This is a genomic window from Gardnerella phocaeensis, assembly GCF_048545075.1.
In the GTDB taxonomy this organism is placed as follows: Bacteria; Actinomycetota; Actinomycetes; order Actinomycetales; family Bifidobacteriaceae; genus Bifidobacterium; species Bifidobacterium vaginale_J.
On sequence record NZ_JBKQXS010000001.1, the window covers coordinates 575,404 to 625,509 of the forward strand.

Annotated in this window: 38 protein-coding genes (1 of these 38 only partly in view); 22 read left to right on the forward strand and 16 right to left on the reverse strand. The window is 40.2% G+C overall.

What is annotated here, in order from left to right:
• On the reverse strand, nt 1-86 hold the start of the coding sequence (locus ACJV2T_RS02515; RefSeq protein ID WP_415683480.1) for a toxin-antitoxin system HicB family antitoxin. Its footprint begins 313 nt before the window's first position; 86 of the gene's 399 nt are visible here — the first part of the coding sequence; its start codon is at nt 84-86; the stop codon falls past the left edge of the window.
• A 17-nt stretch (nt 87-103) separates the two neighbouring features.
• Entirely contained in the window at nt 104-352 is a 249-nt protein-coding gene (locus tag ACJV2T_RS02520; RefSeq protein WP_415683481.1) for a type II toxin-antitoxin system HicA family toxin, read from the reverse strand.
• A 126-nt stretch (nt 353-478) separates the two neighbouring features.
• On the opposite strand from ACJV2T_RS02520, the gene ACJV2T_RS02525 reads away from it, so the two are divergent.
• The 5 genes from ACJV2T_RS02525 to ACJV2T_RS02545 all read left to right on the forward strand — a co-directional run bounded on the left by ACJV2T_RS02525 (nt 479) and on the right by ACJV2T_RS02545 (nt 6,759).
• Nucleotides 479-1,243, forward strand: a complete 765-nt coding sequence (locus tag ACJV2T_RS02525; RefSeq protein WP_419399034.1) for a hypothetical protein — start codon at nt 479-481, stop codon at nt 1,241-1,243.
• Nucleotides 1,233-3,914 (forward strand): HAD-IC family P-type ATPase, encoded by a 2,682-nt coding sequence (locus tag ACJV2T_RS02530; protein WP_419399035.1) that lies wholly within the window; start codon nt 1,233-1,235, stop codon nt 3,912-3,914. The genes ACJV2T_RS02525 and ACJV2T_RS02530 overlap by 11 nt, the downstream gene beginning before the upstream one ends.
• 85 nt (nt 3,915-3,999) lie before the next feature.
• Nucleotides 4,000-5,520 (forward strand): L-serine ammonia-lyase, encoded by a 1,521-nt coding sequence (locus ACJV2T_RS02535; protein ID WP_419399036.1) that lies wholly within the window; start codon nt 4,000-4,002, stop codon nt 5,518-5,520.
• Between the two features lie 280 nt (nt 5,521-5,800).
• A complete protein-coding gene (locus ACJV2T_RS02540) occupies nt 5,801-6,208 on the forward strand; it encodes an FKBP-type peptidyl-prolyl cis-trans isomerase (RefSeq protein WP_004107148.1) in 408 nt (135 codons plus the stop codon).
• A gap of 71 nt (nt 6,209-6,279) precedes the next feature.
• Nucleotides 6,280-6,759 carry a GreA/GreB family elongation factor gene (locus ACJV2T_RS02545; protein WP_004110818.1) on the forward strand — a complete coding sequence of 160 codons (480 nt, stop codon included), beginning with the start codon at nt 6,280-6,282 and terminating at the stop codon, nt 6,757-6,759.
• A 150-nt stretch (nt 6,760-6,909) separates the two neighbouring features.
• Here the strand turns inward: ACJV2T_RS02545 and lexA are convergent, their stop codons facing one another.
• Complete coding sequence (gene lexA, locus ACJV2T_RS02550) at nt 6,910-7,584, reverse strand: transcriptional repressor LexA (RefSeq protein ID WP_415683582.1); 675 nt, start codon at nt 7,582-7,584, stop codon at nt 6,910-6,912.
• A 217-nt stretch (nt 7,585-7,801) separates the two neighbouring features.
• On the opposite strand from lexA, the gene ACJV2T_RS02555 reads away from it, so the two are divergent.
• Both ACJV2T_RS02555 and nrdR read left to right on the forward strand, forming a co-directional pair.
• Nucleotides 7,802-8,179: a LysM peptidoglycan-binding domain-containing protein gene (locus tag ACJV2T_RS02555; protein ID WP_415686942.1), complete on the forward strand. Its 378-nt coding sequence runs from the start codon at nt 7,802-7,804 to the stop codon at nt 8,177-8,179.
• A 232-nt stretch (nt 8,180-8,411) separates the two neighbouring features.
• On the forward strand, nt 8,412-8,867 hold the full coding sequence (gene nrdR, locus ACJV2T_RS02560) for a transcriptional regulator NrdR (RefSeq protein ID WP_419399037.1): 456 nt from the start codon (nt 8,412-8,414) through the stop codon (nt 8,865-8,867).
• Between the two features lie 61 nt (nt 8,868-8,928).
• Here nrdR and ACJV2T_RS02565 read toward each other — a convergent pair whose 3' ends face one another.
• Together ACJV2T_RS02565 and ACJV2T_RS02570 are read right to left on the reverse strand one after the other, a co-directional pair.
• Complete coding sequence (locus ACJV2T_RS02565) at nt 8,929-11,205, reverse strand: HelD family protein (protein ID WP_119527506.1); 2,277 nt, start codon at nt 11,203-11,205, stop codon at nt 8,929-8,931.
• 112 nt (nt 11,206-11,317) lie between these two features.
• Entirely contained in the window at nt 11,318-12,244 is a 927-nt protein-coding gene (locus tag ACJV2T_RS02570) for a hemagglutinin (RefSeq protein ID WP_415687788.1), read from the reverse strand.
• Between the two features lie 252 nt (nt 12,245-12,496).
• On the opposite strand from ACJV2T_RS02570, the gene ACJV2T_RS02575 reads away from it, so the two are divergent.
• Complete coding sequence (locus ACJV2T_RS02575; protein ID WP_415686939.1) at nt 12,497-13,939, forward strand: MFS transporter; 1,443 nt, start codon at nt 12,497-12,499, stop codon at nt 13,937-13,939.
• A 160-nt stretch (nt 13,940-14,099) separates the two neighbouring features.
• Here ACJV2T_RS02575 and hrpA read toward each other — a convergent pair whose 3' ends face one another.
• Both hrpA and ACJV2T_RS02585 read right to left on the reverse strand, forming a co-directional pair.
• Nucleotides 14,100-18,185: an ATP-dependent RNA helicase HrpA gene (gene hrpA, locus ACJV2T_RS02580; RefSeq protein WP_419399038.1), complete on the reverse strand. Its 4,086-nt coding sequence runs from the start codon at nt 18,183-18,185 to the stop codon at nt 14,100-14,102.
• A 75-nt stretch (nt 18,186-18,260) separates the two neighbouring features.
• A complete protein-coding gene (locus tag ACJV2T_RS02585; RefSeq protein ID WP_415687790.1) occupies nt 18,261-18,962 on the reverse strand; it encodes a class I SAM-dependent methyltransferase in 702 nt (233 codons plus the stop codon).
• Nucleotides 18,963-19,225: 263 nt separating this feature from the next.
• Between ACJV2T_RS02585 and hflX the strand changes: the two genes are divergently transcribed.
• The 4 genes from hflX (at nt 19,226) to ACJV2T_RS02605 (ending at nt 23,853) form a co-directional block, all read left to right on the forward strand.
• Nucleotides 19,226-20,680, forward strand: a complete 1,455-nt coding sequence (gene hflX / locus ACJV2T_RS02590) for a GTPase HflX (RefSeq protein ID WP_050543387.1) — start codon at nt 19,226-19,228, stop codon at nt 20,678-20,680.
• A gap of 140 nt (nt 20,681-20,820) precedes the next feature.
• A complete protein-coding gene (locus ACJV2T_RS02595) occupies nt 20,821-21,783 on the forward strand; it encodes an L-lactate dehydrogenase (RefSeq protein WP_004107125.1) in 963 nt (320 codons plus the stop codon).
• A gap of 124 nt (nt 21,784-21,907) precedes the next feature.
• A complete protein-coding gene (locus ACJV2T_RS02600) occupies nt 21,908-23,392 on the forward strand; it encodes a sensor histidine kinase (RefSeq protein ID WP_415686937.1) in 1,485 nt (494 codons plus the stop codon).
• Nucleotides 23,393-23,580: 188 nt separating this feature from the next.
• On the forward strand, nt 23,581-23,853 hold the full coding sequence (locus ACJV2T_RS02605; RefSeq protein WP_415686936.1) for a WhiB family transcriptional regulator: 273 nt from the start codon (nt 23,581-23,583) through the stop codon (nt 23,851-23,853).
• A 7-nt stretch (nt 23,854-23,860) separates the two neighbouring features.
• On the opposite strand, the gene ACJV2T_RS02610 is transcribed toward ACJV2T_RS02605, so the two are convergent.
• The 3 genes from ACJV2T_RS02610 to ACJV2T_RS02620 all read right to left on the reverse strand — a co-directional run bounded on the left by ACJV2T_RS02610 (nt 23,861) and on the right by ACJV2T_RS02620 (nt 28,765).
• On the reverse strand, nt 23,861-25,732 hold the full coding sequence (locus ACJV2T_RS02610; protein ID WP_419399039.1) for an FtsK/SpoIIIE domain-containing protein: 1,872 nt from the start codon (nt 25,730-25,732) through the stop codon (nt 23,861-23,863).
• A 187-nt stretch (nt 25,733-25,919) separates the two neighbouring features.
• Nucleotides 25,920-27,218 carry an LCP family protein gene (locus tag ACJV2T_RS02615; protein WP_419399040.1) on the reverse strand — a complete coding sequence of 433 codons (1,299 nt, stop codon included), beginning with the start codon at nt 27,216-27,218 and terminating at the stop codon, nt 25,920-25,922.
• Between the two features lie 113 nt (nt 27,219-27,331).
• Complete coding sequence (locus ACJV2T_RS02620) at nt 27,332-28,765, reverse strand: LCP family protein (protein WP_419399041.1); 1,434 nt, start codon at nt 28,763-28,765, stop codon at nt 27,332-27,334.
• 322 nt (nt 28,766-29,087) lie between these two features.
• Here ACJV2T_RS02620 and ACJV2T_RS02625 point away from each other — a divergent pair, with 322 nt between their 5' ends.
• Both ACJV2T_RS02625 and ACJV2T_RS02630 read left to right on the forward strand, forming a co-directional pair.
• Entirely contained in the window at nt 29,088-32,489 is a 3,402-nt protein-coding gene (locus ACJV2T_RS02625) for a glycosyltransferase family 2 protein (RefSeq protein WP_419399042.1), read from the forward strand.
• The gene (locus tag ACJV2T_RS02630; RefSeq protein ID WP_419399043.1) at nt 32,476-34,062 is read left to right on the forward strand and encodes a DUF5719 family protein; all 1,587 of its coding nucleotides are present in this window, start codon (nt 32,476-32,478) and stop codon (nt 34,060-34,062) included. The genes ACJV2T_RS02625 and ACJV2T_RS02630 overlap by 14 nt, the downstream gene beginning before the upstream one ends.
• A 76-nt stretch (nt 34,063-34,138) precedes the next feature.
• Here ACJV2T_RS02630 and ACJV2T_RS02635 read toward each other — a convergent pair whose 3' ends face one another.
• Complete coding sequence (locus ACJV2T_RS02635; protein ID WP_004119868.1) at nt 34,139-34,567, reverse strand: metallopeptidase family protein; 429 nt, start codon at nt 34,565-34,567, stop codon at nt 34,139-34,141.
• A 119-nt stretch (nt 34,568-34,686) separates the two neighbouring features.
• On the opposite strand from ACJV2T_RS02635, the gene ACJV2T_RS02640 reads away from it, so the two are divergent.
• Both ACJV2T_RS02640 and ACJV2T_RS02645 read left to right on the forward strand, forming a co-directional pair.
• Nucleotides 34,687-35,508 carry an HAD-IIB family hydrolase gene (locus tag ACJV2T_RS02640; RefSeq protein WP_415683503.1) on the forward strand — a complete coding sequence of 274 codons (822 nt, stop codon included), beginning with the start codon at nt 34,687-34,689 and terminating at the stop codon, nt 35,506-35,508.
• 91 nt (nt 35,509-35,599) lie between these two features.
• Complete coding sequence (locus ACJV2T_RS02645; RefSeq protein WP_419399044.1) at nt 35,600-36,493, forward strand: ComF family protein; 894 nt, start codon at nt 35,600-35,602, stop codon at nt 36,491-36,493.
• Between the two features lie 4 nt (nt 36,494-36,497).
• Here the strand turns inward: ACJV2T_RS02645 and ACJV2T_RS02650 are convergent, their stop codons facing one another.
• The 3 genes from ACJV2T_RS02650 to glgB all read right to left on the reverse strand — a co-directional run bounded on the left by ACJV2T_RS02650 (nt 36,498) and on the right by glgB (nt 40,780).
• Entirely contained in the window at nt 36,498-37,676 is a 1,179-nt protein-coding gene (locus ACJV2T_RS02650; protein WP_419399045.1) for a sensor histidine kinase, read from the reverse strand.
• A 61-nt stretch (nt 37,677-37,737) separates the two neighbouring features.
• Nucleotides 37,738-38,490 (reverse strand): response regulator transcription factor, encoded by a 753-nt coding sequence (locus ACJV2T_RS02655; protein WP_419399046.1) that lies wholly within the window; start codon nt 38,488-38,490, stop codon nt 37,738-37,740.
• 16 nt (nt 38,491-38,506) lie between these two features.
• On the reverse strand, nt 38,507-40,780 hold the full coding sequence (gene glgB / locus ACJV2T_RS02660) for a 1,4-alpha-glucan branching protein GlgB (protein WP_415686928.1): 2,274 nt from the start codon (nt 40,778-40,780) through the stop codon (nt 38,507-38,509).
• Between the two features lie 134 nt (nt 40,781-40,914).
• Here glgB and ACJV2T_RS02665 point away from each other — a divergent pair, with 134 nt between their 5' ends.
• On the forward strand, nt 40,915-41,511 hold the full coding sequence (locus ACJV2T_RS02665) for a CarD family transcriptional regulator (protein ID WP_415683589.1): 597 nt from the start codon (nt 40,915-40,917) through the stop codon (nt 41,509-41,511).
• Nucleotides 41,512-41,630: 119 nt separating this feature from the next.
• On the opposite strand, the gene ACJV2T_RS02670 is transcribed toward ACJV2T_RS02665, so the two are convergent.
• The gene (locus ACJV2T_RS02670; protein ID WP_415683590.1) at nt 41,631-42,683 is read right to left on the reverse strand and encodes a metal ABC transporter solute-binding protein, Zn/Mn family; all 1,053 of its coding nucleotides are present in this window, start codon (nt 42,681-42,683) and stop codon (nt 41,631-41,633) included.
• Between the two features lie 123 nt (nt 42,684-42,806).
• On the opposite strand from ACJV2T_RS02670, the gene ACJV2T_RS02675 reads away from it, so the two are divergent.
• The 5 genes from ACJV2T_RS02675 to uvrB all read left to right on the forward strand — a co-directional run bounded on the left by ACJV2T_RS02675 (nt 42,807) and on the right by uvrB (nt 48,859).
• Nucleotides 42,807-43,691, forward strand: coding sequence for a bifunctional methylenetetrahydrofolate dehydrogenase/methenyltetrahydrofolate cyclohydrolase (locus ACJV2T_RS02675; protein ID WP_419399047.1), 885 nt, complete (start codon nt 42,807-42,809; stop codon nt 43,689-43,691).
• Between the two features lie 146 nt (nt 43,692-43,837).
• On the forward strand, nt 43,838-45,340 hold the full coding sequence (gene rpsA, locus ACJV2T_RS02680; RefSeq protein ID WP_119527416.1) for a 30S ribosomal protein S1: 1,503 nt from the start codon (nt 43,838-43,840) through the stop codon (nt 45,338-45,340).
• A 227-nt stretch (nt 45,341-45,567) separates the two neighbouring features.
• Complete coding sequence (locus ACJV2T_RS02685; protein ID WP_419399048.1) at nt 45,568-45,897, forward strand: TM2 domain-containing protein; 330 nt, start codon at nt 45,568-45,570, stop codon at nt 45,895-45,897.
• A gap of 102 nt (nt 45,898-45,999) precedes the next feature.
• Nucleotides 46,000-46,722, forward strand: coding sequence for a dephospho-CoA kinase (gene coaE, locus ACJV2T_RS02690; RefSeq protein ID WP_419399049.1), 723 nt, complete (start codon nt 46,000-46,002; stop codon nt 46,720-46,722).
• A 22-nt stretch (nt 46,723-46,744) separates the two neighbouring features.
• On the forward strand, nt 46,745-48,859 hold the full coding sequence (uvrB, locus tag ACJV2T_RS02695) for an excinuclease ABC subunit UvrB (protein ID WP_419399050.1): 2,115 nt from the start codon (nt 46,745-46,747) through the stop codon (nt 48,857-48,859).
• 350 nt (nt 48,860-49,209) lie between these two features.
• Here uvrB and ACJV2T_RS02700 read toward each other — a convergent pair.
• Nucleotides 49,210-50,106: hypothetical protein (locus tag ACJV2T_RS02700; RefSeq protein ID WP_419399051.1), on the reverse strand; the 897-nt coding region annotated here is incomplete at its 5' end.

Sequence of the window (50,106 nt, forward strand, 5' to 3'; positions counted from 1 at the left end):
CCTTCGTCTGGATCCTTTACAATTTCCAACTTATACGGTAGTGACATGTAGTAGCTGAGTGTTTTATTTGTTAATGTTTTTACCATATCCAATTTCCTACTTTTTACTGTTTTTCTTCTTCTGCTGCTTCTACTACAGCTTTCACCATTTCTACGTATATCTTTTTTATTGGTTCATGTTTTGGAATTGTTATTGGGTTTGCGTGTTCTTTGCGAAAAGTATAATGGCTACTTCCGCTTCGTGGATTGCACATCTCATATCCGTAGGATTCCAATACTTTTCTCAATTCATCAAATCGCATATCTTTGGATAGGCTAAGTATTTTCCTAAGTAATTTGTCCCATTGTGACATTTAGCTCCCCAGTAAAATAGCGTATTTGATGTGTTTATAAAAGTATAAGTGGTGTTATATATGGTGTCAATGGGTTAATGTACTACAATTTGTAGAATTGTATAAAATACCCCAAAACAGCCACTTATGTTGAAGGTGTGGTATAAAAGTCTTATGTTTTCTAAACGCGCTATTACCATTTTTGCGGCTGCTATCGTAACTGCTTTAGCGCTGGGCACGTTGAGTGCTTGTGAGCCGCAGGGTAAAGCTGTGGGGAATACTGGTCGCGTTGGAGACATAATTCACGATGGTGTGGATATTGACGATATTCATCTACTTGTAATTGGTTCAAAATTAGCTGCGCTTGATGACGAAGTTATGAAGCATTGTAAAACGTCAAAATTGAGTGCCTCTTATGTGCCGATATCAAATGTTGCTAATCCTAACGAAGCTGCTCAGCAAGCTATTCGCGCTGCAAGCGAGCAGCCTGTTTCATTAATACTTATAGACGCGCTCGACGTAACAGGCGTTGACGATCCGCATAATGTTAATAATCAATCAAATATAAAAGAGAATAACAAGCTTAATAACAGCGCTCGCAATAAACAAAACGAAAGCAAAGCATGGATTTCTGCGCTGCAATACGCGCGTTATGCTGGAGTGCCAGTTGCGTTAATAAATCCTGTAAAAGCGCCAAAAGACGCAACTTTATACGCAGCTACTTTGTATTTTGATGGCGATGGAAGTGAAATCGGCAAAAATATTCATGAATCTGATTTATCAAAAAATAGCGAATCTTTAAATAACAAAAAAAAGAAATCAAAATTTGAGTGTTCATCTTTGCTAAGCATTGTTCGCGCAATAATTGACAATACGCCACACGGTAGGGAAGTGATTATAAATGACAAGTAATAAACAAAATGCGATAGCGTCTACAGAAAGCAGCAAAAATAACGCTATTGCGGCGCTTCCTAAAGTAGAAGTTTTTGGTTTGAGTGACGAAGAGGTTACAGCAGCAGTTTCTCGCGGAGACGTGAATATTACTTCTAAGCAGACTTCTCGTTCTTTAATGGATATTGTGCGCGCGAACGTGTTTACATTGTTTAACGCGATTATTTTCACAGCAATGGTTGTCGTGCTTGCAACTGGTTCGTGGAAGGATGCTGTTTTTGGTGTAGTAATTCTGGTAAATACTGGAATTGGCATTGTGACTGAATTAAAAGCAAAGCGCACTTTGGATAGGCTTTCTATATTGGTTGCTGCTCGCGCAATGGTGCGTAGAGGTGGAGAAAATATTGAGATTGCGCACAAAGATATTGTTCTTGGGGATGTTTTGTGGCTTAGAGCTGGCGAGCAAGTTCCAGCGGACGTAAAAGTGCTGGAATCGTGGGGCTTGGAAATGGATGAGTCCATGCTTACGGGCGAGTCTGCTACAGTTCGAAAAGCAAAAGGTGACGACGTTTATTCCGGATCTACTGCAGTTTCTGGAATGGCTTTAACGCGTGTTACTGCCGTAGGAGAGCACAGTTACGCTGCAAAATTGGCAGCGCAAGCGAAAGTTTATACTAAAACAATTTCCGACTTAAGCCGTGGAATTAACACGATTTTGAAGTATATGACGATGGTTGTGGTGCCTTTGTGCGTGCTGCTTGTGTGGTCGCAAATGCACAAGGCTGGCGGATTCGTTGAAGCTTGGCAAACTGGTGCTTGGAGAGGAGCTGTTGTTTCTGCTGTTGCAGGCGTTGTTGGCATGATTCCAGAGGGCTTGGTTCTTCTTACTTCGCTTAATTTTGCTGTGGCTGCTATGCGACTTGCGCGTAAGCAAACGTTAGTTCAGGAGTTGGAATCTGTAGAAACTTTAGCGCGTGTAGACTGCTTGAACTTGGACAAAACTGGCACTATAACCGACGGTGGTATTGCATTCGTTGGTGTAGAAAATCTAGATAATAATAGTGCCGAAATATCTTTGCAGACAAACTTGCAAACTAACTTGCAAACTAACTTACAGACAAACTTACAAACCAACCAAGCTTTATTTGACTTATCTAATGAAGAAAATCCGAACGCAACAGGTGTTGCGATTATGGAAGGGCTTGGTGCTCAAGGAGTTGCAGCTAGCGCGCATGTATCTAACCGTCTTCCATTCTCTTCTGCTAGAAAGTGGAGTGCTGTGCAATATGTACAAAGCAGTGGAGAGCGTGCAACTTGGTATATGGGTGCTCCGGAAGTGTTGCTAAGCGCGATTAATTATGCAAATACTAATGAACTTTTAGAGAAAGTTAATTCTTATGCCGAGCAAGGCGAGCGCGTGCTGCTGCTTGCAAAAGTAAGTAGTGAAAGTAGTGCTGTAAGTAGCGAAAGTAGCGGAGTAAGTAACGTCGAAAGTAGCAGCGTAAGTAGCGTAACAGAAACAGATAAAACTTTTAGCGATTCTCCTACTATTTGCGCAAATGCTCAGCCTGTTGCTTTAGTTCGCTGCTCTGAGCGTATTCGTAACGATGCTCGCAAAACGCTTAAATGGTTCCGTGAGCAGGGTGTGCGCTGCCGCGTAATTTCGGGAGATAATCCTACAACTGTTGCTGCTGTTGCTGCAAAAGTTGGCTTAACGGGAGATCGCAAGCCTGTTGCAATGGACGCTAGAAAATTGCCAGAAGATATTAACGAATTGGCTAAAGTGCTTGAAAATGTGGATGTGCTTGGGCGCGTGCTTCCTCATCAAAAGAAGGCGATTGTTCAGGCGCTTCACACTCAAGGTCATGTGGTTGCTATGACTGGTGATGGTGTGAACGATACTTTGGCTCTTAAAGAAGCAGATTTGGGTGTTGCTATGGGCAATGCTGCTCCTGCTGCAAAAGCTGTAGCTCAAGTGGTTCTTGTCGATTCGCTCTTCTCGCATTTGCCGGATGTTGTAGCTCGTGGTAGGCAAGTGATGGCAAATATGGAACGTGTGGCCGGATTGTTCCTTGTAAAAACTGTTTATTCTGCGCTTATTTCTGCAGGAGTTGTGCTTCTAGCGTTGCACTTCCCGTATTTGCCTCGTCACATTACTTATATTGGTTCTTTAACTATTGGTATTCCAGCATTTTTGCTCGCTTTAGCGCCTAATACTCGTAGATACATTCCAGGTTTCTTGAAGCGAGTTGTTCGTTTTGCTGTTCCTAGCGGATTTGCTATAGCTGCTTCTGTGCTCGCTACTGCTGTTATAGCTCCGCGAGTTTTGGGATTAAATCTTGACGATGTTGTTGCAAATAATTTGATAGCATCTCGTTTTATTGTTTCAAACGTGCAAGCTTTGGCAACCACTCGCAGTATTTGTTCCGTAATCGTATTTGTTCTTGGCATACTCGTGCTTGCAAGCGTTGCCAAGCCGTTGCGCTCGTGGAGAGGAATTATGGTTGCGCTATTTGCTGCAGTTGGAGTTGCTGGAGCTTTTATACCGTTTACTGCAAAGTTCTTCGAAATTCACGTGCCAGCTGCAGGAAGCGCGTTTACTGTAATGCTTATAGCTGTTGTTTTAGCTGCAATCCTCTGGTTTGTGTGTGTGAGTTTAGCAAACTTGTTATCTAAACAAAGTAAGAAGTGAACAATCTAACATATTTCTAATGTAATTAGTGTGTCGACGTGAGCTTAATGATGCTTACAATAGATATGTGTTTAGTATTTTAGAGATGTTTTCAGTTGGGGTTGGTCCTAGTTCTTCACATACAGTAGGTCCTATGCGAGCTGCGTGTTCGTTTGTTTCATCGCTTAAAAAAAGTGGTACTCTTGCAAACGTTGCGCATGTAAGTGTGACTCTTTACGGATCACTGTCTTTAACAGGTCTTGGTCATGGCACTGATCGCGCTTGCGTTGCAGGTCTTGAAGGAAATCTTCCAGATAATGTAGATACTGATCATATGCTTACTATTCGTCAGGAATGCAAAAAAACTGGCACTTTAACGCTCGCAGGTGAGCATACCATTGCTTTTGATTACGATAAGGATGTAATTTTTGAAAAATGGATGCGAATGGTTGTTCATCCTAATGGAATGCGTTTTGTTGCAACTGATTCTGACGGCAATAAAATCGATGAGCAAGTTTGGTATTCAATTGGCGGCGGATTTATTCGTCAAGGGTGTGCAGATGATGCAATGGTTGGCTTGCATGAGCGTGTTACTGAGCAAGATGAAAATAATGCTAGTAAGAATGGTGTAAGCGAGAATAATAGCGAAAATAATAGCGAAAGTAATAACGAGAATAATAGCGATAATGCTGCAAGCTCCTCAAATCAAACAAAAGATTCCACTGTACCTTATCCTTTTACTTCATGCGACGAGCTTATAAATATTTGCCGAGAAAAGCATATGTCAATAAGCGATGTTGTGTGGCAAAACGAGCTTGCATTGCATGAAGGCGATGCTGACTACGTGCGTAACTATTTGCTGCATGTTTGGAAAGTTATGAGTAAATGTGTGGAAAACGGATGCAACTCAAAGCAACCGATTTTGCCAGGAGGTCTTGATGTGCCTCGCAGAGCTCCTCGCATGTATGAGCGCTTAGCTGCAAATTCAGACATGCTTCGCAATAATCGTCGTCGTTCGGATGCTGCTTTAGAAAGTTCAGACTCTGCGTGGGTTAATCTTTTTGCGCTCGCTGTTAGTGAAGAAAATGCTGGTGGTGGGCGTATTGTTACTGCTCCAACGAATGGTTCTGCAGGAATTATTCCTGCAGTATTGCAATATTATTGGCGATTTGTTGATTCTGCTAATGAAGATGGGGTTGTGCGATTCTTGCTTGCTGCAGGTGCTGTTGGCTACTTATTTAAGCGAAATGCTTCAATTTCTGGAGCTGAAGTTGGTTGCCAAGGAGAGGTTGGTTCTGCTTGTTCGATGGCTGCTGCAGGATTGTGTGAAGTGTTGGGAGGAACTCCGGAACAGGTTGAAAATGCTGCAGAAATCGGTATAGAACACCATTTGGGATTAACTTGCGATCCTGTAGGCGGTTTGGTACAAATTCCTTGTATTGAGCGCAATGCTATGGCTGCAAATACTGCAATTAATGCTGTTCGAATGGCAATGCTTGGAGATGGCTCGCACATGGTAAGTCTTGACAAAGCGATTAAGACTATGAAAGAAACTGGTCATGACATGATGTCTAAATATCGCGAAACCTCAAAAGGAGGACTAGCTGTAAACGTTGTTGAGTGCTAATTTGCTAATATTGCGGCATTAATTTGTTGATGTTTTGAGATTAATTTTTGCTAAGTTATACACAATGCGTATATTTCATGTACATACGTAACGTTTCAGTGCTAATCTAGGACAGGTTAATCTAGGAAGTGTTAGTCTAAACTGCATTTATTCGAATGTGCATTTATTTAAATGTACTATTTAAAATGCGCTGCTTTAGTAATGCAGGATGGTTAAAAGCTGTCTGTGTAGATGTTATACTGTTCAGATTATACTGTTTGGAGTTTGTAAAGGAGGAAATATGGCACAAGATATGCCAGAAGTGATTGCAGAATTTGGCACTACGCCAACGGTGACGTTCCCTGAATCTGAACCGCCAGCAGGTCTTAAAGTTGTTGAATTAGTTGAGGGTAATGGTCCTGTAGTTCGTGCCGGTGACACTGTAACTGTGAATTATCATGGTGTGGTTTGGGGTAGCGACAAGCCATTTGATTCAAGCTTTGCTCGTCATACTCCAGCTAGTTTTGGTATTGGTGTCGGTCAAGTGATTCAGGGCTGGGATCGCACTGTTCCAGGTCATAATGTTGGGTCTCGTTTGTTGATTTCTATTCCTCCAGAGTATGGTTATGGCTCTCGTGGCATACCTCAAGCCGGTATTGGCGGCGGAGACACTTTGGTATTTGTTGTTGATATTATTTCAACTCGTTGATATAAGAGCGTGAATTTTATTTGCGCGCGAATAGTTTTTATTTTTAGAGATTGTTGGATAAGGAGGTAGCAATGGCTGAAGAAAAAACTATTTTACTTACGCAGGAAGCGTATGACAAACTAAAAGAAGAGTTAGCACATCGTGAAGGTGAGTATCGAGAAGAAATCACTGAGCGTATTGCTGCAGCTCGTGCTGAAGGCGATTTGTCTGAAAATGGTGGTTATCAGGCTGCTCGCGAGGAGCAAGGAAAGAATGAAGGTCGCATTAATGAGCTTATTGTAAAGCTTCGTAATGCGAAGATTCTTGAAGCTCCGAAGGATGGCACTGTTGGCAATGGTTCTTTGGTTACTCTTGAGCTAGCAGGTCGTGAAATGACTTATGTTCTTGGTTCTCGCGATATTGCTGTAGCTACAGATTATGACGTTATTAGCCCGGAATCTCCAATTGGAGCAGCTATTATGGGTGCTCATGCTGGTGATACTGTTAGCTATGCGGCTCCAAATGGACGTGAAATTTCAGTGACAATTAAGGATTCACATCCACTTGCGTAAGTTGCGTAAGTTGTGTAACTTGCGAAGTTGCGTAAGTTACATGATTTTCATAATCTGCATAAGTTGATTTTATAAATATTATTCTCCCCACTTAGTCCATATTTTGAAATAAGTGGGGAGAATATTTTTTGAGGGGTTGGTGGATAAGTTTTATATTTTTCGCAAAACTGTAACAACTTTTCCCATAATAGTTGCGTGTGATCCGTCAATAGGAGAGTAAGCCGGATTATGTGGAATAAGCCATACGTGACCGTGGTCATTTCTGAAAGTTTTAACAGTCGCTTCGTTATCTAGCAGTGCTGCAACAATATCTCCATTTACAGCCTCATGCTGCTCTCTAACTACTACATAATCGCCATCGCAAATAGCGGCGTCAATCATTGAATCGCCGTGTACTTCAAGCATAAAAAGATTTCCTGTACCTGTAAGACGTTCTGGCAATCGCATTACATCTTCAATATGCTGTTCTGCTGTTATTGGAGCTCCTGCTGCGATTCTTCCCACTAGAGGAACATCTCTAGAATTTATAACAGAATCAGATTCATATGCGCTAATGTTGGCAACTCTTGAAGAATCTTCATTAATTTTGTTATTTGAATTGTTTTTAACAATTGAATTATCAAGAATTTCAATAGCGCGACCTTTATTTGCATTAATTCGCAAAATCCCTTTATCTTCAAGTGTTCGCAATTGATGTTTCACAGAAGATGGGCTTCTAAGTCCAACTGCTTCTCCGATTTCGCGGAAAGAAGGAGGGAATCCATGAATTTTTATATTGTTTTGGATGGCATTGATAATATTGCGTTGGCGGTCAGTAAGTGACATTGCGTTAATATCGCTAGCATTAATGCCGTTGTTATCGTTATTTGTGCCATCGTTGTTCATGATGCTCCTTTCGCTTTTACTATTTTAACGCACTTTCTTAAAAAAATCAAACATCTGTTCGACACGCCGTTGCAACTATCGAACAAATGTGTCATTATTAATACACCTGTTCGATAGAACAAATGTTCAGTCGATTAAGGAAGGAGAAAGGACAGTTATGAGTACGTCATTAATTAGAAGTGGCAGGGAAGTTAGAGTAGGTATGCAAGAAAATACTTATTTGATTCGTAAACGCTGCGTTTCTAATAAGCATGCGCGCAAAACTAGAGTTTTTCGTGTAGCTGTACTTTTGATGACAGCAATAACATTCTGTACATTGTTTATGCCAAAGACTGCTGTTTCTGCGATACCTGAAAGAGTTGTTACATATACAGTTCGTCCTGGAGATACGTTATGGAATTATGCTGCTACTATTACTCCTAAAAACGGTGATATATCAGATAATGTAGAGCGTTTAATGGCTTTAAATCATCTTTCTTCTGAAGATTTGGTAATCGGACAGTCTATTAATGTTCCATTAAATGATGCTCAATAGTTGATTGAGTACAAATAGTATGAAAATGGGGGAAATATGAGAAGGGAAAATATTACTATATTTGAAATTGAAACTGATGAGATAAGTTTTATTGAAAATGATGATGTAATATTCAGTGTGTTTTATGGAGTATTTCGGATTATGGACAATAAAATCGTATAATATTCGGAAATATTTGAATAAAGTGAATAATATTATGTAGTTTTTCGCTATTTTTTAGTATGCTGAATATATGCATTGTCCTTTTTGTAAAAATTCTGATACGAAAGTTATAGATACTCGTATCAGTGAAGATGGTTACTCTATTCGCCGTAGACGTGAATGCCAAGTTTGTGGTAATCGATTTACTACGGTGGAAACAACTCAGTTGCTTGTAATGAAGCGTTCAGGCTCTATTGAACCTTTTGATCGAGCAAAAGTTGTTGCCGGTGTTAGCAAAGCATGTCAAGGACGTCCTATTAATGCTGAAGCGTTAAAGACAATTGGTATGCGAGTAGAAGCTGATTTGCGAGCACGAGGTTTAGCGCAAGTTACATCTGAAGAAGTTGGCAAAGCTATTCTTAAGCCATTGCGTGAATTAGATGAAGTTGCATATCTTCGTTTTGCAAGTGTGTACCAAAACTTCACAGGTCTTGAAGATTTTGAACATGCCATTGAAGATTTAAAGCGCAGTAAAACAGAAGGATAATAATTTTATCGATTGTTGTTGCAGAATATCTATTTCCTGCGCTTTTGCATTATTTTGAGTTCTATTTCTCAAAATTTGCGTCATCTTTAGTGCGTATTATATGCAATTTTTGAGTTGGTCTAGTCATTGCAACATATAGATTGGCTGCAGCAGCTAGTCTAGATGCTGCTTCCTGCTCAATTTGAGAAGGTTGCAACACTATGACAGCGTCATATTCAAGACCTTTTACTTCCTCAGCTGTGCAAACGCTGCATTGGCAATCATCGGCATTTTGTTTGTTTAACTGATTCCATAATTTTTCAGGTAATGCATGTTCTAATGCTTGGTTTACAACCTTTTTAGCATGGCTAACCATGCTGTTAGGAGTAATGATTGCAATACGACCACTACCATCATCAGAGACAAATTTTTCGAATAGTTTTGTGCAAGATTCTGCAAGTGCAGTATCGAGTTCATCTTGTGATTCAACCGTTTGTGATACAAGTGAATCAGGTACTGAGCGAACTGCATGAACAGTAGAAATGTATAATCCTGAATCTGTTGCAACCTTGCTTGCTGCTTCAGAAACTTCACTAGGATTTCGATAATTAATTGTTAACTCGTAAAGATCCCAATTTGGTTCTCCAAATAGAGAATTCATATTCTTCTGCCATCTGTGAGTTCCTCCGAGCGCAGAAGTCTGTGCAACATCGCCAACAATAGTAAAGGAGCGTGAAGGACAACGACGAATAAGCATTCTCCAATCCATTGCTGTAAGCTCTTGAGCTTCATCGACAACTACGTGACCATATGTCCACTCGCGGTCAGAAGCTGCTTTACGGGCAAGCATTCCTGCATCGTCGCCTTGCAGATTATCAAGAAGCATATCGGCGGTTACTATGCCATTTCCAATACCAGCTTGTGCTAGAGTGTCAGCTGCAAATTGCTGTTCTTCAAGTTTTTTTGCCTGTGCTGCAGATCTTTGAGCCTCAAGTTTTGGATCAGGACCAAGCAATTCCATAGCTTCATCAAGTAATGGAATATCAGAACGAGTAAGCGGGCTGCCTTTTGGTCTAGTAAGTGAGTTGATATCTTCGTTGCTTAACCAAGGTGCGTATGTGCGTAATTTGTCAGGTTTAGCAAAAAGTTGGTCAATAAGCCATTCTCCAGTCATAGGTAACCATGCAAGATTTAAAGTAATGCGCAGTTTATCGTCAAGGCGAAGTTGAGAAGTTATATCGTTTAATTCAGCTTGATCTGGAACATAATCAAGTTTTTCCAAATAACGATTTTTCAATATGCTGAGCACGGTTTTTATAAAAGTATTTCGCGCTTGGTTGTGAGGCTGGTGAGTTCGTTGAGCATCTGATTGAGCTATCTCAATATCTTCTTTTAGAAGAGGAATACTAAATCCTCCAACATGAATTGTTGGAAGATTTTTAGGAACGCGAATACGAGCGGCAATTGCATTCGCAATAACTGTTCGCATACGATACATTCCCTTTAATTTTGCTGCGTATGGAGAATCTTCAGCTGTAGCACAAATTCCAGGAATTAAGTCGGAAATAGTTCTACTTACTACACCTGTTTCACCAAGAGAAGGGAGTACTTGATCAATATAACGCAAGAATGCCGAACTTGGACCAACAATAAGAACTCCTGAACGCTCAAGTTTGCGCCTGTGAGTGTACAACAAATATGCTGCTCTGTGCAAAGCAACAGCTGTTTTTCCTGTGCCAGGACCTCCCTGTACAACAATAGTGTGATCAAGAGGAGCGCGAATAATTCGATCTTGTTCTGCTTGAATAGTGGCAACAATATCAGTCATTTTGCCGGTTCTGCGAGAACCTAAAGATGCGAGCAGTGCTCCTTCGCCAGTAAGAGTACCTTGTTGTGAAGCTTTTCCTATTTCATCAGAATGTATGTCAAGTACTTCATCTTCAACACCAATAACGTCTCTGAAACGGAGTGTAATATGACGACGCATAACAATATCGCCATGATGCGAAGGGGTTGCCTCATAAAAAGGTCGTGCAGCCTCAGCGCGCCAATCTGTAAGAATAGGATCATGGTTTTCGCTAAGCAAACCAATGCGACCAATGTATCGCCTAATGCCTTCTGTGTTATCAAGCCTTCCAAAAACAAGACGATCTTCAACAGCTCGTAATTGTGTAAGACGATCTTCGTACATGGTTGCGAATGAGTCGCGCTCTGTGCGCTGTGTTGGTGAACCGTGCGAACCTGACGCGCGCACAGCGTCTAAGCGCGCGCGAATAGTATTACGCAAATCATCTAGACGGCTATAAGCTCGGTCAACAGCTTGTTGTTCTTCGCCAAGTTGTGAGGAATAGGTAGACATACGCATCCATTCTTCGTAAAATACCGCAACCAATTGTGCCAAAAATTAGGCATTTAAGTATACCTCGACGCTTATACACCGAGATTGTATTCCTATGTCGATCTAATGAATATTATTTGCGAGGATCTCCGAACCATGCAGAGTAAATCAATGAAAAATTGCGATTTCCATATGCTGAGCACGAATTTCCTTCGCCGTATCCAGCTTTTAACGATTCTATATTTGGCTGATAAGGAGTATAGATATAAAGTAATGCAGTAGCCTTATTTTCGATATAAACATTGCTAGATCCACATGATTTATTTGGCGAATATTGAATTGTGTTAATCGTGTTAGGGTGGTAGTTATATTGATCGTTATGAAGAAGATAATATCTATATCTTCTTGCAGAACCAATTACTTGTTTAAAGAATCCTGCAAAACGTGGGTTGCAATGAGAATCATCTGGACAATCTAATCCCATAGCTGATTTGTATTGGAAATCGCTAGGATCAGTGTCTGTTACAAGATGTTGTTCTTTTTGCAGCATTGTAAGTAGTACTCGTTGACTGATATGACATGCTTTTGCTGATTTGTATATTATGTCTGCAGAAGATTCTTTGCTTACACCTTGATACTTTGAACATAGTGAATCGGCAGGAATAGTGTGAGTATTAAAGTACGCATTTTTTAAGCAATTTTTACCAGTGCATTTTGCTCCTTTTTTGCGTATAAAATTGCGTACTTCATCTTTACTCATTGCGTTATCGTCAAAAAATTGAGAATCAGAAATAATATTTCCTGGATTAAAATCAAAGCGTGACACAAGTTGTTCTTGTTTGTTGCGAAGATCAGAAACAGTCTGCTCCCAACGTATCCACTGAACAACAGGAATGATAATAGCAATGCCTATGACAGCAATAATAATGTTTCGTAAAATTTTATTGGAGTAAAACTTATGCTTTAATGAACTGTTGTTTTTATTGTGATGAGTACCACTATTATGTTCACTATTTAGGTTGACATGAATAGAATCATGTTTCTTTCTTCTCTGCACCATGTTTCCTCCTACTTAGCTTGTTACATTATAAGTGATATGCGAATCATTTTATTATTATGATTATTTTTTAAAATTGTTCCTAACTTTTATTGTTGATTGTAACTATCAAACTGTAGAATTATCCGATTGAGTAGCTACGCGCGAAGAATTTGTTGCGATTAACTTAGATTGTTATGGCAGATTGATTTATTTGCAGTAGTTTTCTGCATAAATATTGGAATTATTAGGCTGTGGCAGGGGAGTAAGACGGTGATGATTGGGACTAAACGAATTGATTGTTCTTCTGTGGATCCTTATGATGACCCAGAAATGCGCGATAAGGTTGCTGTCCGTGCGTTAATACTACTGCTTATTACATTTGTTATTAGCACTTTGTGCTTGCAAGGTTTCAATCTTGTTTATAAACAAGTTGGTATAGATGTGAAAGCTGTTGATCAAGCGCCCCTTATAACAGGTTTACCTGGCATTATTTTAGGAATCGTATGCTTTATTTATGGTTCTTTAGGCGACTTTGTGTCATTAAAAAAGCTTGTAACTATTGGATTAACATCTTTGTTTATAGGCTCAGTTTTTGGATTTGTAGCTAATTCTTGTTTTGAACCAAATTTGTGGACAGTTATTGCTGCCCGTATTATGCAAACAACTGGTGAACAAGTAGCAGGTTCATCATTCTTAGTAATTGCAACAAAATATTTGCGAAATGATTTGAAAGTTATCTTCTTCGGATTATTTACAGCATCGTATCAGCTTTCTGCATGTATTGGAGTGTTTTCAGCAGGATTGTTAAGCTCTATTGCTTGGCAATATTTATTCTTAATTCCAGCATTAACTATTCTAATATTGCCGTCATTATTACATTATTTGCCAACAAAAAATGGCAACGGTAAAAAAATTGATGTTGTTGGTTTTACAGTCTTTGGATTTGCTGTTGCATCTCTTACATTGTTCATTTCATACGGAAACTTGTTGATGCTTATTTCAGCAATTATATTGTTTATAATTTTTGGTATTTACATTAGTAAAGCTAAAGAGCCGTTTGTTACGCCAGCTTTCTTTAAGAATATTCGTTGGCTTTCTGGCATAATTTTGATGGGCATAATATACTTCACGAATTATTGCATAAGCCCACTGTTCAATAGAGTTGGAAAAACTTTATATAACATGACTACTTCACAAGTAGCTTCTTATTTAGTTTGGGCTTTTATTGTTGCTGCAATATTCGGTTCATGCTCAGGCTTAATAATTAGTCGTATAGGAAGGAAAACGAGTTTATTATTAGCAATATTGTTTATACTTTGCGGATGGATTGGTATTGCAGTATTAATAAATTCTGGATTCTTAGCTATAGCTTTGTGTGCATGTGTTTATTATGCAGGTTGTGGAATGGTGTATTCTCCACTTGCTTCAACAATTCTTTCTTCTCTTCCAGTTGAAGAATCTGGCAGAGGGTGCGGAATGAATGATTTAGCTATTAGTGTTTCTGCGTCTGTTGGTGTAGTAATTTTTGACGGAATATTAGATAAAAACATGTTGAATGGAGATTCTATAACGGGTGCTTCTGGTATTTCGTCTGGATTTGCAAACATATCTCTTATGTGTGCTGCTGTTGCATTATTAGGAATTATCGTATTTGCATTCAGAAACTTTATTACTAAAGAAAGCAATGCAATCGAAGTAGACGAAGATCAAGAATAAGACCAAAAATAATAGTAAAAGCAAAAATCAAAAGCATAGAATTATAATCGACAATAGCTTAACAACATTGCAAATAAAGTTTGCTTGCAACATTATGAGCAATATTGTTTACAACATTGCAATCGCTAAGAAAAATATATGCATATATGCGAAACAGCTTTTACTTTCCGTCAATTATCTTTCTCATGCGTTGTATGCTAATCGGATATGCAGTTCCCAATTCTTGCGCCCAAAGAGACACATAGAATTCTTCACACATCCAGCGTAATTTCTCAGCGATTATTTGTGACTCGTCATGAGCTGGTCCCGCTGGGATTTTCTGAGCGTCTTCTTGAGATTTTACTACAAGCTTATGTGCTTCATCTGCTTGCCAAGCCCAACGCACGTCACGGTTTTTATCTGCTTTAGCTTTAGTAAGACGAATCACGTCTGCATGCAAGTAGCGTTCAATACGAGGTAGAGAATCAGATGGAGTTTTGGCAATAAATCCTTCGTATACAAGACTTGCAGTGTGTTCGCGTATTGATTGCAACACTGAAAGCAAAGGCAAATCAGCCTTGCCGGAAACAGTTTTACTAATTTCTGCATCACGCTTCAATATTGCGATCACATCGTGCGCTATATCGTATACTGTGTCCTCGTATATTTCAGATACGTTTGCAACAGTTTCGCGTAATAAATTATCATCAGTAATATTATCTGTGTTCGCAATTAGTCGTTTTACTGCAGACATTTGCAAGTCTTCTGCTAAAGCATTAGAAGTTGAATAAGGTGCAGATGCGAGCATTAAAGCTTCAGAACCAAGCCACCGAGAAGTAATGCGCTTATTGTCTAAATGCAGCATGTTCAATGCACTTTGCCAAACCATTTGCGCGCGTGAAAGATTTGTAGCACCAGATTTGTGTAATAAATCTGCTCGTTCAATTACATGCCCAGCTTGTGCTGCTTTATTTGCTTTGATATTTACAACTTCTCGCGCGGATTCTTGTGCTTCTTTTGCAAAACGCTGTTGCAATGCAATTAATGATTTGTCGGTACCAAGAATAGTAGGTTTTACGCGATTAGAGTACTTGTTACGACCTGCAGGTTTATTGCGATTTTCGTTAGCTTTTCTTTCTTCAACACTAAACGTCATGCGCAAGTATGGTGATAGTCTGCTTATTTGCTCGTCGTCGAAAACTTCCGGATGTATTTGCGCTCCAACTACACAAATTGCAGCTTTAGTGAAAACTTCTCTAAAATCTTGCCATTCGCTTTTTATATTTCTTTCTGTTTCTTCAACCCCAGGAAGCTCGTCGTAATGTTCGTCAATCCAAGAGCGGATTTTTTGAGCAGTGTCAGGAGCTGGAACAAACTGTACTCGTAGAGCTTTAGGCAAAGATTTAATCATGCCAATAATAAGCTCATCAAGCAAACCTGGAACATTCCAAGTAAATTCTTCAGGAGTTAAACGCGAAAGTGTGTGAAGAGGCACATGCACTGTTACGCCGTCCAAAGGATTAGCTGGATCATACACATAACTTAAACGCAACCTTATAATCTGACCGTCTGTACCAACTGTATTCCAATGGTCAGGATAGTCAGCTAAATCAGTGCTTTGCGTAGTTTGTAAACGTTCAACTTCATCGGGATTAAAGTCTAACTTGTGTGGATCTTCTTCGCGATTATCTTTCCACCATTTTGCAAGAGCTGCAATAGTAGTTGCTTCTTGAGGAATGCGAGTGTCGTAAAAAGTAAATAAATCTTCGTCGTTTACAGTTTCGCTTATTTGACGAGTGCGATTTGCTTGATTATCTGCGTCTTCAAGCACATTGTGATTATTTGAAATAAACTCATCGTGTGCAAAACGCTGTTGCACGTCTGCTTCAACTAAGCCTTGACGAATCATAATCATTCGGGCTTCGTAAGGATTAACTCTAGCCCATTGAACTGTGCGATCTTGAACAATAGGCAATCCGTATAGTAATACTTTAGATTTTGCTACAGCAGCACCTTTAGAAGCGCTCCAATGAGCATCTGAATACGTGATTCTAGTAAGATTTTTAGCAAGTGGCTCAGCCCAAGCAGGATCGATTTGTGCACAATATCTTGCCCAAAGTCTAGAAGTTTCAACTAATTGCGTACACATAACCCATGAAGGAGTTGTTTTAGAAACAGATGAAGCTGGGAATATTGCGAATCTTCCTCCGCGCGCGCCTTGATAGTCGTTTTTAGCCATTTTTTGAGCGCGTTTCATAGCGCGAATTTTTGCTAATCCGTGCAAATTAGCAAAATCTGAAGCTTTCGGTTCGCGCACTACTTGCATTCCCAACATAGAAAGCAAGCCTGCAAGCATCGACGAGTGTATACCTTGCGAATCCCAAGAACAGCACAAGCTGTGAGCAGCCTGCTGATTATTAGGAAGTTGACGAATTTCCAAAGATACTCTTTTAGATGGAATGGGCTCGCCAACTTTATAATGCAACTCTTTACACAAGTCTTGAAGTTGATTAACTAAATCTTTCCACTGTTTTAAACGCAAAAAGTGGAAGAATTCCGCTTTACAAAGTTTGCGAAGAGCATTATTACTCATATTTCCGTCTGCTTGGAAAATATAATCCCAAATATTTAAAGCAGTTAAGAAATCGCTTGTTTCATCCGCATAACGATTATGAAGTCTATCTGCTTCTTCACGCTGTTCTTCAGGGCGCTCGCGAGGATCTTGCAAACTCAAAAACGCAACAATTACAAGCACTGCAGCAAGAGTATTCGGAGTAGTTTTACGCGCCGCTTCAATAATCATGCGTCCTAAACGAATGTCAATCGGCAATTTCGAAAGCTCGCGTCCAATATGAGTTAAAGTGATGAAACCTGATTTTCTGCTTATTGCGCCAAGCTCGTTAAGCTCATTAAAGCCGTCGCTTACTGCTTTCATATCAGGAGGGTCAATAAAACCGAAATTCGTAATATCTTCGCCAGTTTTAGCAACGCCTACTGAAAGCATGTGTAATACTACTGCTCCAAGCGAAGTGCGAAGAATTTCAGGATCTGTAAAACGAGGTCGAGTTTCGTAATCTTCGCGCGAGTAAAGTCTAATAGCAATACCGTCCGCGATTCGTCCGCATCGTCCAGAACGCTGATCTGCGCTCGCTTGAGAAATCGGTTCTATAGGAAGCCTTTGCACTTTTGCAGACTTGGAATATCGGCTAATTCTCGCAAAACCAGGATCGACAACGTATCGAATCCCAGGAACAGTAAGCGAAGTTTCAGCAACGTTCGTAGCAATAACAATGCGTTGATGAGAGTGGTGTTCAAATACTCGATGCTGATCTTTTGCAGAAAGACGCGCAAAAAGCGGCACTATTTCAATAGCGTCAGCTCGCTTCATATCACTTGCTCGAGTGCCAAAATATGAGCGTAATCCTGATTCAAATTCGCGAATATCGCGCTCGCCGGAAGCGAAAACCATAATGTCTCGCGCGCCTTGCTCGTGGCTTGAATGAATCACTAATTGAGCACATGCGCGAGTTACTGCAGATGTCATATCTTCATCTGTAATATCGTCTCGATTGCTTTCGCTAGATTGGCTTTCTGCAACAGTTTCCTCATCCATTGTTATGTCTGCAAAGCCGGGTACGTGTCGCATAAGTGAAGGAGCGGATCCAAGCGGTTCATAAAGAACTCGCACAGGGTAAGTGCGTCCAGAAACTTCAATAACAGGAACTTTTATGTGTAAAGCTTGCTCAAAATGTTCACGGAATTTTGCAGAATCTATTGTTGCTGAAGTAATAATCAGCTTCAAATCGCGTCTTTGCGGAAGTAAAGTTGTTAAATATCCTAGCAAAAAGTCAATGTTAAGACTGCGTTCGTGAGCTTCGTCAATAATAATCGTGTCGTATTTAGTAAGTAGAGGATCTCGCTGAATTTGCGCAAGTAAAATACCGTCAGTAACAATTCGAAGCTTTGTTTTAGGTGAACTTTCGTCGGTAAATCGCACTTGGTAGCCGATTTCTTCGCCCAGTTTTACTTCCATTTCGCTTGCGATTCGCTCAGCAACAGTGCGTGCAGCTAAACGGCGAGGCTGAGTGTGTACGATTTGCTTACCTCTTCCGCCTCTTCCAAGCTCAAGTGCCATTTTTGGGATTTGCGTAGTTTTACCGGAGCCGGTTTGTCCGGAAACAATCACGACTTGTGAAGACTTAATTGCTTCTATTATTTCGTCGTGTGCTGCGCAAATAGGAAGCTCAACAGGGTAGTCGAATTTCATAGTGTATATTTCTTTTCGTAAATTTTTTACTTTTTGGTACTACTTTGGTACTTCTTTAGTACTTTTGGTACTTCTTTAGTGCTTACTTTTTAGTACTTCTATAATTCGGTATCCTTTAGAGCTTGCATATTTTTCAACGCTGTAGTTTTCGCCAAGATTTTCAGCAAGCCAAGGAATAAGCGAGTCTGAGCCAAGATTTTTTTGCACAACTAAGTAAGCTGCTCCTCCTACTTTTAAACGCGGAATCCAAGTCATCAAAATGTCGTGCAACATTTCTTTTCCAACGCGAATTGGGGGATTGGACCATATGAGATCAAAATTATTAAATTCCAAAGTATTATTTTCTTTTAAAGCGTCATCTACTAAAGAAGTGCGAATATGCTTTAAGCCAGCGTTTTTTGCGTTTAGTTCAGTAAGCTCTAGCGCTCGCTCATTTACATCTACAGCTACAATCTCAGCTTCTGGAGATTCTAAGCCCATTGCAATGCTTATAGGACCCCATCCGCATCCAATATCAAGGAATTTGCCATTTTCTGGTGGTTTTGGAGCATGTTTTAGCAAAACAGACGTGCCTAAATCAAGCTTAGAAGCACTAAATACTCCGTTTGAGACTTGTATAACAGTTTCATGATTTCTCAAAGTTACATGTAACGTTCTTCGCTCATCGCAAGATGATGGTGTTGCAGAAAAGTATTGTTCGCCACTGATTTTTTGCGTTTTTTCTGATTTTGGTGATTTGGTTTTATCGTATTGTTTAAATTGTTGATGACTTTCCATAATCTCGCTCAAAAATACCGTATTTCGCCTATAAATTTAAATTTATTAATATACTTTTTACCATTGTATCTTTATTTACATATCATACATATATATTGGTTTATATATTGTCGTCTCAAGTCACCATAATAAGACAAACGTTGTAAAACGCTATTTACAATGAAATAGAGGAGGGACAGTTGGCGGATAGTAATGTGGCATCCGGGCGAGATGATGCGCTTAATTTAAACGATTTTTCCTCCCTCGAAAATGATTCTACTAATATGAATGAGCATAATCTCACCAATAATGCAGTGCTTTATGCTCATTCGGATGTGCTTCTAGACACTACTTCGGACAGTGAAAAGCATGATGAAGCTTGGCAGGAGCGTGAATCTCGTAATGCTTTAAAGCGAGTAGCTGGTCTTGGCGAATTACAAGATGTTACCGAGGTTGAGTATAGAAAGCTTCGTCTTGAGCGCGTTGTGCTAGTAGGAGTGTGGTCTAGCGCAAAAGGAACTCTTGCTCAAGCTGAAGAATCGTTGCGTGAGCTTGCAGCGTTGGCGCAGACTGCTGGTGCTGTTGTTTGCGATGGCATGTTGCAACAAAGATATAGACCAGATGCTGCAACTTATGTTGGTTCAGGTAAAGCGCGTGAGCTTGCAGCAGTAGTTGCTCAACATGATGCAGATACGATTATTGTTGACGATGATTTACCACCTAGCCAGCGTAGAGCTTTAGAAGATGCAACCAAAGTTAAGGTTGTCGATCGCACTGCTGTTATTTTGGATATTTTTGCTCAGCATGCTACAAGCCGTGAAGGTAAAGCTCAAGTTGAGCTTGCTCAATTGCAATATATGCTTCCGCGATTAAGAGGCTGGGGTGCTGCTCTTTCTAGGCAGGCTGGTGGTAGAGCTGCAGGCGATGCTGGTATTGGTTCTAGAGGTCCTGGCGAAACTAAAATCGAAATGGATCGTCGAGCTATTCGAAATCGTATTTCTAAACTTCGCCACGATATTGCAAATATGGCACCTGCGCGCGATGTAAAACGTGGTTCTCGTAGACGACAAGATATTCCAACTGTAGCTGTTGTTGGATATACGAATGCTGGCAAGTCGTCTATTATAAATCGCCTTACTGGTTCACAAGAATTAGTAGAAAATGCACTGTTTGCAACTCTTGATACTGCAGTACGTCGTTCTCAAACTCAAGATGGTAGAAGCTATACTTTGGTAGATACTGTTGGTTTTGTTCGCAGACTTCCAACTCAATTAGTTGAAGCATTTAAATCCACTTTGGAAGAAGTTGGACAAGCAGATGTTATTTTGCATGTAGTTGACGGTTCGCATCCAGATCCTATTTCGCAAATTAATGCAGTAAACGAAGTTCTTGCTAATATTTCTGGTGTAGAAGATATACCTCAAATTATGGCATTGAATAAATCAGACATGATGAGTGATGCTGCGCGAGAACGTTTTTCTTCTCTTTATCCTGATGCCGTTATTGTTTCTGCATTTAGTGGCGAAAATTTGCAAATATTGCGCAATCGTTTAGAAGAATTGTTACCGTCACCTCGTGTTCGTGTAGATGTAACTTTGCCGTACGAGTTTGGTGGATTATTATCAAAAGTTCGTGAAAATGGTGTAGTTGAAAAAGCAGAATATGTAGATTCTGGGGTTGAACTTATTGCTTGGGTCGGACCATCGTTAGCTGCAAAACTTATGAAAGTAGCGTTGTAATAATAAATTCCGGTGGTGCGATTAGAGTAAAGGTGTTCATACCAAAAGCTCTTAATGTGAGAGCAGCCCTTAGTAATGCATAAATTAAGTATTTTTATGCGAGTAGGGTTTAATAGGTTGCCGAAAAGAGGTTTTTGCTCATGGTGAGTTCGCAGGTTAAGCCAACTAAGCTTGCAATTATTGGTGCCGGTGCAGTCGGATCTACTCTCGCTTTCGCTGCTGCTCAGCGTGGTGTTGCGCGTGAGATTGTGCTTGAAGATATTGCTAAGGAACGTGTTGAAGCTGAAGTTTTGGATATGCAGCATGGTTCTAGCTTCTATCCTGCAGTTTCTATTGCCGGTTCTGACGATGTAGAAATTTGCCGTGATGCTGACATGGTTGTGATTACTGCTGGCGCTCGCCAGAAGCCAGGTCAGACTCGTTTGGAGCTTGCAGGTGCAACTATCAACATCATGAAGTCAATCATTCCAAACGTTGTGAAGGTTGCTCCTAACGCAATTTACATGTTGATTACTAATCCTGTTGATGTTGTTACGCACGTTTCTATGAAGCTTTCTGGTCTTCCAGCAAACCAAATGTTTGGTTCTGGTACCAACCTTGATTCCGCTCGTCTTCGTTTCTTGATCGCTCAGCACACTGGCGTTAATGTTAAGAACGTTCACGCATACATTGCTGGTGAACACGGTGACTCTGAAGTTCCTCTGTGGGCTTCTGCAACCATCGGTGGTGTTCCAATGTGTGATTGGAACGCTCTTCCAGGTCATGAGCCACTTGATGCTGCTAAGCGTGAAGAGATCCACCAGGAAGTTGTTAACGCTGCTTACAAGATTATCAACGGTAAGGGTGCAACAAACTACGCTATTGCTATGTCTGGTGTAGATATTGTTGAGGCTGTTCTTCGCGACACTAACCGCATTCTTCCAGTGTCTTCTTTGCTTGATGACTTCCACGGTATTTCTGATGTGTGCATGTCTGTGCCAACATTGCTTAATCGCAATGGTGTAAACTCTCGTCTAAACACTCCAGTTTCTGATCGTGAGTTGGCTGCTTTGAAGCGTTCTGCTGAAACTTTGCGCGAAACTGCTGCTAAGTTTGGCTTCTAGTTTTAAAGAATAATTTATAAATTATTAAACCGCTTCTTCTCTTAATTGAGGAGGAGCGGTTTTCTTGTTCAAAACAACAACATGCATCGCAGAATTTTCTGTGAGTCCGATATATTATTACATTATGGCTGATTTTTCTAACATTCTTGCTACTCGTCCTGATTTTAATGACAGTGATCGTGAGTGGCTTCACCATTTGGTGGCAGATTGGCAGGTTATTGCAGATTTGAGTTTCGCAGATTTGCTGCTGATTATTCAAAATGGTGACGGTGATTATGTTGTTGCTGAACAATGTCGTCCTTCAACAGCTATTACTTTGCGTACTGATGATTTGTTAGGTAAAAAATTAGATGATTCTTTAGTGCCTGAGCTTAATGAGGCGATGAAATCTGAGACAAGTTTCCACTCTTCAACCTTACGCTCTATTGGTAGAGCTACCGTGTGCTACGTTTATGCTCCAGTTCGTCATAGGGGTAAAACTCTCGGATTGGTTATGCGCGAAACTAATTTGGCAACGCGTGAATCTAATGGTCGTTATGAAACCGAAAGCATTAATGCTGGTAAAACTTTATTTGACATGATTCCTCGTGAACAATTCCCATATCATGAATCTGTATTAAATCAGCGACATAATGCTCGAGTATCCGATGGTTTTATTGTGCTAGAAGACGATGGAATAGTTCGTTATGCTTCTCCTAATGCCATTAGTTGTTTCCGCAGACTTGGCGGATTAAACACTATGCAAGGTGAATATTTAAGCGAATTTGGCACTAGGCTGTTGCATACGAACGACAATGTTCCTGAAAGTTTACCTCTTGTACTAACTGGAAAAGCTGATGTGGATTGCGAACTTGAAGCGAACCATTCTATAGTTTCTATGCGCTCTTTGCCTCTGTGGGGGCCAAATAATCGTGTTGGAGCAGTAGTGTTATGCCGTGATGTTACTGAAGTTTTGCGGCGTGAGCAAGAATTGCGCACTAAGAATGCCACTATTTCTGAAATACACCATCGTGTAAAAAACAATTTACAGGCTGTTTCTGCTCTTTTGCGTTTGCAAGCTCGCAAAACAAAATCTATTGAAGTTAGAAAAGAACTTGAAGAAGCTCAACGTCGTGTGCAAACTATAGCACTAGTTCATGAAGGCTTAAGCCAAACTGCCGACGAAATTGTTGATTTTGACAAAGTTATTTCGAGTTTGTTGAAGATGTCAATTGAGTTGGCATCTCAGAATCAAAATATTGATATTGATTTTGTTGGAAAATTTGGCAGATTAGCAGCTCAGGATGCTACACCATTGTCTCTTGTTTTAACTGAGCTAGTGACGAATGCAGTTGAACATGGTTTTGAAGGTCGTGAAAAAGGTCATATTCGTATTGCAGTTGGTAGAGGCGGAGACAATCTTAATATTGTCGTTGAAGATGATGGAGATGGCATAGATAGCGAGTCTTCTCATGGAATGGCTAAACCATCTGGGTCTGGTCTTGGAACGCAAATCATAAACACATTTGTCACTAACGATTTTGGTGGCACAGTTCGTTGGTCTCCTCGAAGAGAGGGCGGAACTAGGGTAGTGTTAGACATTAAATTGCGCGTATCTGGTATTGAGTAGCTTTACGTAAAAAATTGTTTTCCAACATGCATTAAATAATATAAATTTAGTGTAAAAAGTATAGGGAAAATTAAAATTGCTAATAAAGATGCAAAATGCCTTGAAAAAACTTTCTTTTCATGATTTCCTTACATTCAGGGGAACTTCTAAAGCTCACCGTTGTAGGTAAGAAATGAGGATAATAATTCATGAACAACTCGTTTGATTGGCGCACAACAGCAGCATGTAGTGACAAAGATCCTGAACTGTTCTTTCCTCTTGGAAGTGCTGGTACTGCACTTCAACAGCTTGAAGAAGCAAAAGCAGTATGTCGCTCATGTGACGTTGCAACAGAGTGCTTAAGATGCGCATTAGAAACTAACCAAGACTATGGTGTTTGGGGAGGATTAAGCGAGGATGAGCGTAGAACTCTAAAACGTAGAGCAATGCGCGCACGTAAAAGTCAAGATGAGTCACTATGAATAAATTTTATTCTACGTGCACTATTTGAGTTAAACTTGCTGATCCTGGAGTGATTAAAACACATCGTCCTGGAAGTTGATAGTCTTCAATATCAAAACTTTTAGATAAAGCAGAAGGTATTCCAAGCATTGTATCTGTGCCAATATCTCCTGTTGGAAATATTATCCTCGCTGGCGCTTGCTCAGGTAAACGTAAGTAGCGAGAAGTGCTAGTGCTCATAATAACTGGGCATTGTTTACTATTTAATCTTTTTTGAAAAGCAATAGCAGTTTGTTTAGTATTTAGCGGATCAAGCAATTCATCCGCATCGTCAATAATAATTGGCGTATTTTCGTTGTAAATGTTATTAATGTTTTGCTCGCATAGTGATTTTCCTGAATATATTGGCAGGTTTAAAGTTTTAGAAATTATTTTTAATATTGTTGTTTTGCCTTGTTTTCTACTACCAATAACAGCTATATTCCCAAGGTGAATTGGCAATAGAGCAGGATATAAGTGTATGGTATCGTCTTGCAAACCAATAATAATATTCTTAGTATTAAATTCTTGAGTACGTAAACTTTGAGATATTTTTTGCTCCGAATTTTTATATTTGTAATTATTTGAATACTCTGCGAGTTGCTTTGATGAAAGAATCGACGGCAATGGTTTGCTAAATAATTCTGGAGAATGATCATGATGGCAGAATCTGCCAGCTAACTGTATTGCTCGTACTAAATGTGCGGTATTGCTGCTTTGAGCACATCGCAAGGATGCTACTCCTTCTCCAATATTGTAATATGCGGCTCCTGGTGTATTTGGGCTTATTTTAGCTGCATGCGCTGTTCCTAATAATTCTTGCGATTGCATTCCGTCTCTAACTCTTAAGCAAATATTAATAGAAATATTAGCTTTCATATCTGCGCTTACTTGTGCGAGTGGATTTTGAGTTCCAGCAATAATATGCATTCCCAAAGATCTGCCTACTGATGCAATTCGTATAAGACGAGGCATATAGTCGGGGAGTTGATCTTTTAAAGCATGAAATTCGTCAATAACAATAAGTAATGAAGGCTCAGCTGGAGTTACTTGTGCAATATTGCTACATCCATTATGAGCTACTAGTCTTTCTCGTCTATCTAGTTCTAGTTCGAGACCTTTTAGAGCGCGTATTGCGTGTTTAAGATTCAAATCTCCTACGTTTCCCATAGCATGTGGGAGTTTAGATAGTATGTCAAAAGTTGCTCCTCCTTTAAAATCCATAAAAACAAACCGTAGCTGCTGTGGGCTGTATTGAAAAGCCAAAGCTAAACACCAAGTCGTAAGAAGTACTGATTTACCAGAACCAGTTGTTCCAGCAACTAAAGCATGTGGCCCATTGTTAATTAAATCTAAATAGCAGTATCCATTATTGCTTATTCCAAGTGGAGCTATAAGGTGTTTAGTTTTTGAATTAGGCAAGTAGTTATAAATATTTGTATTTAGATTTTCTTTAATACTATTAGATTTGTTTTTTGTATCGTATGTTCCTGCATTTTTTAACCATGTTTGCAATACTTCTTTCCAGTGATGCTGCGTATTAGGAATTGCATTTCTTCTCATAAGTAATGTTTCTAAACTAACTGGCGTAATAGCATCTGGCAGACTTTCTACAGTTTGTTGATTATAAGTTAAGTTATTTGACGATTGCGTAGTGTTTAATAATTGAATTTGCTGATCTTGTTGAACACTTTGAACAGAATTTTTCTCAGACATGTATTGAAAAATTTGTGGAATAAGACTTGCTATATACATCATAATGCTTGGAATAATCATGGTTAGCATCATCCAATTATTTTGCATCCATGCCATTATAGCCAACGCTATGTGAGCGAATATTGGAACTATACTCGCTGCCATCTGTACATGCATAAGTACTTTAGTCGTAGACATTCCTGTATTAGATTTGTTACTCATAAATGTATGAGACAATATTTTTGATTTTTGTGCAATACTTATGCAAGATTGTGGTTAAAAGATACGAGTTTAGTGCTTTCTAAGTTATGGTATCTAATTGAAGTGTTGTTTATACAACAATACTTCGAAATTATTGTTGCTCCGCAAGAGTTCCAACTGATCCAGGTTTATGAGTGCCTGATGCAAGTTGATTGAATAAATCTAAGTTTTTAGCATCATCGAGAAGCACTGATGAACCAACTCCTGGAACTTGATAATCAGGATTCGTCCAATATACTGTTCCAGATATGCCTGACGGTCCAGTTGCTTCTTTGAATGCTTGAGCCATTTCCCATAATGTTCCTGGATTGGTTTTCTCGTCAAAAATAACTGAAGCAAGTCCCGTTTCAGCAAGCTTTTTTACTTTTCCAAAATTCAATAATGTATTGTGATCTAAAGCTTTTTTCATAATAGCTGCAATAACCATTCGTTGACGTGCAGCTCGTCCAAAATCAGATTCTGGATCTGCGTATCGCATTCTAGAAAATGCTAACGCTGTATTTCCATCAACATGATGGCATCCAGAAGTCCAATTTAGTCCGCTAAACTTATCGCTTACTGTACGGTTGTAGCATAAATCAATGCCGTCTATAGCGTTAACAACATTAGTAAGACCACCAAAACGTATTTCTGCAACATGGTCAATGTGATGACCTGTAATTTTTTCTATTGTTGCTGTTAATGCTTTATTTCCAGCTGCTTGCGCAACGCTATTAATTTTTACTTGTTCGCCATTTAAAGAAACAAGAGAATCTCGAGGAATAGAAATTAGAGAACTGTGACCATTGCTCGGCTTTGTCAATACAAGAATAGTATCTGTTCTAAATCCTGTTATCTCTTTAGCTTCTTCGCCTTCTCTTTGATCGGAGCCAAGAATAAGCCATGCTTTGCCTTGAGTGCTAGGAGTATTAGTAAGCCAAGTAGTGCGGTTAATTCTTGAGTCAACCCAGTTCCACGAATATACTCCAAAACCAGTTGCAGCTACTGCTAGAACAATAAAGATTGCAATAAATGCATGTAAAATTCTACGTGGTTTGTGCGGTAGTAGTTTTGCTGCGCCCCCAACTGCTTTATTTATAGTTGTTGGAATACGCATTTGTGAAATAGAACTTGTGCGCGGTGTTTGTCTTGCTTGCAATTGCGATGCGTAAGAAACAGGTCTAGAAGAAAATTGTTCTGGACTTTTTAAGATTCTTGGTCTTTGAGATGTAGGCGCAAAAGATGGAGCTTGAGTTGGAAGTTGATTAGGATTTGTTTTGTCTTTTTGCGCGCGTTTTGGAGTGAAACTAGGAGGCACGTTTGAGTTAGATGAATCGTTATTATGAGAAGGAGTGAAGATAGGTGGGTTTAGATTATCTTCAGAAGGGTCCTCATACAGTCGCGAATTCATGCATCCTCCAAAATAAGCATATGCGTCATATATCTTCAATGACTATGAGTATATAATATACAAGTCTTATGCTCGTACATTATATACTCACACATTACATCTTGCTTAATTGTTTACTTTTTTCTAGGCACAGCGCAAAGCACATTGTTTGCATACTTGTCTGCAAAACCAACGTATTGTCCTGTTTGTGAATCACGAATAGTTCCATTTTCAGGATCCACAATTCCTCCAGTATTTGGATCAATAAATTGACCTTGAGAATTTTTTATTAATCCTGTTTTTGGATCAACACGTCCCATTTTCTTTGGATTTGTAGTTTGATTAAGCTTGTTGTTTTCGCTTATATTGTTATCGTCATCTGCGTCTTCATTGTCTTGATCGTTCGCATTTTTAGACGAATTATTGGCATTATTTTTGTTAGCTCCGTTAGTTTTATGATTTAGCGATAACGGTTTATTTTCGCGCATTAAATCCCAAATATCGTCTGCTTCATCGGACCACACAACACGATTTGAATCATAAGGGTCTGGAATAACAGGAGTAGTACGCGCGTAAATATGTGAAGAATCTAATTTACGCATGCTTAATGCCAAACCGACTAAAGTGGTAGGATTTGCCAAGCCTTCACTTATATTTAATGCTCCTAACGATGCTTTTGCAAGCTGATAAAGCTCGCTTGTTTGAGTGAATAAGTTTTTAGACATTGCTTGATGTAAAAGCTGTTTAATCAAGTATTGCTGTCTTGTTGTTCGCATTATGTCAGAGCCATCGCTTGCAGTATCGTGACGCATTCTAGCGTATTGAGTAGCAAGTCGACCATTAAGATGCTGCATTCCTTGCTTGAAATTCACGCCCGTATAAGTATCGCGAGTTGCTGCTGGTATGCATAATGATACGCCGCCAACTGCATCAATCATATTGCTTAATCCGCTAAAGTCAGCGACTATAAAATGATGAATATTTAAACCGGTAAGTGAATTAACAGCTTTTAAGGAGCATGATGCTGCTGAAGCTAAATCTCCGCCTTGTGCATATCCTAAGGCGAAGATCGAATTAAACATCACATGTTTTCTTGCAGGAATATGTCCTTTTGTAGTGTCACATTCTGGTGCGTTTACCATAGAATCTCGTGGAATAGAAACAATATTCATGTATGATCTATCTGCGCTAATTTGAACTACCATAGTAGTATCTGATTGATGATCACCAGTTTCGCCGTCGTGCGTGAAGCTTTGATTGTTTCCATCACGAGAATCTTGGCCTAAAACAAGAAAAGTTACTGGTTTTCCTGCATTGATATCAAGTGCTTGATTAGCTTCTGGATCTTTAGATATAACGCTTACAACTCTGCTGCTTACAGCAGAAGAAAAATCTAACCATACTGCGGCTATTATTGTTGAAAAGAATGTAAGTACTGAAATAACAAACATGCACAGTATCTTGCGCGTGCGGTTAATCATTCTATAACCAAGGCTATGGTGAGGAGTTGAATTCCAATCTTCGCTTGGTTGGTACCGCATGTCTTCATGATACCGTGAAGTTGTCATCGTACCCTCTTTCTCAATAATGAGGAACCTTTTAGGTTGTGGCAATATCGTTTCTTTTTCCATCGAATAAAACCAATATTCAATGGACACATATAACGCGCAATTATAGCACACGGCAATGAGATTTATTGCGTTCGGTTGTGTTGAATGTTATTTGATTTTTTAATGAAAATTTTAATAAGTTTACGCAAATATTCTAATTAAATTTATATGTAATGTGCTGACTAATATGAGCAAAAATATTAATAAAATATGTATAAATTTATTTAAAATTACGACTTGTGTTTTGGCGGATACATACCCCCTGCGTAAACTGGTAAGTATGGATTCGATAACCGCTCATAATCTTACATTTGAAGACGAAGTTTTACAGGTGCTTTCATCCGCAAAAGATGCGCATCCTCATGATGTAGATTCGTCTATTATGGCAATGATGTGTGTGGAGCGAGACACTCGTTTTTATGCTGATACGTTACATGCAGTACTAAGTCAATCAATTCTTCCTGGAACTTTAGTAATAGTCGATTGTGCTAGTCGAGTAAAGCAGACTATGCAAACGAATTTACAAGTAAAAATTAATTCATCTATGCTTACGGGAGAAATTAATACTAGAAAATCATTACTGCAGAATGCTAGCAATATCGATTCCAATAATGAAATTGACAACGATTCAAAATATAAACCAAATACTAATAGCGTAAATAATACTCGTGTAAACAATAGTGAAAATAAATCTGTACGTATAATTATTATTCCTATTTCTTCTGCTCATTCTTTTGGAGATGCAATAGAAAAGTCTTTGCGTAAGATTTTGCCTTGTGCAGGAGTTTCTGCATTATGGCTTTTGCATGATGATTCTCGTCCTGCAGACTCTCATTGCTTAGAATATTTGCGCGAAACTTGGCGCAATACTCCGACTGCATCAGTACTGGGAGCTAAACAAGTTGATTGGCAAGGAAATATCTTGCACAACGTTGGAATGTATGCTTGGCGCCACGGTGTTCATACTCTTACAGTTGACGGCGAGCCAGATCAAGAACAGTATGACGGTCGTGGAGATGTATACGCAGTATCGTTGGCAGGTGCTTTAGTTACGCTAACTGCATGGCAGACTTTACGCGGTACACAACCATGGATGACAACTTTTGGTGAATCAAGAGATTTTTGTCGTAGAGTATGTCTATCTGGAGGTCGTGTTGTTGTAGTTCCTTCAGCTCGTATCGCACACAGGCGTGCAAGGTTAGAAGGTATACGTACTCGTAACGGTGATGCTAGAAATCATAATAATTCAGGATCTAAGTATGGTGTAGCCTCTTCTCTCGTGGCTAAGCAGCGTTACAAATACACTGATATTAGTGTTTTTTTGTGGCCTCTCATATGGATTCTTAGTTTGCCTGCTTGTTTAGTTGGTGCTTTGCACTCTCTTTTTGCTAAACATCCTTATATAGCATGGATTCGTTTGCTTTTGCCATGGCTTGCTATTATGCAATTGCCTAGAGCTATTTTTGCTCGCAGAAGGGTTGCAAGGAATACGCGTGTTCCATTAAAGCGACTTGTTCCTCTTATCGCAGATCGTCATCAAGTTGCACGTTGGCGTGATCGTAGTTCTGCTTTCCAAGCTCAACAGCATTTAGTGCTGTTAAGCCCTCTCGCAAAACGCCATTTGCATATTCGAGTGTTGCGTAGGTGGAGTGCTGTTATTCTTGCGGCTCTTCTTCTTTTTGCAGTCATATTGAATTTATATGGTTCTCCATGGCGTGAAATTTTAAGTGGCGCTTCTTGGAACGCGCAGCAATGGTTACCAACGGGCGCAGATTTCAATCAGTTATGGAACTCTGCTATTGGCGCATGGGTTCCTGATGATGGTTTTGGACCTGCAATTCCTCCAGCACCATGGCTAAGTATTTGGGCGATTGCATCAACTGTAGTTGGTGCTAACCCGTTGTTGGCTGTTACGCTAATGTTCTTCTTAGCTGCTCCAGCTATGTGTTTAAGTTTTTGGGCTCTTGCTGGCGTATTTACGCGCTCGGATACTGTACGTGTATGCGCTGGTATTTGCTGGACTATGATTGCTATTGCTTTTGGCTTGTTTGCGCGCGGTGATTTGCCAATGTTAATGACTATGACATTTTTGCCTGCGGCATTTGCTTTTGCATTCCATGCAGTTGGAATGTACGTAACAGAAGATCCTGTGCGTCCTGTTAAATCCACTCAATGTGCAGCATGCGCAGCATTATGCTTTATGGTTCCAGTAGCTGCAGAACCGCAGCTTGTTTTGCCTCTTATTGTTATTTTTATTGCATCGTTTATTATGGTGCGCTCTCATCGTATTATGTTTGCGCTTATGCCTATACCATCGATAATTGTTTTGCTACCTACAATAGGAAGTGCTATTAGATATGGCGAATCTGGAATGTGGCGTCAATTGTTCTCTAGTATGGCTTTGCCGTTTAGAAGTGTACAAGGTGCTCCACGCGTAAGTGATTACGCTGATGTTTTGTTGCACGCTTTTAATATGGCTTCTCCTAATGTTGAAATTAATATGCCATTGATGAGCTTGAGAACAATAATAATGGTAATTTTTGCAATTCTAGCTGTTGTTATGGCTATTGCGTCATTAACTTTGCCTTTTGCTTTGCGAGTTTCTCGAATGATGTGGGTTGTGATTATTTCCGGAATGTTGCTATCTCTTGTTTCTGCTCGTATTGTAGTTGCATCCGATGTTTCAGGACCCGTTGCTGCAAGCGTTTTGCCTGGAGTTGCATTATCTGCTGTTGGCATTTTATCTTGTATGTGCATGGTTGCTGGTCAAGCTGTTCGTCGCTTTGAGCCACTACGTGCTTCGAAGGAATCTGAATCTAAAACTTTTGAAAACTATAAAACTCGTGCAGATAGGCGTGCTGCAATGCGCCGCTCTGCTGCACGATTGTTGCAGCACATAATTCGCATAGCGCGCGCTGGTCTTGCAAGTGGTATGTTGACTATGGCTGTTCTTTTGGGTCTTTTTGCTGTATTGAGCGGACCGGCTACATCTATTTGCGCAAATAACAATGAGCTTCCTATGGTTGTTTCTGATTATTTGCGAAAAGACGATACTCGACGAATACTTGCTTTAAGAGCTCAAAGTAGTCATGATTTGTCAATTTCTATTATGCGAACATCTAAGGGAGATGCAATAGACGAATCTCCAGCTCTTCGTGTTAGACAAGTAATGTTTGGCGATTCGTCAAGCAATAAAGCAATATATCGCGCATCAGCACAATTGTTATCTCATGCAGATAATGGCGCAATATCAACGTTAAAGCAACTTGGAATTGGCGGTATTTATATCGTTAATAGTCCGGAAGATAAGAAGGTTCCTCATAAAACTTCTATGTCAATACAACAATTGTTACATCCTTCTGTACAAACTGTAAGTAATGTTAACAAAGAAGCTACTGAACAATTAATTGCACACGTTAACGCTTCTGACGGTACACAATTGGTTGTTTCATCACCGCAAGGAACTTATTGCAGATTTGATGGTGTGCCTGATTCTAAGTCGTTGTCTTCTACATCTCCGTATTATCGATCTAGGCCTCTTGCGTGGAGAGTTCCTTGGATTATTGTTTCTTCTATGGTATTACTGCTGTACTGTATTGTTGCTGTGCCTCGATTTGGCAGACATGCAATGATAGAGCGTTCAGATGACAGACATGAGGAGGAATTAGATGAGCTGGCATAAAAATCCTCATGAGGGCTCTAAGCATGGTGAAGTAAATGCAGATGTAGATATTAATCGCAAGAACAAAATAGTTACTATTGTCTCACTTGCTATCTTTAGTGCAATAATACTCATTGCTTCTGCATGTGTTGTTGCATTATGCCTACCGATGCCTCAACTTGTAGATAATCCTAATACTCCATCTAGTGGCGTTGTAAGTAGTGTTGGTTCTACTCGTTTGCAAACTATTTGCCCTATTCGATTGTCTCTTCCAGATTTGACTCAATATGGTGATAGCGAATATAACGAATCAGAAGGCGATTTACAATCTTCTGCTCGTTATGGTGCTTTTGGGGATGTGTATAGTTCTAGCTTGCGTAACATGCGCGATAGCAATGATCAATCTATTACGTTGAATTCAAAATCAACTGATGATGATACGTCAGCTTTTATTGCTAACAATAATGTAAATCACGACGCTCAAGTTCTAGAAGGACATTTGTCACGAGTTGGATCTGGCACTGGAATATCTGCTTCCATGGTTTCGTGGGCTACTAAAGGTGACGTAAAAGGTTTATCTGCAACTACCTGTTCAATGCCGTCTATGAAACAGACATTCCTAGTTCCAGAATCTGCTGATGGAATTTCTATTCGTTTAGAAGCATTTAATGCTGCTTCAAAATCTACTGTTGTTCGTGTTAAAGCTTGGTCTGCAGAACACGGTAGCAATCAGTTAAATCTTTCTACAGGAAGTGCTTTTACTGTTCCTGCTCGTTCTCATGCATATTTTGATCTTGCTGCTGCTTCTCCTAAGACTTCTGGATTATACGTGCAAGTTGAAAGCGAGCAGACACCTATAGCATCATTTGTAAAAGTCGTTCATATGAGTGGCTTATCTGTAAAAGGTGTAGATATTGTTCATGAATTAAGCACTCAATCTAACACAAATATTCTTTCAGGTATTAGTGAAGGCGATCAATCTAAGTTATATGTATGGCCAAGTAAAGATGGTAATGTAACACTTTCATGGATGAATGATACAGGTTCTAAAGAAGTAAAGGATTTGACGTTAAAAGCGCACCATTTGCAGGTTGTCGATCTTGGAAAAGTTCCAGAGCATGTTAATGCTTTGAGCGTAAGTGGAGATGTTCCTACTCAAGTAATGATGTCTATTGCTAAAGATGGCAAAGATAATCAATCAGATGTAGCTTTTATTACACCATCTAACGTGCAGGGTAGTGGCGCAATTGTTTCACCTGTTTCTGCTAATGAAACAGCTCTATACCTTTCTTCTTCAAGCGATAAAGATAGTTCTGTGCGTTTGCAAGGATTTGATTTAAATGGTGTATTAGCTGCTACAAAAAACGTAACGATTCCTGCGAATGCATCTTTAAGAATTCCTGTTTCAGACATTTCGCACGATGCAGTTATGTTTATTGCGAAATCGCATAGCAAAGTTTCTTTGTCTGCCCGTATTCATAAAGATGAAATCGATAAGGCTGGTATAGCAGGTATTTCTTGGCTTTCTGCGCAATCTTTGGAGCCGCAAGCAATGAAGGTATACGTTAAAACTGACAATCATATTGTGCAATAATACGAATAAAAATATTGCTATAAGCGACTATAAATTAATTAAAATACTTAATAATTTTAATTAATTTAAAAATTGTTTACAGACCCCAATCTGGATCAATTTCTTCTGGTCTGCGACCGTATAGTTCTGCTAAGCGTTGCACAAGTTCATCTCTGATAGCATATTGAAGTTCACTTCTGCTGCTTACATGAGTGCATAGCGGAAGCCTATACAATACAATTCTAGATTGCATACCACGGCTAGCTGGAAAAGCTTGCGAAAGTATTCTGCGGTTTTGCTCCCATAACAGTGGTTGCGAAGGCGGCACATCTTCTACCGCGAATTGAACGTCTTTAGTTAATGCTCTCCAAGCGCTGTTGAGACGTCTAATTTGAGCTGCTACCATGGCATCGAACATTCCACTAGCAGTTCTATATTGTGGTAGGCGAGTACCAAATATTGGTGCCCTAAGACCTCTACCATGCCTATTTCTATAGTGACGTTCTTCCCAAATTAGACCTGTCATGCTTCCACTTTACGAGAAGGCTAGGCCAATAATATGTAAATAATTAATATGCGGTGTGTGAAATACGCTCACACTATAGAATACTGTATATATGGTTTTAAAAGTCAGGAGGATTTGTAATGCTCAAACCAATAGTGCATGATTGGAATGAGTTTAATCTTGACTTGAGCATTGCTAAATCGTCTCTTATTGCTTTTGATTTAGATAATACACTGGCATGTTCTAAAAAACCTATGCTTAAATCGATGGCTGAATCATTAAGTAAGCTGATTAATATAATTCCTGTTGCTGTAATAACAGGTGGCTGCCTAGAGTTAGTTAAGAAGCAAATTTTAGATATGCTAGCAACTGGCACTAATCTTAAAAATATTCACATAATGCCGACTAATGGAACTAGTTATTATCGTGTGAATAACGACATGTCATTGCAATGTGTTTATGAGCATAGTATCGATTTTGAGCAAGCGCAATGCGTTATTGATGCAATACGCAACTGTGCAAAAAATATGGGCGTGTGGAAAGAACCCGGTGATCCAATGCTGTGGGGAGAACAGATAGAGAACCGCGGTAGTCAAATTACTTTTTCGGCACTAGGGCAACTAGCTCCTATTGAATATAAAAAAACTTGGGATCCTAGCGGTTGTTTGAAAGCTCAACTTGCACAAAGTATTTCTCAAGCTTTACCTAATTTTGCTGTACGCGCTGGAGGAGATACTAGCGTCGATATATACAGGCGCGGTGACGATAAAGCTCAAGCTTTGCGAATGTTATCTAAATATTGTGATTTTAATATTGAAAAAATTACTTTTATTGGCGATCGTATGTATCCCGGAGGAAACGATTATCCTACTGCCTTTACAGGAGCTTTAGTTGTTAAAGTAAGTAATCCTTCGGATACTTTAGAACTTTGTAATAAGGTACTTAATATTTTAAAAATATAGAATTTTATTAATTTTTCATTTTAAGATACCTTTTATCCACAATCGCATTTTTTATTTGCATAGCTAATAAGCTATCGCATATGCTGTCATTATGGTTGGGAGACGCAAGGTTATAAACCACCAAAACAAAAAGAAGTATAGAAGCGTGACATCTAATGGGGGATTAGCATGTCACGCATCTGTACCTTGTGGTGCATACGAAAACATGTATGTTGATTCTGTAAATTGGCGTTTTGCTAGTTGGAAGAATGTAGCGATTGCTTTATTTAATTTATTTTTGCCTCGCGCATGTGCAGGATGCGATACTCCAGATTATATATTGTGTGAAAACTGCAAGAAAGCGTTGCAATGCTGGAAAAGCGCACCATTTGCCAGAACAGTATGTGGATATCGCTACGCGTGTGGTTCGTATTCTACGGTTGTTCGCCGCGCAATATTATTGTGGAAGGATCATTTCGATATTGCATGTGACAAAATATTTGGTGAACTTATTGGCGATTTAGTAGTAGAAGTTATATCTAAATTTTTGCGCTCGAATTCTTGTTATATAAGTGAAAATCCTATATTTGTTATACCAGTTCCGTCATCTAAATATTCATCAAGACATCGTGGGCGTAAGCATATGCTGCCTATTGCAAATTGTGTTGCTAAACGATTGTGTAATAGTGGCATTAGGGCATACGTTTTAGATATTGTAAGTATGGATGCTAGGATTACTGCGAAATCAGTGCAAACTTCCGGTTTTCGCGGAAGGTCTAACAGAATTTCTAAGGCGTTTAGCGTCGATTTCAAAGAATTGAGAAAGCAAAAGTTTGAAAATCAACGCGATTACAAAGCTATTGTATTGGATGATATTGTAACTACTGGCTCAACTATGAATAGCTGCGTTTCAACTTTACAGAGTAGTGGAATTACTGTTTTGGCATGCTTTTCTTTAGCGTGTGTATGCAATAAGGATGATTGTACAGCAGATTACGAATGCTAGTTTTCTATTGTATTTCTATTGTATTGCTATAGTTTAGCGGAAGTGCAATTTCAAAGTTTGGACCACGCTTATCGTCTACTACTTTTACAGTTCCATGGTGCAATTGTGCAGCCCAACGAGCAATTGACAATCCTAATCCTGTTCCTCCTGATTCTGTGCCAATTCGCTGATTTCCCTTAACAAATCTTCTGAAAATATCTGCACGATCTTCTTGAGGAATTTGTTCTCCAAAATTCACAACATTACATATTACAGAGTTTTGGCTGTGGTTAATATGAGCACTTATAAGAACACGAGTTCCATCATCTGAATGTTTTAGAGCGTTAGAAATAATATTAGTAAAAAGTTGCGAAAGGCGAGCTTGATCTCCTGTTAATTCAATCTCATCATTAATTTGAACTTCAATATTGTGATTATGACCTGAATCTGCTATTTCTAGTGGTTCGATAATTTCGTCAATAAAGTCTGTGAAATTAAATGAAGTTATATTAAGGCTTTCCGCACCTGCTTCAACTCTAGATAAATCAAGAAGGAAAGTAATAAGATCAGCAAGTCTATGAGTTTGGTTTAATATAGCTTCCATATTAGATGGAGTAGGATCAACAACTCCGTCTGCAAGATTTTCAAGCATCGCTTGCAAAGCAGAAACAGGAGTGCGCAGTTCGTGGCTTACGTTTGCTATAAGCTCTCTACGCATTTGATCTGCATGTTCAAGTTCTTCTGCCATTTCATTAAATGCAAGAGTTAATTTACCTACTTCGTCACGACGATTTTCTACAGCAACTCGCACAGAATAGTCGCCATCAGACATAGCTTCTGCAGCATTTTTCATTTGACGAAGTGGTGCTGTAAGTCCTCTAGAAAAAATGTATGTAATTCCCAGAGCAACAATAAGTGTTAATGGCATTGCAATCCAGCCATTTAGACCAGTTTTAAGTAAAAACCATGCCATTACGAAAGCAATTGCTGTTGCAAAAACAATAATTGCCGAAAGTTCAATTTTTAGAGATGAAAAAAATCCGACAGGTCGATTTGGATAATTATGCTTTATAGAAGAATTCGTAAATAGAGTTTTTGACTTATCTCTAAGTTGAGCATTTGAGTTTTTATTTAATAAATTATGTTGTTTAGTATTTTTATATTGCTCAGAATTAGCATTATCTATTTTATTTTCTAATACCATTTACGAATTTTCCGAAGCTAAAGTGTTGTAACCATTTACTATTTATGAAAGTAGTAATTATTTATGAAACTTGTGATTGTAGAACTTTGTCGTAATCACTAATAGGTGGCTCGAATGCGTATCCTATTCCGTGTACAGTACGAATCCATTCCGATCCAATTTTATGCCTCAAAGACTTAATGTGCGAATCTACTGTGCGAGTTCCAGAAGCATCTGGCCAATCCCACACTTCTTCAAGTAACTTTTCACGCTTAAATACAGTATGAGGATGACGAGCTAGAGTAGCGAGCAAGTCAAACTCGGTTGGTGTAAAATGTATCTCTTCGCCGTTTAGAGTTACAAGTCTTTGGCGAGGTCTAATAATAAGCGATCCAAAAATAATTGTGCGTTCATGTTCCATTGTTTTTGCTATTTGCGCTGCGCGTTCTACTCGTCTCAACAATGCTGCGCAACGAGCAATTAACTCACGTGGTGAAAATGGTTTAGTCATGTAATCATCTGCGCCTGCGCTTAAGCCAACAATTTTATCGGCTTCTGCGTCGCGCGCTGTTAACATGAGGATAGGAACAGGCATTTTGGAGATAATTCGTCGAGTTGCTTCAATCCCATCCATAATAGGAAGCATAATATCCATAATTATTAGATCGGGTTTTAGTTGTTCAGCAGCTCTAACAGCAGACGCTCCATCCGCAGCGACTCTTGCTCTCCAGCCTTGTGCAGTAATGCGTTGTGCAATTGCTGTAGCAAGATCTGGCTCATCCTCAACAACGAGAATCGTACGAGCATTTACGCTAGCTGATGGAGCGTTTAGCATATTTTAAAAAGACCTTTCAGTGTTGTACTGGCTTCAAGAATACCGCACCTAACGCTGGAACAGTGATTCTTGCAGAGTATGGTCGAGAATGATACTCTTCAGCAGCAGCAGTGAATGTGCCGTTGTGAATATTAGATCCGCAATACTTTGCATCATCAGTTGTGAGTATCTCTTCCCACTGTCCACCTTTTGGTAGCGCAACCTGATAGTCTTGCCATGCTTGACCTGAGAAGTTTACTACTACAACGATTTCTTCTCCGTCGTCGCCAATACGCACGTAGCTTAAAGTATTGTGATCGGAATCGTCGCTTGTAAGCCACTGGAAACCATCAGGAGTAAAGTCTTGACTCCAGAATGCGCGAGAGCTCTTATACAGAGTATTCAAATCTGCAACAAGCTTTTGTACACCTTGATGGAACGGCCATTGTAGCTCATTCCAGTTAAGTGAAGTATTGAAGTTCCATTCGCTGGATTGTCCAATTTCTCCACCCATGAACAGAAGATTCTTGCCTGGATGAGACCACTGGTATGCAAGCAATGCGCGTAATCCTGCGAATTGTTGCCATTCGTCGCCTGGCATCTTTCCAAGTAACGAACCCTTACCGTACACAACTTCATCGTGGCTTAATGGCAACACATAATGCTCAGAATATGCATAAACCATTGAGAATGTAATTTCGTTATGATGCCAACGACGATTAATTGGCTCCTCTTTAAGGTATTGCAAAGTGTCGTGCATCCAACCCATATTCCACTTCAAGCCGAATCCTAAGCCGCCCATATCTGTTGGTGCAGTTACGCCTTGATAAGCAGTGGATTCCTCAGCAATCATCATGATGCCAGGATTATTCTTGTATGCAGTTGCGTTTGCTTCCTTAATGAAGTCAATTGCTTCAAGATTTTCGCGTCCGCCGTAGATGTTTGGTCTCCACTGTCCTGCTTCACGGCTGTAGTCCAAGTAAAGCATTGAGGATACTGCATCGACGCGCAACGCGTCAACATGGTATTCATCAAGCCAGAAGCAAGCATTAGCAACCAAGAAGTTACGAACTTCATGACGACCAAAGTTGAAGATGTAAGTACCCCAATCAGGATGCTCGCCTCGCATAGGATCAGGATCCTCATATAATGCTGTGCCATCAAAACGACCAAGTGCAAAGTCATCCTTAGGGAAGTGAGCTGGAACCCAATCCATAATGACGCCAATGCCTGCTTTGTGGAGTTTATCTACCAAGTACTTAAAGTCATCAGGGGAGCCAAGGCGAGAATCTACTGCATAGTAACCTGTTACTTGATATCCCCAAGATCCAGAGAATGGATATTGTGTCAACGGCATAAACTCGACGTGAGTAAAGCCTTCTCTTTGCACATAATCAACTAAATGATCAGCAAGTTCGCGATAATTACCCAAATCGCGATTCCAGCTGTTAGCTTGTACTTCGTAAATGCTTATTGGACCATTGTGAGCATCTGTTTTTGCGCGCTTATCCATCCAATCGGTATCGTGCCACTTAAACTCAGAATCAACAACAACAGATCCTGTGTTTGGTGGAACTTCATGAGAGCGCTCCATTGGATCGGCTTTCATAATCCAATTGCCAGATTGTGTAAGAATTTCGTACTTGTATACTTCGCCTGCTGTAACTCCTGGAATAAAAAGTTCCCAAATGCCAGAAGAGCCGAGTGAGCGCATAGCGTGGCGGCGACCATTCCAGTAATTAAAGTTACCAACTACGCGTACTGCACGAGCATTTGGTGCCCACACTGAGAAAGCAGTACCAGTAACTTTCTTTACCATCTTTCCAGTTTCAGGAGATATAAGTCCCCATGAATCTGTTATCGTTTTGACGTGTGCGCCTAATGCTTCCCAAAGACGTTCATGACGACCTTCTCCAAACAAGTACATGTCAAGTTCACCGACTTGAGGCAAATAACGGTAAGGATCGTCATCTGTGGATTCGGAACCGTCTATTTCCACAGTGTAAACGCGATAACTAGGAACAGACCAAGACTTTGTTTTTGTGTGCTTTACGGCAGGAATAACAGCTGTAAAAATGCCGTTATATTCGTGTTTAGCTTCGTATTCGCCGTTCTTAGTAAGAATAACAACTTTCTTTGCCATAGGGCGCAATACGCGGATGGTTACAGTGTCGGCACCTTTGCCAGTTCCAAGGTGACCTCCAAGAACCTCATGTGGATTGTAATATTCTGCATTGCTCACCGCAGCTAATACGTCCTGTCGGACTGGGACTGCGACTGCATCTTCATTGATGTTAGTAACTGTACTCATGGTGACTATCATACATGCTTTATTGCTGTAAGTCGCGTGTGTTTCGCGCTATTGTGAAAAAAATATGAAAATTTTTTCAAGTCGTGACCTTATGGGAAACTGTTATGAGTTTTTCTGTGCATACGGAGGGTTCTGTGGAATATCAAGTCGGCGATATGGTCGTCTATCCTCGTCATGGTGCGGCTCGTGTTGAAGAAATTAGTGAGCGCACCGTAAAAGGTGTAACTCGTCAATATTTACGATTGGTAGTGTTATCGTCTGATGGTTTGGAAATTAACGTACCTGTCGATAATGTTAAAAAAGTTGGCGTGCGAGACATTGTTGGAGCGCAAGAAGTTGCAAAAGTTTTTGAGATTTTGCGTACTCCAATAGTTGAAAAAGAGATGAATTGGTCTAGACGCTACAAGCTTAATGTAGAGAAGATTGCTACTGGCGATGTTAACAATATTGCTGAAGTAGTTCGTGATTTATCTCAGCGAGATGTTGATGAACATGGTTTATCTGCAGGAGAAAAGCGAATGCTTGCTCGCGCTCGCAGTATTTTAATTTCCGAAATTGCTTTGTCTGAAAAGATTGATGAGATTGAGGCGGAGCGACTTTTAGATGTGAATCTTGGATATAAGGCGCCTCAAGAAGGCGATGAAGATCACCATACTGTAGCTCCAGAAGAGCCTGCATCGCGAACTTTAGCGCTGTTAGAAGAGCGTAGCAAGAAATCTAAGAAAAAATGATTTGCAATAGGCAATTTGCTTTTGCTCTTTATTAAAATTGCTCTTTCTTAAAACAGGTAATAAAAAATCCTTGCACTTACAAAATGCAAGGATTTTTATTTTAACAGATTCACCTAAATTTACTTACCTGGATCTTGCTGACCTTGGTTAGAATTTTTAGGATCGGTATTTTTTGCTACATGTGGCTTCTCAGTGATTGGCTTTTTTTGAGGCTCTTTTTCATCAATGTCTTTACGCATATCCTTTGTTGTTTTTACAGCATTATGTAGGTCGTCACAAATCTTCATAATCCATTTATCAAGCTGGTCTGCGTATTTTGGCATAAGTTCGCTTACTTGCACTGTAGACGTGTAGCTTCGTCCTGCAATTCCATTTAGCAAGTTCAAAACATCGCTTCCTTGTTGACTATCGCTAATCAACACATCGATTTTGCGGCTTTCAATAAGCTTCTGAAACTCCTCAACACTTGAATGTTCTGGTTCGTTATTGTTATTTACTGCGTCAGCATATTCTTTAGGCGAACTATCTTTCAAATTGGTATCAGACATTAGCCAGAAAAGAATAGGGGATGTAGAAGCATACTTTGCGTTGCTATTTTCTTTAGAGAAATCGCTTAAGTAGGTGGTTAATTTCTTTTCCTTTTCCTGCCATTGAGCTAGTCGCTTAGAAAAAGCTTGCTTTTTTGATGGCAAAACTTTAGAGAAAGTATCAGCCATAGCAGATGCCATTGCATCCCTAGCATCATGAGAGAACCAGAGATATGGATTGTCTCCTTTAAGTGCTCCTACAGTACCTGCTGCACTAAGTACTTCCGCTTTAGCTGGGTGTACTTTGCTTGCCCAATCATCGTAGCCTGCACCATTTGTAATCAATACTTGCGCATTCTGCATGTTCTTTAAATCTTTTGAGCTAGGCTTGAATGACGATATGTCTGTGTCTGAGCCAGTCATAACTGATTCAACTTTGACATCAGAGCCACCGATCTCTTTAGCTAAGCTACCCCAGGTGTCAACAGTGGATACAACAGAAATATTTGCTGCAGCTTTTGGTTTTTCTTTTGGTTTTTCTTCTGTTTTTCCACAAGCTGCAAATCCAAGTATTACTGCAGAAGCAATAAGGCATGTTATGGCAGTTTTTCCAAACTTCTTTACTGCACAAAGAACGGTACGCATCACTGTGACTCCTCCCGTGATAATGGTGCGTCGGCGCACACAAAATTGTTAGTCGACCCATATCTTCTATACTTCACGATAGCCTATCCTTACGAATTGTGCGAGTTGGGAGGAAAATTTTTTATGGCTATTGTGTTAGACGGTAAAGCTTTAGCTAGTAAAATTAAAAAAGATTTGGCAACGCGCGTTGCTGTTTTGCATAAAAAAGGTATTAATCCTGGTCTGGGTACGTTACTTGTAGGTAGCGATCCTGGTTCGTTAAAGTATGTTGCTGGTAAGCATAGCGATTGCGAAGAAGTGGGGATTAATTCTATTCGTTGCGATTTACCAGAAGATGCTAGTGAAGATGAGATTCTTGCTGCTGTACAGAAATTGAATAATGATCCTCTTTGTACTGGATTTATTGTGCAATTGCCATTGCCAAAAGGTATTGATTCTCAAAAAGTTATTGCGTCAATTGATCCTAAAAAAGATTGCGACGGAATGCACCCATATAATTTAGGTGAACTTGTTACTCATATTTCTGGAGATATTACAACGCCTTTGCCGTGTACGCCGCATGGAATTTTAGCTTTGCTCGATGAATACGGTATTGAACTTTCTGGTAAGGAAGTTTGTGTGCTTGGTCGTGGCATTACGGTTGGACGTACTATTGGTCTTCTTTTAACGCGCAGGGGAGTAGATGCAACAGTTACGTTGTGCCATACTCATACTCGGAATGTTCAAGAGATTATGCGCCGTTCTGATGTAATAATTGCAGCAATGGGTTGTGCTGGTTTTGTTAAGCCAGAAGATATTAAACCTGGTGCTGTTCTTGTTGATGTTGGCGTATCTCGTGTTTTTGATGAAGAAGCAGGTAGATACCGCGTAAAAGGTGATGTTGATTCAGCTTGTCGCGAAATTGCTGGAGCTTATTCTCCAAATCCTGGTGGAGTAGGTCCGATGACTCGAGCTATGTTGCTTGCGAATGTTGTAGATATGGCTGAGCGAGCAGCTAATTGCAAATAAAATGCGACACGCCCGAAGTAAAACGTAAGTTTTGGCTATGCCTGTATATAAAATCGACAGAGCGTGTGCATAGTATGCGCGCGTAACGTAAATACATAATTAAATATCGAGTAATATCCACCCCAAGAAGAAACCACTAATAACTAATGGCAGAGAATAATAACGAAGTCGCCAAGGTTGCGATTAATGATATTGGCACCGAAGAAGACTTCATCAAGGCAGTCGATTCAACCATCAAGAATTTTGATGATGGTGATTTAGTTGAAGGTACGGTCGTAAAGATTGATCACGACGAAGTATTGCTGGACATCGGCTACAAAACTGAAGGTGTAATTCCTTCCCGTGAACTTTCCATCAAAAAAGACGTTGATCCAGATGATGTTGTCGAGGTTGGCGACACCATTGAAGCCCTTGTTGTAACTAAGGAAGACAAGGAAGGACGTCTTATTCTCTCCAAGAAGCGTGCACAGTATGAGCGCGCTTGGGGTGATATCGAGAAGATTAAGGATGCAGACGGCATCGTTGAAGGTACCGTTATTGAGGCTGTTAAGGGCGGCTTGATCGTAGACATCGGTTTGCGTGGCTTCTTGCCAGCTTCCTTGGTTGAAATGCGTCGCGTTCGCGATCTTTCCCCATACATTGGTCAGAAGATTAAGGCTAAGATTCTCGAGCTCGATAAGAACCGCAACAACGTTGTACTTTCTCGTCGTCAGTTCCTTGAGGAGACTCAGTCTGAAGTTCGTGAAACCTTCCTCTCTCAGCTTAAGAAGGGTCAGATTCGTGAAGGCGTTGTGTCTTCTATCGTAAACTTCGGTGCATTCGTTGATCTCGGCGGAGTTGACGGTCTCATTCACGTTTCTGAGCTTTCCTGGAAGCATATCGATCACCCATCTGAAGTTGTTAAGGTTGGCGATAAGGTTACCGTTGAGGTTCTCGACGTTGATCTCGATCGCGAACGCATCTCCCTTTCCCTCAAGGCAACTCAGGAAGATCCATGGCAGCGTTTCGCTCGCACCCATGTTCCTGGACAGGTTGTTAAGGGCAAGGTCACCAAGATCGTTCAGTTCGGCGTGTTCATCTCCGTTGAAGATGGCATTGAGGGCTTGGTTCACATTTCTGAGCTTGCAAACCGTCACGTAGAGAACCCAGAGACTGTTGTTAAGGGTGGCGAAGAGGTATTCGTGAAGGTTATCGACGTTGATCTCGATCGTCGTCGTATCTCCCTCTCCTTGAAGCAGGCTACTGAAGCTGTCGATCCAAATTCTGAAGATTTCGACCCAGCTCTCTATGGCATGCCAGCTGAATACGACGCTGAAGGCAACTACAAGTACCCAGAAGGCTTCGATCCAAACACTAACGAGTGGATGGCTGGTTACGAGCAGCAGCGTGAAGAGTGGGAAGCTCAGTATGCTGCAGCTCACGAGCTTTGGGAAGAGCACAAGGCTTTCGCTGCTAAGGAACTTGCAGCTGCAGCTGAATCTGCTGCCGCTGACGGTCAGAGCGAAGAAGCTGAAAAGAAGCCAGCTAAGGAAGAAAAGAAGGAAGAAGTTGCTTCCAACTATTCTTCTGAAGCAACTAGTGAAGGTGCTTTAGCTGATTCTGATCAGCTCGCAGCTTTGCGCGAACAGCTTTTGAGCGAAAAGAAGTAGTTTTCTACTAAAAACGTATGAACAAGATGCCCTGGTGAGTAATCATTGGGGCATTTTGTGTATTCGAATCTTGTGTGTTTCGATTATTACATTGCGCTCTAAATGCTTCGATTTTGTAACTTATATTCTGTAATTAAATGTGAGTACAACGAATTTTCTTTTAAAAAGCAAGATTATATGATTTTATTAAAGCATTAATTGAGTTATTAAAAGGATTGGTAAAAATTATGAATACGCTTGATAACAATCAGAATAATACTCAGTTTCCTTCATACGATGGAAATAATTCAATGAATACTAATGCTACTTTAGTAAGTTCTCGGCATAAGCTTGCTGCTGGTCTTATGGCGATTTTTGTAGGCGGTTTAGGAATTCACAATTTCTACCTTGGTTTTAAAGGCAAGGCTATTGCACAATTGTTGATTTCTGTTCTCTCTATTGGCTTGCTTGCATGCATTTCGATTATATGGTCATGTGTTGAAGGAATTTGCATTCTTTGCTCACAGCCTGGAACTAAGTGGCATAAAGATTTTGATGGTGCAGAATTACAAGATTAACCATTTATTTTCTTTTAATAATAATGCTCTGGTAATTATTTACTGGGGCATTATTTATAGTCGTTGAGGAAGTTTTATAAGAGGATTATTTATAATCAAAGTATGACAATAATGCGGATTGCTGTAACGGGCGGAATTGCAGCCGGAAAATCTACTGTAGTAAACCATTTGCGTTCGCTTGGCGCGTTTGTTATTGATTACGATGTTTTAGCGCGTAAAGTAGTAGAACCGGGAAGCGCAGTATTACAACAAATAGTAGGCATTTTTGGGGAAAATGCTGTTAAGAATGATGGCTCTTTAAATCGTGCGTTTATTGCGGAGCGTATTTTTGGTGACGACGATGAACGTAAACAAGCGTTAAGTAAGATTGAGTCTATAATTCATCCTGCTATTTATGATTGCGCAAAGCTTTTAGAAAGCGAGTATGAAAGCGAGTATGCTAGTAAAATTTCTAAAGAAAATTGCAATGCTAAAGAAAATCGCAATGAGATAAGCAGCATAAGCTCAGTTATTGTGCACGATATTCCACTTCTTGCGCAAGTAATCGACAGCATTCCATTTAGTTTTGATCATATTATTACTGTTGAAGCGCCTCAAGAAATTCGCGTTAAACGAATGATAAGCGAGCGAAATATGACTGAGAATCAGGCTTTGGCGCGCATAAATAGTCAACTTCCAAGTAAAGTTCGAAAAGCTATGGCAGATTTTGTAGTTGATTCCACTAAACCAATGGAATCTATGCTTAACAGTGTTGACGATACGTTGAAATCATGGTTGCGCGAAATAAACAATAAAAGTGCCGAAATGGCAAAACTGGGGAAGTAAAAAACTGGGGAAGTAAAAAATCATGTCAAATAAAATTCAGCGCACAAACAAGCCTTTTGTAGTAAAAGCGCCATACAAGCCTTCGGGCGATCAGCCGCAAGCAATAGAAGAGTTGGCAAATCGCATTGAAAACGGCGAAAACGATGTTGTTTTAATGGGTGCTACGGGAACTGGTAAAACTGCTACAACCGCTTGGCTTATTGAGCGTTTGCAACGACCGACACTTATTATTGAACCGAATAAAACTTTGGCAGCTCAGCTTTGTGCAGAGTTTCGAGAGCTTATGCCAGATAATGCTGTGAGCTATTTTGTGTCTTACTACGATTACTATCAGCCGGAAGCGTATATTCCGCAAACAGACACGTATATTGAAAAAGACTCGAATATTAACGATGATGTTGAGCGTCTTCGTCACGCTGCTACAGCGAATTTGCTTACGCGACGGGATTGCGTTGTTGTTGCTACAGTTTCTTGTATTTATGGACTTGGTACTCCGGAGGAGTATGCCGAGCGAATGCTTATGTTAAGCGTTGGCGAGCAGCTTGAGCGAGACGATTTATTACGTCAATTTGTGAGCATGCAATACAAGCGCAATGACATTGCTTTTACGCGCGGAACTTTTAGAGTGCGCGGTGACACTGTTGAGATTATTCCAGTGTACGAAGAATTAGCTGTGAGAATTGAGTTCTTTGGTGACGAAATCGACAGAATTACAATGTTGCATCCTCTTACAGGAGAAGTAATTCGACAGGAGAGTAGTGTTCATATTTTCCCAGCATCTCACTATATTGCAGGACCGGAGCGCATGGAGCGCGCGTTAGAGGCGATTGAAAAAGAGCGTGACGCTCGAGTTGCGCAGCTTAAAAAGCAGAATAAATTACTGGAAGCTCAGCGTTTGGAAATGCGAACTACGTATGATTTGGAAATGCTGCGACAGGTTGGTGTGTGCCCAGGAGTGGAAAATTATTCTAGGCATTTTGACGGACGCGATGCAGGCACGCCTCCGCATACGCTTCTTGACTTTTTCCCGGATGACTTTTTGCTAGTTTTGGACGAATCGCATGTAACAGTTCCACAAATTGGAGCTATGTATGAGGGAGACGCTTCGCGCAAAAGAACGCTTGTAGAGCATGGCTTTAGGCTTCCTTCTGCAATGGATAATCGCCCGTTAAAGTGGAAAGAATTTTTGGAGCACGTTGGTCAAACTGTGTATCTTTCTGCAACACCTGGAGATTACGAGTTGGGGCTTTCGGATGGTGTAGTTGAGCAGATTATTAGGCCTACTGGCTTGCTTGATCCTAAGATTGAGGTTCGCCCTGTAGAAGGCCAGGTTGACGATTTGCTTGCGGAAATCAAGGAGCGAGTAGCAAAAGATGAGCGCGTGCTTGTTACTACGCTTACGAAGAAAATGGCGGAAGACTTAACTGATTACTTCCTTGAGCTTGGTATTAAAGTTGAGTACTTGCATTCGGATGTTGATACTTTGCGCAGAGTTGAGCTTTTGCGCGAGCTTCGCGAAGGCAAAATTGATGTGATTGTTGGCATTAATTTGCTTCGTGAGGGTTTGGATTTGCCGGAAGTTTCGCTTGTTGCGATTTTGGATGCAGATAAGGAAGGTTTCTTAAGATCTTACCGTTCGCTTATTCAGACTATTGGCCGTGCTGCTCGTAACGTTTCTGGAACTGTTCTTATGTATGCGGATACTGTTACGGATGCTATGAGCAAGGCGATTAGCGAGACAGAGCGCCGTCGCGAAAAGCAAATCGCGTATAACAAAGCTCATGGAATTGATCCTAAGCCTTTGCGAAAGAAGATTAGCGATGTGAACGATATGCTTGCTAAAGAGGATGTTGATACTCAAACTTTGCTAGCAGGCGGTTACAGGAATGCTAATAAGGCTGGGAACTCGCATTATGGTGTGCCAAAAGAGCCGAATCTTGGGCAGCAAAGCAAAGAAAAGCGTATGGCGAATGTTTCTGAGCTTCCGCAAGACGATATTATGTCGCTGATTAAAAATTTGAGCGAGCAGATGCATGTTGCTGCAGAGCAGTTGCAATTCGAGCTTGCAGCGCGATTGCGCGACGAAATACGCGATCTAAAGAAAGAGTTGCGGCAAATGGATGCGGCTAATAAGTGAAGCTAATAGAGGAAACATGTCGACGCTCTAGGGTCGAGTGCACAGGATTGATAACGTTAAAAGGTGCACACACTTTGCATCCACCTGTTTATGTTCGGAAATATGGTTTAAGAGCAATTTTTATATTGCAGTTTTGTAAAAAATTGTTCTTATTGATTTTATTATCGTTTATTTGAAAATATTCAAAGATGGTTCTTCTTAAATAAGATATGTTTTGAATCACAATACAAGAGTTCGTATGTGTAAGTGAGCAGTGATATAGAAAAAGGAGCTGGGTTTGTGGCTCAGCTCCTTTTTCTAATTATTTTCAATTATTAGTTTACTTTTGTTTAATTTTGCAGGTGAACTTTTTACTCGCGATTCTTCTTGCGAGAGAAGAATGCTGCTGCAGCTCCCAGTACACCAATCATTGCGCTGATCAATCCTACTCGTTCCACTTCAGCACCAGTCTTTACTAATTGGGACGAATGCTTTGCAGGAACCTTGTTGCCGGACTTATTAGATGCGTTGGAACCTGAAGCACCAGTGGATGCGTTACCAGCGTTGCTGTTGCCAGCATTACCGGTTTCAGCGTTACCAGCGTTGTTAGCATTGTCGGCGCTACTTGATTCGTTGGTGCTATTTTGAGCACCGGAATCTGTAGAGCTGCTATCACCAGTAGTAGATCCGCTAGCTGAACCACCATTGTTAGGCGTGGAATCATTACCCGAATCAGATCCAGAACCGGAACCTGTTCCAGAACCAGAACCTGTTCCTGGAGTAGTTGGGTTGTTTCCGGCTTTACCAGTGGCTTCGCTGGAAGCGGTGTTACCCTTCTTATCTTTAGCTTTTACATCACTACCGTCTGCGACTTTGTTTGCTGGAATAGTGACTTTACCAGTGTTTTCGTCAACTTTTACGCCTTCTGGAGTGTTTTCCCCCTTCCACTTGCCGTCATTGCCTTTCTTGACAGTGATGGTCTTCGGGTTGGTTTCACCTTCTGGCGTATACGTGATTTCCAGAGTATCAGTACCGGCTGCTGGTGTTACGTCAACGGAACCATCGTTTTGAGGCGTGACGGTTGGAGCAGCTGGCTTAGCTTCTGGAGTAGTTGGGTTGTTTCCGGCTTTACCAGTGGCTTCGTCACTGTTGGTACCGTTACCCTTCTTATCTTTAGCGGTTACAGTACTACCGTCTGCGACTTTGTTTGCTGGAATAGTGACTTTACCAGTGTTTTCGTCAACTTTTACGCCTTCTGGAGTGTTTTC

Bases quoted from the DNA above. Each gene is read 5' to 3' on its own strand.
- ACJV2T_RS02570 (WP_415687788.1), bottom strand. From the start codon at position 12,244: ATGGTGCAGAGAAGAAAGAAACATGATTCTATTCATGTCAACCTAAAT.
- ACJV2T_RS02535 (WP_419399036.1), top strand. From the start codon at position 4,000: ATGTTTTCAGTTGGGGTTGGTCCTAGTTCTTCACATACAGTAGGTCCT.
- ACJV2T_RS02520 (WP_415683481.1), bottom strand. From the start codon at position 352: ATGTCACAATGGGACAAATTACTTAGGAAAATACTTAGCCTATCCAAA.
- ACJV2T_RS02610 (WP_419399039.1), bottom strand. From the start codon at position 25,732: ATGGCAGCGAGTATAGTTCCAATATTCGCTCACATAGCGTTGGCTATA.
- uvrB (WP_419399050.1), top strand. From the start codon at position 46,745: ATGTCAAATAAAATTCAGCGCACAAACAAGCCTTTTGTAGTAAAAGCG.
- ACJV2T_RS02595 (WP_004107125.1), top strand. From the start codon at position 20,821: ATGGTGAGTTCGCAGGTTAAGCCAACTAAGCTTGCAATTATTGGTGCC.
- ACJV2T_RS02625 (WP_419399042.1), top strand. From the start codon at position 29,088: ATGGATTCGATAACCGCTCATAATCTTACATTTGAAGACGAAGTTTTA.
- ACJV2T_RS02685 (WP_419399048.1), top strand. From the start codon at position 45,568: ATGAATACGCTTGATAACAATCAGAATAATACTCAGTTTCCTTCATAC.
- ACJV2T_RS02640 (WP_415683503.1), top strand. From the start codon at position 34,687: ATGCTCAAACCAATAGTGCATGATTGGAATGAGTTTAATCTTGACTTG.
- nrdR (WP_419399037.1), top strand. From the start codon at position 8,412: ATGCATTGTCCTTTTTGTAAAAATTCTGATACGAAAGTTATAGATACT.
- ACJV2T_RS02605 (WP_415686936.1), top strand. From the start codon at position 23,581: ATGAACAACTCGTTTGATTGGCGCACAACAGCAGCATGTAGTGACAAA.
- lexA (WP_415683582.1), bottom strand. From the start codon at position 7,584: ATGTCACTTACTGACCGCCAACGCAATATTATCAATGCCATCCAAAAC.
- ACJV2T_RS02585 (WP_415687790.1), bottom strand. From the start codon at position 18,962: ATGGAAAGTCATCAACAATTTAAACAATACGATAAAACCAAATCACCA.
- ACJV2T_RS02555 (WP_415686942.1), top strand. From the start codon at position 7,802: ATGAGTACGTCATTAATTAGAAGTGGCAGGGAAGTTAGAGTAGGTATG.
- ACJV2T_RS02645 (WP_419399044.1), top strand. From the start codon at position 35,600: ATGGTTGGGAGACGCAAGGTTATAAACCACCAAAACAAAAAGAAGTAT.
- hflX (WP_050543387.1), top strand. From the start codon at position 19,226: ATGAATGAGCATAATCTCACCAATAATGCAGTGCTTTATGCTCATTCG.
- hrpA (WP_419399038.1), bottom strand. From the start codon at position 18,185: ATGAAATTCGACTACCCTGTTGAGCTTCCTATTTGCGCAGCACACGAC.
- rpsA (WP_119527416.1), top strand. From the start codon at position 43,838: ATGGCAGAGAATAATAACGAAGTCGCCAAGGTTGCGATTAATGATATT.
- ACJV2T_RS02525 (WP_419399034.1), top strand. From the start codon at position 479: ATGTTGAAGGTGTGGTATAAAAGTCTTATGTTTTCTAAACGCGCTATT.
- ACJV2T_RS02620 (WP_419399041.1), bottom strand. From the start codon at position 28,765: ATGACAACTTCACGGTATCATGAAGACATGCGGTACCAACCAAGCGAA.
- ACJV2T_RS02530 (WP_419399035.1), top strand. From the start codon at position 1,233: ATGACAAGTAATAAACAAAATGCGATAGCGTCTACAGAAAGCAGCAAA.
- ACJV2T_RS02650 (WP_419399045.1), bottom strand. From the start codon at position 37,676: ATGGTATTAGAAAATAAAATAGATAATGCTAATTCTGAGCAATATAAA.
- ACJV2T_RS02565 (WP_119527506.1), bottom strand. From the start codon at position 11,205: ATGTCTACCTATTCCTCACAACTTGGCGAAGAACAACAAGCTGTTGAC.
- ACJV2T_RS02655 (WP_419399046.1), bottom strand. From the start codon at position 38,490: ATGCTAAACGCTCCATCAGCTAGCGTAAATGCTCGTACGATTCTCGTT.
- ACJV2T_RS02540 (WP_004107148.1), top strand. From the start codon at position 5,801: ATGGCACAAGATATGCCAGAAGTGATTGCAGAATTTGGCACTACGCCA.
- ACJV2T_RS02675 (WP_419399047.1), top strand. From the start codon at position 42,807: ATGGCTATTGTGTTAGACGGTAAAGCTTTAGCTAGTAAAATTAAAAAA.
- ACJV2T_RS02600 (WP_415686937.1), top strand. From the start codon at position 21,908: ATGGCTGATTTTTCTAACATTCTTGCTACTCGTCCTGATTTTAATGAC.
- ACJV2T_RS02545 (WP_004110818.1), top strand. From the start codon at position 6,280: ATGGCTGAAGAAAAAACTATTTTACTTACGCAGGAAGCGTATGACAAA.
- glgB (WP_415686928.1), bottom strand. From the start codon at position 40,780: ATGAGTACAGTTACTAACATCAATGAAGATGCAGTCGCAGTCCCAGTC.
- ACJV2T_RS02630 (WP_419399043.1), top strand. From the start codon at position 32,476: ATGAGCTGGCATAAAAATCCTCATGAGGGCTCTAAGCATGGTGAAGTA.
- ACJV2T_RS02575 (WP_415686939.1), top strand. From the start codon at position 12,497: ATGATTGGGACTAAACGAATTGATTGTTCTTCTGTGGATCCTTATGAT.
- ACJV2T_RS02635 (WP_004119868.1), bottom strand. From the start codon at position 34,567: ATGACAGGTCTAATTTGGGAAGAACGTCACTATAGAAATAGGCATGGT.
- ACJV2T_RS02615 (WP_419399040.1), bottom strand. From the start codon at position 27,218: ATGAATTCGCGACTGTATGAGGACCCTTCTGAAGATAATCTAAACCCA.
- ACJV2T_RS02670 (WP_415683590.1), bottom strand. From the start codon at position 42,683: ATGCGTACCGTTCTTTGTGCAGTAAAGAAGTTTGGAAAAACTGCCATA.
- coaE (WP_419399049.1), top strand. From the start codon at position 46,000: ATGACAATAATGCGGATTGCTGTAACGGGCGGAATTGCAGCCGGAAAA.